Source organism: Pandoraea terrae (genome assembly GCF_902459695.1).
Classification (GTDB): Bacteria; Pseudomonadota; Gammaproteobacteria; order Burkholderiales; family Burkholderiaceae; genus Pandoraea; species Pandoraea terrae.
In genome coordinates, this window is the sequence record NZ_CABPRZ010000018.1 from 57,672 (window position 1) to 113,199 (window position 55,528).

A 55,528-nucleotide genomic window follows, 5' to 3' on the forward strand; every position below is an offset into this window, starting at 1 on the left:
CGGAGCAGCCGTCCGACGCGCGCAGCGGACGCATCCTGCAAGACAACATGGCCGCGATGTTCCCCGAACTGGCGAGCGCGCGCATCGATTATTGCTGGGGCGGGCTCGTCGACATCACGGCGGATCGCCTGCCGCGTGCGGGACAGCACGACGGCATCTACTTTTCGATGGGCTACAGCGGTCATGGCACGCAGATGTCAACGCACATGGGGCAGGTCATGGCCGAGGTGATGAACGGCAATGAAGCCGCCAACCCGTGGCGCGCGTTCGACTGGCCCGCGATTCCGGGCCATACGGGCAAGCCGTGGTTCCTGCCGCTCGTCGGCGCGTATTACCGCATCAAAGACGTGTTTTATTGATTTGAACCGGGCCCATCGGGCCGGCAATGATTCTTCATCGAACCATCGGCAACTTTCGCGGAGATGTGCAATGAAACAAGAGAAGCCAGTTAGCAGTACCGTTCTGGACGTGACGCGCGAAGCTACCCTCAGCCCGCGCGGCACGGCGCGCCGGGACATGCTTCGCGCCATCGCGGCGGGCAGCGTATTGTCGATGACCGGGGCGGGCCTTTTGACCGCCAGTGGCGGCGTTTTTGCGCAGACTCCGAAGCAGGGCGGCAAGATTCGCGTTGCCACGCAATCGAGTTCGGCCGCCGATACGCTCGATCCGGCCAAGGGTGCGCTCGGGACCGATTACGTTCGCGCCAACATGTTCTACAACGGCCTGACGGAACTCGATTCGAAGCTGGGGGCAAAGCTCGCGCTGGCCGAAGCGCTCGACACGAAAGACGCCAGGGTCTGGGTCGTCAAGCTCAGGAAGGGCGTGCAGTTCCACGACGGCAAGACGCTGTCGCCGGCGGACGTCGTCTACTCGATCACGCGCCACAAGGATCCGGCCACGGCGTCGAAGGCCAAGACGCTGGCCGACCAGATCAAGGACGTGAAGGCCACCGGCCCGAATGAAGTGACAATCACGCTGGAGGGCCCGAACGCCGACCTGCCGGTCATCCTCGCAACGTCGCATTTCCTCATCATCAAGGATGGCACCAAGGACTTCAAGACGGCTGTCGGCACCGGTCCGTTCAAGGTCAAGGAGTTTTCGCCGGGCGTACGCACCGTTGGCGTGCGCAACGAGAAGTACTGGAAGCCGGGACTGCCGCATCTCGACGAAATCGAACTGATCGGCATCGGCGACGAATCGGCGCGCGTCAACGCGCTGCTTTCCGGCGACGTGCAACTGATCAACGCCGTGAGCGCGCGCTCGACGGACCGTATCAAGGGAACAGCCGGCTACACGGTGCTGGAAACGAAAACCGGTCAGTACACCGATCTCATCATGCGCGATGAAGGCGGCATTACCGGCAACGCCGATTTCCGCTTGGGCATGATGCATCTGCTCGACCGCGAACAGATTCGCCGCACGGTGTTCCGGGGATTTGGCGCGATCGGCAACGACCAGCCGATCGATCCGTCGAACAAGTATTTCGTCCCGGGATTGCCGCAACGTCCGTTCGATCCGGAGAAGGCGGCGTTCCATTTCAAGAAGGCGAATCTCGGCAGCGCGCCGCTGCAGATCTTTGCGTCGCCCGCCGCCGAGGGTTCCGTCGAAATGGCCATGCTGCTGCAACAGGCCGCGCCGCGTGCCGGGCTGAATCTGCAAGTCAGCCGCGTGCCGGCCGATGGCTATTGGGCGAATCACTGGATGAAGCATCCGCTCAGCTTCGGTTCGGTCAACGCGCGCCCGAGCGCGGACGTGCTGCTCACGCAGTTCTTCCGCTCCGACGCGCCGTGGAACGAAGCGAACTGGAAGAGCCCGAAGTTCGACCAGATGCTGGTCGCCGCCCGCGGCGAGCCGGACGATGTCAAGCGCAAGGCCATCTACGGCGACATCCAGACGCTGATTCACGAGACCGGCGGCATCGGCATCCCGATGTTCCTGTCGTCGCTCGATGCGCACACCACGAAACTCAAAGGGCTCGGTTCGATTCCGCTGGCCGGCCTGATGGGCTTTGCGTTCTCGGAGCATGTCTGGCTCGAGGCTTGATCCTGTCTGCGGGACCGTACGGCGAGCGGCGTTGGTCTGCTCGCCTGCAGCGAGATGTGAGGGGATGCGCCGTTTGACGGCGCGTCATCCGGGCAACGCGTGCGACCCCCGCCGCCGCGCTGCCGTTTCAACCCGGAGGCGACTCTGATGAAAGCCCACGTGCAACGACTCATCGCCGCACGCCTCGGCCTGGCCGTCCTGACCCTGCTGCTGGTCTCGGCCGTCGTGTTTACGATCACCGCCCTGTTGCCTGGCGACGCGGCGCAAATGGCGCTCGGCCAGGCCGCCACACCCGAGGCCGTCACCGCCTTGCGCCACCAGCTCGGTCTCGACCAGCCGGCCATCACGCGCTACTTTCAGTGGCTCGCGCACATGTTCTCGGGCAACTTCGGCGAATCGATGTCGAACAATTTGCCTGTCAGCCAGCTGATCGCCACGCGCCTGCCGAATTCGCTCGTGCTCGCCGGCCTGACGACGCTCGTCTCGGTGCCGCTTGCACTGGCCATCGGTATCGCCGCCGCCATGTGGCGCGGCTCGCTGCTCGACCGCGCACTCAATGTGCTGACCTTGTCGGCGGTCGCCGTGCCCGAGTTTCTCGTTGCCACGGTCGCCGTGCTGATTTTCGCGGTGAAGCTGCGCTGGTTGCCGGCGCTGTCGTATCTGTCGTCCGTCAATTCCTTCCAGGATCTCGTGCGCATCTATGCGATGCCGGTGATGACCCTGTGCTGCGTGATCGTCGCGCAAATGGCGCGCATGACGCGCGCGGCCGTGATCGACCAGTTGAGCGCTTCGTATGTCGAGATGGCAGTGCTCAAGGGTGCGTCGCCGATGCGCATCGTCTGGCGCCACGTGTTGCCGAATGCCGTCGGCCCGATAGCCAATGCGGTCGCGTTGAGTCTGTCATATCTGTTTGGCGGCGTCGTGATCGTCGAATCGATCTTCAATTACCCGGGGCTCGCCAGCCTGCTCGTCGACGCAGTGACGAACCGCGATTTGCCGCTCGTGCAGGGCTGCGTCATGGTGTTCTGCGCTGCGTATCTCGCGCTGGTCCTGATTGCGGACCTGTGCGCCGTCGTCTCCAATCCGAGGTTGCGTCAACGATGAACCGGCCCGCCCCCACTACCGTCACTCCGGTGACCCCAGCTGCTCCCGTCACGATGAAGCCGACCGAACCGGAAACGTCCACGAAACCCGGCGCATTGCGCCGGTTGGTCAGCCGCGTGTCCGTGCTCGGCCTGCTCGGCGGGTTGATCGTCGTCGGCTGGCTGCTCGTCGCGTTCATCGGTCCGCTCATTGCGCCGTATCAAGGTGGCGCTGTCACGTCGACGGAGATCTTCGCGCACTACAGCGCCGCGTATCCGCTCGGCACCGATTATCTGGGCCGCGACATGTTGAGCCGGATTCTGTTCGGCGCACGCTACACGGTCGGCATCGCGCTTGCGGCCGCCGTGCTGGCCAGCACGATCGGCACGTTCTTCGGTCTGTGCGCCGCCGTGGCGCCGCGCTGGGCCGACGAAGTCCTCAGCCGCCTGTTTGATACGTTGATCTCGATCCCGAGCAAGGTGCTCGCGCTTGTGGTCATCGCGGCATTCGGCTCGTCCAATACGTTGCTGATCGTCGTGGCCGCGTTCGCCTATATCCCGGGCGCATTCCGGATCTCGCGCGCGTTGGCCGTCAATCTGATGACGCTCGAATACGTGCAGGTCGCCCGCGCGCGCGGCGAGGGGCTGCTCTACATTGCCCGCGTCGAAGTGCTGCCGAACATGATCCATCCGATGCTGGCGGACTTCGGTCTGCGGTTCGTCTTCATCGTGCTGTTGCTGAGCGGCTTGAGTTTTCTGGGGCTGGGCGTGCAGCCGCCGAATGCGGACTGGGGCTCGCTGGTGCGCGAAAACATCGGCGGCCTTGCCGAAGGCGCGCCGGCAGTGTTGATGCCTGCCGTGGCCATCGCCACGCTCACGATCGGCGTGAACCTGCTCATCGACAATCTGCGCCGCCGCGGCGCCTTCGGAGCGGGAGGTGCCAAATGACGACGAACAGCATGAAGACGAACATGATTGAGGTGCGCGGCCTGCGTGTGGTTGCCGGCTCACCAGGGGCGCAGGTCGAGATCGTCAAAGGCGTCGATTTTTCCGTCGGCCGTGGTGAAGTCCTCGCATTGATCGGCGAGTCGGGCTCGGGCAAGACGACCATCGCGCTGGCGTTGCTCGGCTATGCGCGCAGCGGCTGCATGATCGCGGGCGGGTCGGTGCGTATCGGCGACATCGACGTGCTGGGGCTCGACGACCGGGGCCGCCGCGCGTTGCGCGCGCGCAAGGTCGCGTACGTGGCGCAGAGCGCCTCAGCCGGTTTCAATCCGGCCCGCACGATCATCGATCAGGTGATCGAGCCGGCGCTGCTGCACAAGACATCGGCAGCGGCCGACGCGCGCAGGAAGGCCGTCGATCTGTTTCGCGCGCTGGCGCTGCCGTCGCCCGAGACGATCGGCGACCGTTACCCGCATCAGGTCTCGGGCGGCCAGTTGCAGCGGCTGATGGCCGCGATGGCGCTCATTACCGATCCGGCAGTGGTCGTGTTCGACGAACCCACCACGGCGCTGGATGTTACGACGCAGATCGAGGTGCTCGCGGCGTTCAAGAAGGTCGTGCGCGAATTGGGGACGACGGCGGTGTACGTTTCGCACGATCTGGCCGTGGTGGCCCAGATGGCCGATCACATCGTAGTGCTCAACGGCGGGACCGTGCGCGAGAATGGCGCCACGGCACAAGTGCTCGACGCGCCTGTCGACGCCTACACCCGGCAACTGCTTGGCGCGCGCCGCAGACCGGATGCGCCGGTGCCCCACGCGCCCGCGGCGGCCGCGCCGCTGCTTGAAATCCGCGGCTTGCACGCGGGATACGGGCGGCACGATCGGCACGGCCTGCCTGCGATTCGCGTGCTCGACGACGTCAGCCTGACGATTGCACGCGGCAGCGCCGTGGGGATCATCGGCGAGTCGGGTTCGGGCAAGACTACGCTCGCGCGTGTCGTTGCCGGTCTGGTGCCGCGTGCGCGCGGCGAAATCCTGTTCGACGGAAAGCCGTTGCCCGATACCCTGGGCGAACGCACGGCCGATCATTACCGCCGCATCCAGATCGTTTTCCAGAATGCCGATACGGCGCTCAACCCGAGTCATTCCATCGCCGATATCCTGGCGCGCCCGCTCAAGCTGTATCACGGCCTGCGCGGCGATGCGGCCCGCAAGCGCACGCTCGCGCTGCTCGATCGCGTGCGCTTGCCGTCGTCGCTGCTCACGCGCACGCCGGGCGGCCTGTCCGGCGGTCAGAAGCAACGCGTGAACCTCGCGCGGGCGCTTGCCGCGGACCCGGAACTGATTCTTTGCGACGAAGTGACCTCGGCGCTCGATACGGTCGTGGGCGCGGCGATCGTCGATTTGCTGGCCGAGCTGCGCCGTGAACTGGGGCTGTCGTACATGTTCATCAGCCACGATATCTCGACCGTACGCGCGATCTGCGACGAAGTCGTCGTGCTCTACGCAGGGCAGCGCGTCGAGTCGGGCGCGCGTCATGTCCTGACGTCGCCGCCATACCATCCATACACCCGCCTGCTGGTCGATTCCGTGCCGGAATTGCGCCAAGGGTGGCTCGACGAACGCAGGGCGATGACGGGCACAGTCCTGCCGGCCTTGGGCGCAGCCAGCGACGTACCGGAGCTGTGCAGCTTCCGCGGCCGTTGCCCGGTGCGCATCGACGGCCTGTGCAATGCCACGCCGCCGCCGCTCAGGCGGTTGTCCAACGGCGCAGCGATTCTGTGTCATCACTCGGTGGATGCGCTGGGCGCACTGCAGACAGGCCAGACGATGGAGCCGGCGGATGCGGGAGCGCACGCATGAGCGATTCGTCACGCGAAATCCTGCCGGAGGACGCCCGCATGCCGTCACGTGCACGTTTCGTGCGCGTGGCCGAGGCCGGACGGAACACCTTCCGCATGTCCGTCGACGGGCGCATGATCGACGCCTGCGAGGGCGACACGCTGATGGTCGCCTTGCTTACAACGCAGAATGCCTTGCGTGATTCGGAATTCGGCGGCGAGCGTCGCGCGGGATTCTGTCTGATGGGTGCATGCCAGGACTGCTGGGTCTGGACACGTGACGGCGCGCGGCTGCGTGCCTGTACGACGCCGGCTGCGCCGGGCATGGCGATCGTGACGCGTCTTGTGCGCGGCGGCGATGCGACGATGACAACCGCCGCCGGGGAGGACGTATGGCCCCGCGTGTAATTGTCATCGGCGCAGGACCGGCCGGCGTGCGCGCGGCGGCGGCGTTGGTCGAGGCCGGCCTGCATCCGCTCGTCATCGACGAGGGGCGGCGCGACGGCGGACAGATCTATCGTCGCCAGCCGGAGAATTTCGGGCGTCGCTACGATGCACTCTACGGCACGGAAGCGGCACGGGCCCAGGCGCTTCATGCGGCCTTCGACGCGCTGCGCGGCAAGATCGACTATCTGCCCGAGACACTGGTCTGGAATATTCGCGACGGCGTCGTTCACACGGCGAGCGGCACGGCGTATCGCGCATTGCCGTTCGACGCGCTCGTCATTTGCGCGGGCGCGACGGATCGTCTCATGCCGGTGCCCGGTTGGCAGTACGCGGGGACGTTCAGTCTGGGCGGCGCGCAGGTGGCGCTGAAGTCGCAAGGGTGCGCGATCGGCGCGCGTACCGTCATGATGGGCACGGGGCCGCTCCTGTATCTGGTTGCGGCGCAGTACGTGAAGGCCGGCGCCAAGGTCGCTGCCGTGCTCGATACGTCGACCGTCACGCAACGCTTGCAGGCGTTGCCGTTGCTGCTTTCGCAGCCGGCGGCGCTGATGAAGGGCATGGCGCTGATCCGGACATTGCGGCGCGCGGGCGTGCCGATCCGTCACGGCATCACGCCGAAGCAAATTGTGGGGACGGATGCCGCAGGCGTGACGGCCGTGCGTGTCACGACGGCCGACGGACGCGATCTCGCCATCGATACCGATGCCGTTGCGCTGGGTTACCACCTGCGTCCCGAAACACAACTGGCGGATCTCGCGGGGTGCACGTTCCATTTCGATGCGCACGTCCAGCAATGGCTGGCGCAGGCGGATGATGACGGCCGCAGCAGCGTCAAGGGCATCTATCTCGCGGGCGACGGCATGCGTGTGCGCGGCGCCGATGCGGCCGAGCGTTCCGGGCGCCTTGCGGCGTTGACGGTATTGCGCGATCTCGGCGTCACGATGCCGCACGACGATGCGCCCCGGCTGCGCGCCGAACTGGCGCGCTTCACACGTTTTGCTGCGGGGTTGCGCGCCGCGTTCCCGTGGCCGGCGCGTTTCGCGGCGGCGTTGCCGGACGAGACGATTGTTTGCCGATGCGAAGGCATCACTGCCGGTGAGTTGCGGCGCGTGGTGCGCGATGCGGGGGCGATCGAAGCGAACCGCGCCAAGGCTTTCTCGCGTGTCGGCATGGGGCGGTGCCAGGGGCGTTTCTGCGGCCATGCCGGCGCTGAAGTGATCGCGGCGGCGGCCGCTGTGCCGCTCGCGGCTGTCGGCCGTTTGCGCGGACAGGCGCCCGTCAAGCCGTTGCCGTTGGCGCTCGACGAGGAAGCATCACAACACGCGCCGACGTCGTCGCGCGAAGCGGAGCGCGCATGAACACCCTCATGCAAATGTTCAGGCAAACCCCACTGACACCGGAGACCGCCGATGTGATCGTGATCGGCGGCGGCATCATGGGCACGAGTACGGCGTTCTTTCTGCGCCGCCGCGGCGTGTCCGTGATCCTGCTCGAACGCGGCCTGACCGGCCAGCAGGCAAGCGGCACGAACTTCGGCGGCATCCGCCGGCAGGGCCGCGCGTTGCCGGAGTTGGCGATGTCGAACCGCGCGTTGCGCACCTGGCGCGATTCGCGCGACTTGCTCGGCGACGATATCGAGTTCATCGCTTCGGGCCACACGCGTGTTTGCTATCACGAACACGATGCGGTCTATTTCGAGGAATACGCCAACGCCGCGCGTGACTACGGCCTGGATCTGGAGGTGCTGCACGGCGACGCGATGCGCCGGCGTTTTCCGTTTCTTGGCCGCGATGTGTTGGCGGCGTCCATCTCGCCGCTCGACGGTCACGCCAATCCGCGCCTTGCGTCACCGGCGTTTGCACGGGTGGCGGCGCGCCTTGGCGCGTCCATTCACGAGAACACGGACATCCGGCATGTCGAGAAGACGAATGACGGATTCCGCGTTGAAGCCGCGGACGGCCGGGTCTTCTGCGCGGGCCAGCTCGCGATTTGCGCGGGCGCCTGGGCGAGCGCGTTGTCGGCGCAGTTCGGCGAGCCGGCGCCATTGGTCGTGCGAGGCCCGCAAATGGCCGTGACGGAGCCGGTACCGTACGTTTTCCGTTCGTCGATGGGTGTCTACACCTCGATCAAGGAAGAGAGCGTCTATTTCCGGCAGATTCCGCGCGGCAATCTGATTCTCGGCGGCGGCCCGCCCGGGCCGGCCGACGCGGCGACCTCGCGCGCGTCGGTATTGCCCGAGAACACGGTCGGGCAGCTCAAGCAATTCCGCCGCCTCGTGCCGTCGATGGCGCCGCTGCACATCATTCGAGTGTGGAGCGGCGTGGAGAGCTATCTGCCAGACGGCGAGCCGGTGATCGGCGCAAGCGGCAAGATCGACGGACTGTTCTACGCGTTCGGCTTTTGCGGCTCGGGCTTTCAGATTGGCCCGGGTGTCGGCGAGACATTGGCCGAACGGATGGCCACAGGTCGCACCGAAATCGACCTGGCGCCGTTTTCCATCACGCGCTGGGCCGTCGCGGGGGCGTGCGCGTCTGCGCCGGCCCAGCCCGTCACTCCGACGGTGATATCGCCATGAACCCATCGGCTGTGGCGCTACCGGGGCGCGCGCGCACGTCCGCAAGACCGGCGAACCCGGTGTCGTCGCGCGCGCCGCGCCTTCATGCATGCGGCCCGCTCGACGACGCGCGCGCATTCATTCACGCGCATTTCGACGAACCGCTGCGGCTGGCGCAACTGGCGGAGTTGTCGGCGTTGAGCGTGTCGCGTTTCGCGACGGCGTTCCGGGAGCGCTTCGGGCTCTCGCCGTACCGATATCTGTGCGGCGTGCGAATCGAAGCGGCGCAACGCCTGCTGTTGGCCGGCGTGCCCGGTTCGGTGGTTGCCACGGAAGTCGGTTTCTTCGACCAGAGCCATCTGGCACGCCACTTCAAGCGGACGTGCGGCATGACGCCGAGCGCGTTCTTGCAGCGCGCCGAAGCGGCGGCGCTGCAGTCCTAGGCTCGTTTCAGGACGGGCGGCTCTGTTTGGTCGTCATTGCGCCGCCGCCGCCCATGATGTAGTTCTCGAGCTGGTCGATCGTGAACTGCTGTTCCGAGATGATGTCCTTCACCAGATCGCCGATGGAAATGATGCCGATGAGCTGGCCGTCGTCCACGACCGGCAGGTGGCGCAGGCGATTTTGCGTCATGATCGCCATGCACTCCTCGTTGGTCTGATCCGGGCGCACATACATGACGGATGTCGTCATGACGTCGCGCACGGTGGTGTTTTCCGACGTGCGGCCGTGCAGCGCGACCTTGCGCGCATAGTCGCGCTCGGTAAAGATCCCGACGATCTTGTCGCCTTCCGTCACGAGCACGGCGCCCACGCGGCCTTCGGCCATCATCACGAGCGCGTCGCGCACAAATGCCGATGGGGGCACCTGGTACACCGTGGCCGATGTTTTGGTTTTCAGGAGTTGGGCGACAGTCTTCATGGTGACTCTCCTCGGAGGGGCGGGCGTGTTTACAGGATAGCCGAAGCGGCGAGTGCGAACAGGCCCCATGATCTGGCGGGTCCGATCGGCGCCACCGCTGCCCTGATGCCGAAAAACCGCAAAAAATGGCCCGAAAGTGCAATCCTGACGGTCAAAATGCTACAAAATTTACATGACAACTTCGAATGGGGGCCGGTTTCAGGCAACTTTTCCCCACGGACGAGCAATAAGAGCGTATCCTTGCGGAACCGGGTCAAAGAGGATCCGGTGATCGCCTGGCGTCTTCGACGTCATGTCTCTGCGGTTCGCTCCCTGGTGTCGTTTGCGGCGTCATGCCGTGGCCGGCCACCGCGCACGCACTGCGATGCATCGCGGCTACGCCGTGATGTGCCTTGCCTCTTCGAACCATTCGCCGTGAAATCGGTACGTCGCCTCCTGGCGAACGCCGCATTTCCTCCTGTCAGTTCGAGTGCGCGTAGCCGTCCGGCAACGCGCCGCCTGCGGCATGGCCCGGCGATTTTCACAACCGGCGCGCGAGCGCCCTATGAGGACACGAATTTGGCCAAGGAAGAACTGATTGAATTTAGCGGTCACGTCTCGGACGTGCTGCCCGACAACCGTTTTCGCGTTACGCTGGAAAACGGCGTGGAAGTATGGGCCTACGCCAGCGGCCGCATGCAGAAGAATCGCATCCGTATTCTGGCTGGCGATCGGGTGACGCTCGAAATGTCGCCTTACGACCTGACCAAGGGTCGCATCAACTATCGTCACAAAACGTGACGCACACCGGTTGCGGCGCAGCTTGACGCGGCTTGATGCCGCTTACAGCTGCTCGAACCGGTCAAACCGGCGATAAGTGTACGCCACCTCGCTCGTGACTTCGCTCACGCGCGCATCTGGCGGGCCGCGCCGCATCCATTCGAGCATCAGATCGACCTGATCGGGCGTGCCCTGCACCATCCCGATGATGGTGCCATCGGGCAGCGCCTGTATCCAGCCGCGTACGCCGAGCATATGCCCGTGGCGCACGGCCGCCTGCCGGTAGCCGACCCCGTGGATCTTGCCGGTAATGCGGACGGAGACGGTCTCGAGCAGCGTGCTCGGCGGCAGTTTTTTCATGACGAATCGGCGGGGCAGCGGCGTCGCGCGAGGCGAAGCCTGTCGGAACAGGGGGCGATTGTAACGCGCGACGATAACGCGGGTTTAGTTGCCCGCGTGCCGGCAGTCGAATTCAGCCCTTGGCCGGCACGAGCCGCAGCCGGGTGATTTCGGACGGCGCACCGAAGCGTTTGGGCGGCCCCCAGTAGCCAGTGCCGCGGCTCACGTAGACCCACAGCCGGTTCAGACGGTGCAGGCCGGCCACGAACGGCTGCTGCAGCGGCACGAAATACATCCACGGCCAGAATTGCCCGCCGTGTGTATGACCGGACAATTGCAGATCGAAACCCGCGGCTTCGGCCGCTTGCGCGCTGCGCGGCTGATGCGCGAGCAGAATGCGCGGCATGCCTTGCGGCGCGCCAGCGATAGCGGCCTGGGCGTCGCTGCGCTTGGCGGGGTCGAAGTGGTGGGCGCTGAAGTCCGTGACGCCGGCCACGACCAAGGCCGCGCCGTCGTGCTCGAGCACCACGTGCGCGTTCTCGAGCACATTCAGCCCGAGGCGGCGCAACTCGGTTGTCCACGCGGGCGCGCCCGAGTAGTACTCATGATTGCCGGTGACGAAGAACGCGCCGTGGCGTGCGCACAGGCGCGCGAGCGGCGCCGTGTGTTCGGACAATGCCGATACACCGCCGTCGACCAGATCGCCGGTGACCGCCACCATGTCGGGCTTGAGCGCGTTGACGGCATCGACAATCGCATCGACGTAACCGCGCTTGATCGTGGACCCCACGTGGATATCGCTGATTTGTGCGATCGTGAAGCCATGCAGTGCGGCGGGCAGGCCCGCCAGGGGCACGTCCACCTCGACCACTTGCGCCAGACGCCGCGCATTGAAGAAGCCGACCACGGTCGCGAACGCCGCGAGAATCAGCACCAGCACGGCCGAGCGCGCTACGAGCTGTGTATCCACGGGTGTGAACAGCGGCACGACGAACAGCATCGCATCGCGCAGCAGTGTGAGCACGAAGAGCGATGAAAAGATGCCCACGCACAACATGCCGGCCCACGACAGATAGTCGGACAGCGGCTGCTTTTGAATCGAGCGCCCCATCATGCCGACCGGGATGAGCACGCACGACGCCGCCAGGCCGAGGGCGCCAAGCACTTTCCAGGGCATGGCGACGGGCAGGACCGGCAACAGGCGCCAACCGATGTAGGCGTGCAGCAACGCGAAGACCGCGAGGAACAGCATGCGCGGCCGTGCGGACATCGCACGCCGGCGGGGTTGCGGGGAAGGTATGTCGGACATGGGGAATTCCGTGGAAAAAGGGGGCCGGGGCGTGCGGCGAATGGATCAGGGGTTGCCCGGCGCGGGATATTTTCGCGCGTTGAGCACGAGTTTTTCCTCGATCGCGCGGTTCAGGTCCACGCCGAGCACCGACGACAGCCGCACCAGATAGAGCGCGATGTCGGCCAGTTCCTGCTCGACGTGGCGCGCCTCGGGACTTTGCATGACAGCCTGCGATTCGGCTTCGCTTTGCCACTGGAAGATTTCCACGAGCTCCGCGACTTCCACGGACAATGCCATGGCAAGATTCTTGGGCGTGTGATGCCGATGCCAGTCGCGTTCGTCGGCGAACTGATGCAAGGCGGCTTCGAGGCGGGTGGTGTCGATGAGCGGCATGATGGACCGGATGCGGCGCGTCGCGAGCGGCGGGTGGGTCGCCCGACGCGCCAGGAGATGCGTATCTGGCGCCGCATTCGGGATATTTCAAGGCAGTTGCCGAGAATTTGCCGAAATTTGGCGGAGGAAGCCGTATGGTAGCGCGTCATCAAAAAGCGCGCCGAAGCGGACCGCGAAGCCCGCCACGTGATACCTTAGCGCCCATGACCGAACGCTTTTCCGTGACCCTTCTGCCCGCCGGCTGGACCTTCGAGGCTTCCAGCGATCAGCCGTTGCTGCTCGCCGCGCAGGCGGCCGGCATCAAGTTGCCGAGTTCGTGCCGAAATGGCACCTGCCGTGCATGCCTGTGCTTCAAGCCCGAGGGTGAGATTACCTACCGTATCGAATGGCCGGGCGTGAGCTTCGATGAAAAGCGCGAGGGCTGGATCCTGCCGTGCTGCGCCTACCCCAGAAGCGCGGTGACGTTGGACGTTCCTCACGCGTCGCGAAGCGCGACCCGTCCGTAGCCGATGAGGCGCCGGTAAGTCACCGGTAAATCGCCGATACCTGCGTTGCGTGTCGCGGCTCGCGCTTTCCTTCCCCCGCCTTTGCTACACTTCGGGTAATTCACCGTTTCAGTCAGGAAGCCGCATGGCACAGTACGTATTCAGCATGAACCGCGTGGGCAAGATCGTTCCGCCCAAGCGTCACATCCTCAAGGACATCTCACTGTCGTTCTTCCCGGGCGCAAAGATCGGCGTGCTGGGCCTGAACGGCTCGGGCAAGTCCACCGTCCTCAAGATCATGGCCGGCGTGGACAAGGAGATCGAGGGCGAAGCCATACCGATGGCGAACCTCAATATCGGCTACCTGCCGCAGGAACCGCAGCTCGATCCGGAGCAGACGGTGCGCGAAGCTGTCGAAGGCGGCCTGGGCGAAGTCTTCGAAGCCCGCCAGAAGCTCGACGAAATCTACGCGGCCTATGCCGAACCGGACGCTGACTTCGACGCGCTCGCCGCCGAACAGGCGAAGTACGAAGCAATTCTGTCCGCGGCCGACGGCAACAATGCCGAACAACAGCTTGAAGTCGCGGCCGACGCTCTGCGCTTGCCGCCGTGGGAAGCCAGGATCGGCCATCTGTCGGGTGGCGAAAAGCGCCGCGTGGCGCTGTGCCGTCTGCTGCTTTCGCGTCCCGACATGCTGCTGCTCGACGAACCGACCAACCATCTGGATGCGGAATCGGTCGATTGGCTCGAACAGTTCCTCACGCGTTTCCCGGGCACCGTCGTGGCCGTCACCCACGATCGCTACTTCCTCGACAACGCCGCCGAGTGGATTCTCGAACTGGATCGTGGCCAGGGCATTCCCTGGAAGGGCAACTACAGCTCGTGGCTCGACCAGAAGGAAAACCGCCTGAAGCAGGAAGAGTCGAGCGAGTCCGCGCGTCAGAAGGCACTCAAGAAAGAACTGGAATGGGTGCGCCAGAATCCAAAGGGGCGTCAGGCGAAATCGAAGGCCCGTCTGGCCCGTTTCGATGAACTGAACAGCCAGGAATACCAGAAGCGCAACGAGACGCAGGAGATCTTCATTCCGGTCGGCGAGCGTCTGGGTAACGAAGTCATCGAATTCAAGAACGTGTCGAAGGGTTTCGGCGACCGCCTGTTGATCGACGACCTGAGCTTTCAGGTGCCGCCGGGCGCGATTGTCGGCATCATCGGCCCCAACGGCGCCGGCAAGTCGACCTTCTTCCGCATGCTGACCGGTCAGGAAACGCCGGATAGCGGCGAGATCAAGGTCGGTCCGACCGTGAAGCTCGCGTATGTCGACCAAAGCCGCGACGCCCTCGACGGCACGAAGACCGTGTTCGAGGAAATCTCGGGCGGCGCCGACGTGCTGACTGTCGGCCGTTACGAAACGCCGTCGCGCGCCTATATCGGCCGCTTCAACTTCAAGGGATCGGACCAGCAGAAGCAGGTCGGCGCGCTGTCGGGCGGTGAACGCGGCCGCTTGCATCTGGCCAAGACGCTGATCGCCGGTGGCAACGTGCTGCTGCTCGACGAACCTTCGAATGACCTCGATGTCGAAACGCTGCGCGCGCTCGAAGACGCACTGCTCGAATTCGCGGGCTGCGTCATGGTGATTTCGCATGATCGCTGGTTCCTCGACCGGATCGCCACGCACATCCTGGCCTTCGAAGGCGACTCGCATATCGAGTTCTTCCCCGGCAACTACCAGGAGTACGAGGCGGACAAGAAGAAGCGTCTGGGCGAAGAAGCCGCCAAGCCGAAGCGTATCCGCTACAAGCCGATCACGCGGTAAAGCGAACGACCGAAGGCGCCAGCGATGGCGCCTTTTTTGTCTGATGATTGTCCGATGAAACATTACGTCGCTACATTTTTTCGATACAGGAGTGTTGTATGAGCCAGTTGAGCGGAAAAGTCGCAGTCGTCACCGGCGCCGCGAGCGGCATTGGCAAGGAAATTGCGCTGACGCTGGCCAAGGCCGGCGCGGCCGTGGCGATTGCCGACCTGAATCTTGACGGCGCCAACGCCGTCGCGAAGGAAATCGAAGCCGCCGGCGGGCGCGCGCTCGGCATTGCCATGGACGTCACTAATGAAGACGCCGTCAATCAGGGGATCGACAACGTCGCCGCCACGCTCGGCTCGGTCGACATTCTCGTGTCGAACGCCGGCATCCAGATCGTCAATCCGATTGAGAACTATGCGTATTCGGACTGGAAGAAGATGCAGGCCATCCACGTCGACGGCGCATTCCTGACGACGAAGGCCGCGCTCAAGCACATGTACAAGGACGATCGCGGCGGCGTCGTCATCTATATGGGCTCGGTGCATTCGCACGAAGCGTCGCCGCTGAAGTCGGCGTACGTCGCGGCCAAGCACGCATTGCTCGGCCTCGCGCGCGTGTTGGCGAAGGAGGGGGCGAAGCACAATGTGCGCTCGCACGTGGTGTGCCCGGGCTTCGTGCGCACGCCGCTCGTTGACAAGCAGATTCCGGAACAGGCGAAGGAACTTGGCATTTCGGAAGACGAGGTCGTCAAGAAGGTCATGCTCGGCGGCACCGTCGACGGCGTGTTCACGACCGTGGAAGACGTTGCGCAGACCGTCCTGTTTCTCTCGGCCTTCCCGAGCGCCGCGTTCACGGGCCAGTCGTTCGTCGTAAGCCACGGCTGGTTCATGCAGTAATTGGAGGACAAACCCATGACCGCGAACCCGCCCAAGGTCCCGCGACGGACGATTGATTTGCCGCCCTATGAGACCGTGGCGCTGGTGCTGCAAGGCGGGGGCGCACTGGGTGCGTACCAGGCGGGCGTGTTCGCGGGGCTGCATGAAGCGGGTATCACGCCCAACTGGCTTGCCGGGATTTCGATCGGCGCGCTCAATACTGCCATCATCGCGGGCAACGCGCCCGAGCGCCGGGTCGAACAGCTGGACGCGTTCTGGCGCACGATCTGCCAGCCGGCCGTGTTCCCGCCGATGCCCGCCGCGTGGGAAGCGGCGATGCTGGGCGGTCCGGAGTCGGGGCGTGTCGCCTATAGCGCATGGCAGGCATGGCGCGCCATGACCGAAGGGCAGAAGGGCTTCTTCACGCCGCGCTTTCCGCCGCCGCTGCCGACGGCCATGGGAGACCCCGCGCACGCCAGTTTCTACGATACGTCGGCAATGCGCGCGACGCTCGAGAAGTTCGTTGACTTCGATCGCATCAATGCGCGCGAGATGCGTGTGTCGATCGGCGCGGTCAACGTGCATACCGGGAATTTCGTCTACTTCGACAACACGCGCGACACCTTGCGCGCCGAGCATTTCATGGCGTCGGGTGCGCTGCCGCCGGGATTCCCGGCCGTGGAGATCGACGGACACTATTATTGGGACGGCGGCCTCGTCTCCAATACGCCGCTATCCGAAGTATTGGGCACGTCACCGCGCCGCGACACGCTCGCGTTTCAAGTCGACCTGTGGAGCGCGCGCGGGCCGTTGCCCGACAATCTCAACGACGTGGCCGGACGCCAGAAGGACATTCAGTTCTCGAGCCGGACCCGGTTGGTGACGGACCACCTGCAGCGCGCCCAGCATTATCGCCGCGTGCTGCGCGAAGTATTGGAGCGGGTGCCGGCGGACTTGCGCAAGCACGATCCGTGGTGTCACGCCGCCGAGCAGATCGCGTGCAGCAAGCGCTATAACGTGATTCAGATGATCTACCGCAACAAGGAGTACGAAGGGCACTACAAGGACTTTCAGTTCAGCCTGCCGACGATGCTCGATCACTGGGCGAGTGGCTACGACGATGTGTGCCGCACACTGGCGCATCCGGATTGGCTGGAATTGCCGACCGATGAATCGGGTTTCGTGACCCACGATATTCATCGGCACGCAGCCGTCTGAGTCGTACCGGAAATCGGGCTGGGGCCGTCATGCCAGCGCATGGCCGATCCGCTCCGTGAGCGGGGCGAGGTCGAGCAGCATCAACGTCTTCGGCGCGCCGTCCTGGGACGGTATCTCCACTGCCTCGCGCATATCGAGCCGCAAATCGTTGCCGGCCTGTCCGATCAACACGGCCGGCACCGGCAGCTTGTCGGCTTCGTCGATCGTGACGATGTTCTCCACCGCGTCGACCACCAGCCCGAACTTCTCTTGCCCGCGTTCGATGATGAGGATGCGCGCGTGGGCTTCGTCCGCATACGGCTTCATTCCGTAGATCGCGCGCAGATCGACGATCGTCACCAGTTGTTTGCGCAGGTTCAGCATGCCGCGCACGAACGATGGCGCGCCCGGCGCGCGGATGATGTCCGGCGAGAAATGGATGATCTCGCGCAACTGGTCGATGCGTACGCCCAGCAGGTAGTCGAGACGAAACGCAATGTACGCCTGACGTGCGCCGCTGCGCGCGCCCTTGCCCCGGCGGCCTGGCGTGGCAACGCCCGCAGCATTGCGGTAGAGATCGCGATGGCCTTGCGTGAGCGACAGGACCTGGTCGTGCGTGAAGAGTTCGTTCGGGTTGAGCAGGATGATGTCCGCGCCCCCTTCACGCGCGATGCATCCCGCGAACAGCCCCGCATGTCGCCGGCTGAACGAGGGAATCGCCAGCAGTTCCTCGGCATGATAGGTCACGATGCTGTCCACGGCATCGACGAGCAAGCCGAAGTGCACGTCTTCCTGTTTGACGATCAGCACGCGCCGTTCGTCGGCCGCTGTCCCGGCGACAGCGGCATCTGGCGGCGTGGCGGTCATGTCGAGGAAACGGGCGAAGTCGATGACCGGCACAATGATCCCGCGCAGATTGAGCATGCCGATGCAGAACTCGCTGCCGAACGCCGAGTTCTGCAGTTCAGGTTTGCGGATGATCTCCTGGATCGCACTCATCGACAGTGCCAGACGCGCGTGCGCGACGCGAAACGATACGCATTGGAGCCGTTGGCCTTGCACTGAGCGCCGATGTTGCGGCGCGGTTTCGGCTTGCCGCGCGAGCAGGTGCGGCATGTTTTCGATACGGACGAGCGCCGACGGCGACAGAATTTGCAGGATGCGATCGCCGTTCGCGAGCTTGATCGCCCCGGCGATCACCGGGGCGGGGCGCGCGGCATCGGGCGAGCCCTCGCCGTAGACGAAGTCGGTTTTCTGGGACGGACGAATCCGCAGGATCTCGCCGGTCGTATCGAACAACAGGCCGACGCGCACGCCGCCGTGATCGACGATGGCAATTTTCTCCGTGGCGCGCACACCGGCATCGGCGATGCCGAGCAACGGCTTCAGGTTGACGATCGGGATGAGCGTGCCGCGCAGATTGAAGAGGCCGAGCAGAAATGACGGCGCGAGCGGCACCGGCGTCACGCGCGCGGGGTAGTTGACCACCTCCTGCAACGACGATACCGGCAGCGCGAGCTCCGTCTGGCCAAGATGGAACGAGCCATAGAGCTCGATCGCGTCGGGCACCGCGACCGCGGATTGGGCGGGCGGCGAGTCCGGCACGGGACGCATGCCGGGCGGCAACGCCGACGGCAAGCCGGGCGGGGTATTCAATCCCGCATAGGCGGGCATGCTGCCGTAAGCGCCTTGATCGGAACGCGCGTTCATGGGGATTCCTTTTCATGCGCGATCGGTGGCATGGTGACCGGCGACAGCGGCGATGCCGGGGGCGTGCCTGGATGCGGTGCCACGCCGATGGTGCGCACCGTGAAGCGGTGGTGTGCGCAGTCGATCGTCATCTGCCGGCCGGCCTCGCCGCCGATCTCCAGATGCACGATGCGGATCCCCGCCGCTTTCATCAGGTCCTGCGCCATCTTTGCGTTCTGCGCGCCGATAAGCCCGTGACGGGCCGGGGGCTGGTGCGGCATCATGTTGCCGCCGCCCGCGATCACCGCTTCAACTTCGCCGCGCCGGGCATCGCCGATCCGCATCAGCGCGAGCAGCGACGGCACCGCTTGCGTCACATACTTGGCCCCGATCGCCAATGTCGGCTGCGGCGCTTCCGGCAGCAGGCAGTGCGCAAGTCCGTACAGGCCGCGCGCGCGCCACATCAACCCGATCCCGACGCACGACCCGAGCGTGGCGCGCAGGACATCACCCCCGCGTCCGAGTTTCACGTCGCCCATCAATACCTGGATCTCGTGTACCTCATGCGGTTCTGTCATGCGGCGCCCCGTGGTTGCGGTAGATGAGCGGCTGCTCGAACGCGAAACCGGTCTTCAGCCGCGAGAGCGACTCCGATTCGCCGACGATCAGCATGCCGTCCGGCGCCAGCGATTGCCGTACGTTCTCGATCACGCATTCCTGATCGGCCGTTTCGAAATAGATGAGGACGTTACGCAGCAGTGCCAGGTCGAAGGCCTCGCGTGCCGCGAGCGGGCGGTACAGATTGTGCTCGGAGAACATGATGTGCGTGCGCAGCGCCGGTATCACCGCATAGCCGCCGGCGCTTGCGCGGAAATACTTTGCCAGCATGGCCGGCCGTGCCGCCTTGAGTCCGTCGATGCTGCGCCCGTGGAACTGGCCCGTCATCGCCGAGGCCAGCACCTGGCTCGAAATGTCCGTCGCATGGATCTGGTACTGGAATGACGGATGACGGGCCCGGAACTCCTCGCACAGCATCGCCGCCGAATACGCCTCCTCGCCCGATGACGCGGCCGCCGACCACAGATGGAAGACGGCCCCGCGATGCGCGTCGAACCACCGCGGCAGGTAGTGCTGCGCGAAATAGTCCCACACGCGCGGCGTGCGGAAGAACGATGTCTCGTTCGTCGTCACCAGATTGATGAAGTTGCGGACCTCATCCGGCGTATTCTCGAGCAGCGCGAGGTAGTCGCGATAATTGCGCAGCGCGAGCGCACGCAAGCGGGGCCGCAGGCGGCCCTGCAGCAACGTCCACTTCTTCGCTGTCATGGAAATGCCGGTGTGGCGGTGCACGAGACCCAGCAGGGCGTTCTGGGTGCCTTGGTCGACTTCGCTGTCGATATCCATGGTGACGCTCCATCACGCCGGGTCAGACGACAAACCGGGAGACGGTGCGATTCAGCTCGTCCGCGCCATGCGTCAAGCCGGTGGTGGCTTGCGCGATGGTCTCGCATGCCCCGGCAGACTTCTCGGTTTCCTCGGCCACGTGCTGGATCGCGACACTGACTTCACGCGCCGCCACGAGTTGCTCTTCCGCCGCGCAGGAGATTTCCGAAATGGCCTGCGTAGTGCGCCCCACGCCGCCCACGATCTTCTCGAACGCCTCGCCCGCCTGCTTCGAAATCTCGCTGCCTTGCGCCACGCGCTTGGTCGACTCGTTGATCAGCTTCGAGATCTCCTTGGTGGCCTGCGACGAACGTTCGGCGAGCTTGCGGACTTCATCGGCCACGACCGAAAAGCCGAGGCCGTGTTCGCCGGCGCGCGCGGCTTCGATCGCCGCATTGAACGCGAGCAGATTGGTCTGCCCGGCGATCTCGCCGATCACCTTCACGATCTCGCTGATGTCTTCCGACGATTTGTTGATGAGCTCCATCGCCTCGACTGACTTAGCGATGGCGCGCGCGCCGGTCTCGGCTTCCTGCTGCGTCGACTTGGCGAGCTGATCGGCGCCCTTGGTGTTGTCGGCGATCGAGTTGATCGACGCGGTCAATTCCTCGATGGAGGCATTCATCTCCTCGACCGTCGCGCCGAGCGCCTGCGCGCCACTCGCGACTGTGTTGGCGCGGTCAGCGATGTCCTTCGATGCCCCGGAGAATCCGCCCGCCGAATCGACGACCTTGCCGATCACGCCGCGCAGGTCGTCCATCATGTGCTTGATCCCTTCCGCGAGCTGGTCGATCGGGTCGGTGCCGCCCACGGCCACATCGCCGGTCAAGTCGCCGGCGGCGGCGCGGTTCACCGTCTGCAGGAGCCGCGCGACCTTTTGCTGGTCGTCCTCGGCCCGGCGCTTGACCGACGCTTCGAGTTCGACTTGCGCCGTGATGTCGGTGGCGAACTTGACGACCTTCCACGGGCGGCCGTTCATGTCGAGAATCGGGTTGTACGTCGCCTGAATCCAGATCGCGCGGCCGCCGCGGCCCAGGCGCTTGTAACGGCCGGCGTCGAATTCGCCGCGATTGAGCTTTGCCCAGAAGTCGCGGTAGGTTTCCGATGCGGCGTAGTCCGGTTCGCAGAACATGCGGTGATGCTTGCCGCGGACATCGTCGAGCGAGTAACCGAGCGTGCGCAGGAAGTTGTCGTTGGCCTGGATGACGGTGCCGTCCAGGTTGAATTCGATGACGGCCTGCGCAAGATCGATCGCGCGCACACGGCCTTCGTACTCCGCGTTCTGGCGGCGCTGCTGCGTGATGTCCGTGGCGAATTTGATCACCTTGTACGGACGGCCGCTCGCATCGAGGACCGGATTGTACGAAGCCTGAATCCAGATTTCGCGGCCGCCGCGGCCGAGCCGGCGGTACTCTCCGCTGTCGAATTCGCCGCGGTTGAGCTTGGCCCAGAAGGCGCGATACGCTTCGGATGCCGCATATTCGGGTTCACAGAACAGGCGGTGATGCTGGCCGCGAATTTCATCGAGCGAATAGCCGAGCGTGCGCAGGAAGTTGTCGTTCGCGTGCAGCACGATGCCGTTCAGATCGAACTCGATGACCGCCTGCACACGGTTGAGCGCGGCGCTGACAGCCTCCAGCTCTTGTTGTTCCATCTGCAGGTCGGGGGTGGCGATCTCCATAACACTCTCCCAGTCGAAAAGGCATGCCTCGGTATGCAGCATTACGACCGTCTGAATACCGACTTGAGATCGGGGCCAACCCGGAGTTGTGCTTGTGGAAGGCGGGGGAATACGCGACGGCCTTGCGCTGCAAGGGCGCGGCGCCGGCCGGGGAGGGAACGGGTGCCTTTCGGCAAACCGTTTCAAACGCATGGATGAAGTCTTCCCACTAGCGCCTCGGCCCGCGAAGGGCGGCGCCAGCGGAAAAATTCCCTCCCCCCAAGGGGGAGGGTGAAGATAGTCGCGCTATTCGGGGCAGTGAAAGGGCGACGGCGTCATGGGATGCAAGTGCCGTGCCAATCCGGGGACCGTCCGCCAACCCGCGCCGCAGCGTGAGGGCGGTATGTGCGTGGGAGCGATGTTACGGGTTCGGGCGTACGATGTTACGTAACAAAGTACGACAACGGCGCTCCGGCGTTAAATCTGCTTACACGGATTACAGACGCGTGATGTCAATCGGGAGGCGGGATGGATATAAAGGAAGCGTGCACCACCCGTCCCTAAAAACAAGGAGTCATCATGAAATATGTCGTTGCTGCGATCCTGCTCGCCAGTCTGGCCGGATGTATCGTCGTTCCCGCACGTCCGTACGGCGGTTATTACTACGGTCATCCGTGCTGTTATCGTTATTGATCGGCTTCACGCCGTCCGGCGAAGTCCGGGCGGCGTGCGCGCCTCACGCGCCGCGCGCGATTGCGGTGCGGCCGCTGTGCTGGGCGCAGCAACGACAAACACCCCGGTGGCAGTCTTCTGCCCCGGGGTGTTGTCTTGTCGGTGGAAATGGCGCGCCGTGACGCAGGTGTCACGGCAGAACGGACTTAGTCGCGATCGTGATGGCCGTGGCGGCCGCGGTCGTCGTCACGGTCCCAGCCGCGACGCTCCCAGCCGCGGTGCTCCCAGCCGCGATGCTCCCCGCGATCCCAGTGTTCGCGCTCACGCCAGTGCGGCTCGACGTAGACCGGTTGCGGTGCGACCACCAATGGCGCCGGCGCATAAACGGGCGGCGGGGCGTAGACGGGGGCCGGGGCCACGAGGACCGGACCGGGAATGCCGATGTTGACGGACACGTCGGTACGAGCGAAGGCGCTGGCCGATACGAGCATGGCCGCGGCCAATCCGGCGGCGGCAATCCATGGGGTGCGTTGCATCTGATCTCCTTGTCGCTTGGCGCGCCGTGTGCGCCAACGAGGCGGCGGCGCGCGAGCTATTCATGGCGACCGATTTTACGGACAGCTGCCTATTTCGGGTGCTACGGCCGCACTACATTTGTAACAAGTCGTTAGCGCGAACCCGCGCTAGTGCGGCGGATGACGGCGCATATGCACGCCGCCGGCGTGGTGTCCGTCGTGCGGACCATGGGCACGCCAGTACGCGCTGCGCGGCGCATGGTGGCGGCGTTCGCCGGGACGTGCCGGCGACAGCGTCGGCCAAAGGAAGCCGCGCCAGAGTGCGCCGGCGGGCACCGAGAGGATGGTCGTGATGACCAAAAGGATCACGACCGCGTAGACGATGACGGGCTCCATGACGAACTCCGTGGAAAATCGAGCGCCGGGCGTCGGCGTGCCCGCATGCGCTGTGACTGTAGTTTTTTAACTATAGTCGATGTGCACTGTGGGTGAGCGCGGTTGTCGTTACGCTTCGCTGTCCTTGCCCAGGCCCGCCCAACTGTGGGACAAGGCGGGGCCGACACCGAACATGTCCAGGACACGTCCAACGGTGTCGTCGACCATGGCTTCGAGCGATTCGGGCCGGTTGTAGAACGCCGGCAGCGGCGGGAAAATTACGCCGCCCATTTCCGTCACTGCCGTCATATTGCGCAGATGCGCGAGGTTGAACGGCGTTTCACGCACCATGAGCACCAGACGGCGGCGTTCCTTCAGCGTGACATCCGCAGCCCGCGCGATCAGGTTGTCCGACAGCCCGTGTGCGATGCTCGCGAGGGTTTTCATGGAACAGGGGGCGACCACCATGCCGGCCGTTGCGAATGAACCGCTCGCAATCGTCGCGCCGACCTCCCGCACGCTGTGCGTGACGTCGGCCAAGGCCTGAACTTCGGATTTTTCCATCCCGAGCTCGTGGCGCAGCGTGAGCCAGCCGGCACTGGAGACCAGCAGATGGGTTTCGACGCTGCCGAGACGGCGCAGCAGCGTGAGCAGGCGAACGCCGTAGATGGCGCCCGTTGCGCCCGTGATCGCCACGACAAGGCGAGGCTTTTGCGGCAGCTGGTCGGGCGGAGGGGGGGTCATCGAGGCATTTTTCTGTGCCGCCTGGGCGGCAGCGCCCGCGAACGTTACTGCGGCAATTCGGCCAGGACTTGCTTCAGTTCGCCGCTCTGGTACATCTCCATCATGATGTCCGAGCCGCCGATGAATTCGCCGCCGATATACAACTGCGGGATCGTCGGCCAATTGGCGAATTCCTTCACGCCCTGACGGATTTCTTCGTCTTGCAGGACGTCCACGGTGAACAGGTCGCTCACGCCACACGCCTTGAGGATCTGCACGGCGCGGCCGGAAAAGCCGCACATCGGGAACTGGGCGTTGCCTTTCATGAAAAGCACGACGGCGTGGCTGTTGACGATTTGCTGGATACGTTCCTGGGTGGACATGATTCTTGAACCTGTGGGGAGCCGCGAATTCGGCGTATCGCTCATTCTAGCGTTTTTCTGCCTTGCCCGCCCAAGCCGGTTGGGGCTGTTCAGACCCGTCGCCCGCCGGTGGTCCGCTCGATCCCGGCCAGATCGTGCGCCGAAAATACATCGGCGAAGTTCGCCGCGAGGCACAAATCACGTACCGCAGCGGCTTGATCGTAGCCATGCTCGCACAACAGCCAGCCGCCGGCGCGCAGACGGGACGGGGCCCCGGCGACGATACGGCGCAGCGCCGACAGTCCGTCGGCGTGATCGGTCAGCGCGTCGACCGGTTCGTGACGCAAGTCGCCTTGCGACAGATGCGGATCGCCTGCGACGATATACGGCGGATTCGAGACGATGACGTCGAATGGGGCGGTGATGCCGGATTGCGCGTCCAGCGCGGCGTACCAGTCGCTGGCGACGAAGTGCACGCGCGGATTGTCCGCCGGGCCGAGCAGATCGAGTTGTGCCGCATTGGCGCGCGCCACGTCCAGCGCTTCGGCGGATCGGTCGAGCGCGGTCACGTGCGCGGACGGGCACGCATGGGCGATCGCCAGTGCAATTGCGCCGCTGCCGGTGCCCAGGTCGAGCACGCGTGGGGCGGTGATTCCGGCCAGGCGCGCCAACGCCAACTCGACAAGCAGCTCGGTTTCCGGCCGTGGAATCAGTACCGCAGGGGAAACGGAAAGCGTCAAACCGAAGAATTCGCGTGTCCCGGTGAGATAGGCAATCGGTTCGCCGGCGAGGCGGCGCGCGCGCAGCGCGGAAAACGCGGCGACCGTGGCGGGGCCGAGCGGGTCGCGGTCGCGGGTGATCAACTGGGTGCGCGTCCAGCCAAGCACATGGGCAAGCAGGATGCGGGTTTCCAGCGGGGGCAGGCCTGGATCACGCAACAGCGCGGCGACGGTCGCCGCCTGCGGCGCGTCGTCGTTCGCCTGGTCAGCCTCACCCGTCAAGCTCACGCGGCCTCGCCGAGGGATGCCAATAGTTCGGCCTGGTGCTCGGTCGCGAGCGCATGGATCATTTCGTCGAGATCGCCGTCCATGATCGCTTCCAGCTTGTATAGCGTGAGATTGATCCGGTGATCCGTCATGCGCCCTTGCGGGAAATTGTACGTGCGAATGCGCTCGGAGCGGTCGCCCGAGCCGATCAGGCTCTTGCGGGTGGCGGCTTCCTTCGCTTGTTGCGCGCGCAGCTGCGCGTCCTTGATGCGTGCCGCGAGGACATTGAGCGCCTTGTCCTTGTTGCGATGCTGCGAGCGGTCGTCCTGGCACTCCACGACGATGCCCGTCGGCAAGTGCGTGATCCGCACGGCGGAGTCGGTCTTGTTGACGTGCTGGCCGCCGGCGCCGGACGCGCGGAAGGTATCGATCCGGATGTCCGCCGGATTGATCTCGACGTCCGCAACGTCGTCGGCTTCGGGCATCACCGCCACGGTACACGCGGAGGTGTGGATGCGGCCTTGCGTCTCGGTCGCCGGCACGCGTTGCACGCGATGGCCGCCCGACTCGAATTTCAGCCGCGAATAGGCGCCCTGGCCGATCAGCCGAACGATGACTTCCTTGTAGCCACCCAGATCCGATTCGCTGGCGGACATCACCTCGACCTGCCAGCGCTGACGCTCGGCGTAACGCGTGTACATGCGCAGCAGGTCGCCCGCGAACAGCGCGGATTCGTCACCGCCGGTGCCGGCCCGGATTTCGAGGAAGATGTTGCGCTCGTCGTTGGGGTCGCGCGGCAGCAGCATGCGCTGGAGTTCATCCTGAAGCGCGCCCATCCGTTCGCGCGCGACAGCGCTTTCCTCTTCCGCGAACTCCTTCATCTCGGGATCGAGCGCCATTTCCTGCGCGGCGCTCACGTCGCTCAGCGCCTGGCGGTAATGCTGGTATTGCTCGACGACCGGCGCAAGCTCGGCGTGTTCGCGCGTGAGCTTGCGGTAGTTGTCCAGGTCGGCCGTGACGTCGGCCTGGCTCAATAGCCCGTTTAGCTCGACCAGACGTTGCGTCAACTGGTCGAGCTTGGCTTGCATGCTCGCTTTCATCTATTTTTCGGCAGTTCCCGAATGACGAAACAACTCGGGAATGAGGTGGAGGATGCGGTCGCGGTCTTCGCCGCGCGCATGATTGAGCGCGTGCGTGGGACCGTGCAGGAATTTCTTGGTCAGCGCCTGGGACAGCGCCTCAAGGACGGCGGCCGGGTCGTCGCCGCGCATCAGCATGCGCCGCGCACGTTCGAGTTCGGCCAGACGGACGGCTTCCGCCTGCCCGTGAATGTCGCGGATGACCGGCACGACGCTGCGCGCATCGAGCCATTGCATGAAGTGCTGCACGCGTGTCTCGATGATCGCTTCGGCTTGCGCGACGGCGGCCTGACGCAGGGCATTGCCCTCGCGCACCACGCTGCCGAGATCATCGACGGTGTACAGGAAGACGTCCGCCAGGCGGCCGACTTCGGGCTCGATGTCGCGCGGCACGGCCAGATCGACCATGAACATCGGCTTGTGCTTGCGCGCCTTGATGGCACGTTCGATCGCGCCCAGGCCGATGATCGGCAGCGTGCTCGCAGTGCACGAGACGACGATGTCGAATTCATGCAGCCGGTTCGGCAACTCGGACAGCCGAATGGCGCTGCCGCCGAAGCGTTCGGCAAGCTTCTCGCCGCGTTCGGCGGTGCGGTTCGCCACATACAGCGATTTCGGGTTCTGCGCCGCGAAATGGGTGGCGCACAGGTCGATCATTTCGCCCGCGCCGATGAACAGGATGTTCTGAGTGCTGATGCTCTCGAAGATCCGCTGCGCGAGGCGGACGGCGGCGGCGGCCATCGACACCGAATGCGCGCCGATTTCGGTCTGTCCACGCACCTCCTTGGCAACGGCGAACGTGCGCTGGAACAGCTGGTTCAGATAAGTGCCGAGCGCCCCGGCTTCCGAAGCGGTGCGCACTGCGTCCTTGAGCTGGCCGAGGATCTGCGTCTCGCCGAGCACCATCGAGTCGAGGCCGCTGGCCACGCGAAAGGCATGACGGACGGCATCGGACTGGGGCAGGGCGTAGATATGCGGGGCGAGTTCGGCAGCCGGGATATTGTGGAACTGCGCCAACCAATGGATCGCGCGTTCGCGCGCGGCGGCATCGGCCGTTGCGCAGTAGATTTCGGTACGGTTGCAGGTCGACAGGATCGCCGCTTCGGGCGCGCTGCCTTGAGCGTGCCAGAGACCCTTCAACGCGGCCAGCGCCGGCTCGATCTGCTCGAACGGAAACGCCACCCGTTCGCGCAGCGATACGGGCGCCGTGTGGTGATTCAGGCCGAGTGCGAGCAGTTGCATGGTGTGGGGTTCTGGACAGCCCCTTGATTATAGCGTGGGATGGCCGGGTACGTTCAGCACCCGCGCACGCCCGCCGGGTGACGGGCACATAACTCCCATCATGGCTCACCGCGCGGCTTTTGACAAATAGGACGGACTTATACCGGGAATAGCGTCCCGGCGTGACCGGCGCCGTCATGCTGCCGTGCGTCAATCGGCCGCAGGTGCCGCCGCCGCGGCGCAGGGGCTTGCCGGCGGGCGGGGAAGTCGGGCTATACTGCCCCCGGGCCGCCGCCCGCGGCTGCCAACCATTTTTCAGGGAGAACCGTCATGGGCATTATCGGCACTATCGTTGTCGGCTTCATTGTCGGCCTGATTGCACGGGCCTTGCACCCCGGACGAGACCAGATGGGCATCATCATGACCATCGTCCTCGGCATCGGCGGCGCACTGCTCGCAAAATACGTCGGCCAGTTCCTCCATTTCTACAGCGAAGGGCAGTCGGCGGGCTGGATCGCTTCGATCATCGGCGCCATCGTGTTGCTCGTCATCTACGGCATGGTCAAGCGCAACACCGCATCGTCGTAGACCTCACCTGCAGGGTGGCGGTGTCCAGCTGACAAGGGGCGGATGCCGTACGGGGGGAGAGCTTGCGGCGCGTCCAACACGCTTTTGTAAGCAGGCGCATAATACCGGCTCCCCCTGCAACGTCTTACCCGAAAAAACGTCCCCATGTCTTCTTCCCGCCAGGCGGCCAGGCCGTTTATTGTCGCATCGGTGATGGCTTCGTCGGCAATGGTTGCCCTCGAAGCCACCATCGTCTCGACAGCGATGCCGCAAATCGTCGCCCAACTGGGCGGCTTGAATCTCTACAGTTGGGTTTTCTCCGCTTTCCTGTTGACGCAAACCGCGATGACGGTGGTCGTCGGCAAGCTCGCGGACCTTTACGGCCGCAAGCCGGTCATGTTGGCGGGCGTCGTCATTTTCCTTGCCGGCTCGATCTTCGCCGGTTTCGCGTGGTCGATGCCTGCCATGATCGTGTTCCGCCTGATTCAGGGCGTCGGCGCGGCGGCGATCCAGCCGATCGGGCTCACGATCGTCGCGGACCACTATCCGGTGCACGAACGCGGCAAGGTGCAAGGCTATCTCGCGAGCGTCTGGGCCATTTCGGCCGTGCTCGGCCCGATGGTCGGCGGCATCATTCTGCGCGACATGTCGTGGGCGTGGATCTTCTGGATCAACATTCCGATCGGTGTGCTGGCGTTGGCCGGGTTCATGGTTTATCTGCATGAAGACGAAACGCACGGCCACCCGTCGATCGACATCCTCGGCGCGGCGCTGTTCACGGCAGCCGTGGCGGCGTTGATGATCGCGCTGACGGACGCCAACGCCATCACGGACACGCACGTCTGGTCGGGACTGTTGGTGTGCGGGGTTGCGACCCTGCTGTTCATCTGGCAGGAGCGCCGTGCGGCGGACCCGATGATTTCGTTCGCGCTGTGGGGCCACCGGCCGATCGCTACGGCCAATGCGGCAACGGTCCTTTCCGGCATGGTGCTGATGGGCCTGACGACATTCCTGCCGATGTACGCGCAGGGCGTGCTGCGCCAGTCGCCCGTGGTGGCCGGACTGGCGTTGACCATGGTGATGGTCGGCTGGCCCATGGGCGCGACGATTGCGGCCAAGACGTTTACGCGCCTGGGCCTGCGCCGCGTGCTGGTGGTCGGCAGCCTGTTCCTGCCCGCCGGGGCGTTGATCTTCGCGTTGCTCGGTCCGGCGAGTTCGCCGGTCGTGGCCGGCGTCGGTTCACTGTTGATGGGGTTCGGCATGGGCACGACCAGCGTCAGTTCGCTGGTGCTGATTCAGGAGATCGTCGACGTTTCCCAGCGCGGCAGCGCCACGGCATCGAATCTGTTTTCGCGCAACCTCGGCAGTACGCTGGGTGCCATGTTGTTCGGCGCGGTGCTGAATTTCGGGCTCACGCACGCGACCGGTATCGGTGCGGTGTCATCGGACCAGTTGCGCCATGTGCTTGAAGGGCAGACGGCCAATGACATGGCCGACACGGTCATTCGCGGCGTGCTGCAACACTCCTTGCATCTGACATTCCTGTCGATGTTCGGCATTACCGCGTTGATCGTGGTGCTGGTGCTGCTGGTGCCCACCGCCGCCGTCGACAAGCTCCGCCGCGCGCCCGCCGGGGCGGCCTCGGGCGCTATGGGGCATTGACGTGATGAGGGCATGAAAAAACCCGCGGCCAGCGCGGGTTTTCTCGGCAACGGCGCGGCGGTGTGGCCCGCGCGAGGGATCGTCGGGCGATCAGACGTTGAACAGGAAGTTCATGACGTCGCCGTCGTGCACGACATACTCCTTGCCTTCGGCGCGCATCTTGCCGGCTTCCTTGGCGCCTTGCTCGCCCTTGAGGGCGATGTAGTCGTCATACGCGATCGTCTGCGCACGAATGAAACCGCGCTCGAAGTCCGTATGGATCACGCCGGCCGCCTGCGGTGCGGTGTCGCCCACATGGATCGTCCAGGCGCGCACTTCCTTGACGCCCGCCGTGAAATACGTCTGGAGGCCAAGCAGCTTGAAGCCGGCGCGAATCACGCGATCCAGGCCCGGCTCCTCCATGCCCATGTCGGCGAGGAAGTCGGCCTTGTCGGCGTCGTCCAGATCGGCGATTTCCGCTTCGATCGCGGCACACACGGCCACCACCGGCGCGCCTTCGATTTCGGCGTACTTGCGGATCGCGTCCAGGTGGGGATTGTTCTCGAAACCGTCTTCCAGCACGTTTGCAACGTACATCGTCGGCTTGGCCGTGATCAGGCAGAACGGCTTGATCAGCGCCAGTTCGTCACCCGAGAGCTTGAGCGAACGCACCGGACGCGCTTCATTGAGCACCGGCACGACTTTCTCGAGCACGGCCACGAGCTTTGCCGCTTCCTTGTCGTTGCCCGACTTCGCGGCCTTCGTGTAGCGCTGCAGCGCCTTCTCGACGGTGGCGAGGTCGGCCAGCGCGAGTTCGGTGTTGATGACTTCGATGTCAGAAATCGGATCGACCTTGCCCTGCACGTGGATGACGTTCTCGTCTTCGAAGCAGCGCACGACGTGCGTGGTGGCGTCCGTCTCACGAATATTCGCGAGGAACTGGTTGCCGAGGCCTTCGCCCTTCGATGCGCCGGCCACCAGGCCTGCGATGTCGACGAACTCGACCGTGGCCGGCAGCACACGCTCCGGCTTGACGATCTCGGCCAGCTTGCCCAGACGCGGATCGGGCACTTCGACCACGCCCACGTTCGGCTCGATCGTGCAGAACGGGTAGTTTTCGGCCGCGATGCCGGCTTTGGTCAGGGCATTGAAGAGGGTCGACTTGCCAACGTTGGGCAGGCCGACGATGCCGCATTTGAGGCTCATAAAATTCCTGTGAATCAGTCAGTTAGCTTCCAGCCGCGCGGCGGCGGGCCGTCAGCCGGACCGCGGGCGAGCTTGGTTGCGGACGTCGCCGGCCGGGCAGGGCGGTATCGCGCCCCGGCGACGCCGGATTCGTCGCATGAAGACCGCTATTGTAACCGTTCCGGCGGCCTGCCTCCAAAGGCGGCGCGCCTGCGGGCCCCGGGACCTGCAGGCCCTAACGTGCCGCGAACGTGTCGCACTTGCGGATATCCCCCGATTCGATGCCGAAACGCGCGGCAACGGAATGGCCCCAGTGGATCCCGGATACGCCTTGTTACAGCGCAGGCGCGGCGAACCGCGGATAATGACGGTGAGCCCCTTAACGACAAACAAGGAACGTGGCCCGATGAATCGCTCCCGTTTTGCCACTTTGATTTCGGCCATGTTGCTGGCCGCCAGTTGTCTCGGCGCATCCGCTGCGCACGCCCAGGTGTCGGTCAACGTCGGCATCGGCATTGCCCCGCCGGCGCCGATCTATGAACCCGTGCCGCCGCCGCGTGCCGGCTATGTATGGGCGCCCGGCTATTGGGCGTGGGATGACTACGGCCACAAGCACAAATGGAAGCGGGGCCGTTGGGAGCTTGAGCGCCCGGGCTATGCCTATGAATCTCCGCACTGGGAGCGGGGCGGCGGCGGCTGGGTGTTCGTGCCCGAGCGCTGGGACGACCGCCGGGGCCGATACGACAGGCGCGACGAGTACGATAAGCACTACGACAAGCGCGGCGGCTATCACTGTCCGCCCGGACACGCGAAGAAGGGCGAGTGCTGACGCGCCGGCGCGGCGTGATGCAGCGCAATGCGCGGGTCCGCCCGGGCGTGCGACAATACGGTTTCTTGATATGAAACCGGTTCGTCCGTGCCCGGCGCGGACGATTTCGCTGCATGACTCAAACGCAAACCCATGACGTGATCGTCGTCGGCGGCGGCCTGATCGGCAAGGCCGCGGCGCTTCTGCTCGCGCAAGCCCGGCTGTCCGTCGCGTTGCTGGCCCAGCCTGCGGCCCCTGTTGCCGACGCGTGGGATGCCCGCATCTATTCGCTGTCCTCCAGTTCGCAGATGCTGTTCGAGCGTATGCGTGTGTGGCAGGCCGTCGATGCGGCGCGCCTCAATCCCGTCTTCGACATGCAGGTTTTCGGCGACGATCGCGGGGCCTTGCACTTCTCGGCTTACCAGGCGGCGGTGCCACAACTCGCCTGGATCGCCGAATCGTCGAACCTCGAACGCGCCCTCGACGCCGCGCTGCGCTTTTCGCCGCAAGTGCATTGGATCGACGCTCATGCCGAGGCGCTTATCGCCACGGACGACAGCGCCGCGCTGCGCCTGGCCAACGGCACGCAGTTGTGCGCGTCGCTGGTCGTGGGCGCCGACGGCGCGCAGTCGTGGGTGCGCCAGACGGCTGGCCTCGACGGTAGCCGCCGCCCGTACCGCCAGGTCGGCATCGTCTGCAATTTTCATGCGGAACGCCCGCACCGCGATACCGCCTTCCAGTGGTTTCACGACGGTGAGATTATCGCGCTGCTCCCGTTGCCCGGCCAGCATGTGTCGCTCGTATGGTCCGCATTCGACGATCACGCCCAGCATCTGCTCGGGATGGATCCCAAACGGCTTGCCGAGCAGGTCGGCGAATTCGCCCATGCTGAACTCGGCGCGCTGACGCCGGTCTCAACGCGCGCGCAAGGATTTCCGCTCGCGCTCTCGCAAGCCAAGCGTCTGATCGGGCAGCGCGTGGCGCTCCTCGGCGACGCCGCGCACACGGTGCATCCGCTGGCGGGGCAGGGCATGAACCTCGGCCTGCGCGACGTGGCCGCCCTGGGCGACGTCATCGCCGGACGCGAGAGCTTCCGCGATTGCGGCGCCCCGACTGTGCTGCGACGCTATGAGCGCGCCCGCCGCGAAGATATCGACAGCATGGCCCTCACGACAGACGGCCTGCAGAAGCTTTTCGCGCTGGGCGGTCCGTTCGCGAAATTCGTGCGCAATACGGGGCTGGACGGCGTCAATACGCTGCCGTTCATCAAAAAATTCCTGATCGGCCGAGCGCTGGGTTGAGCCCGCGCGCGATGGCGATCCATCCAATTCCAAGGGAGTCTTCGATGTTCAAACGATATCGTGCAGTAGTGCTCGGCGTCGCCGCCCTGTGCGCGGCCGGCATGACCGCCTTCGCCGTGGCGCAAAACAATGGCGATGCCGTGCTCGACCGCGTCAAGGCCAACGTGCAGAAGACCCTCGGCGCAGACGCACCCGTGAAGTCCGTCGCCAAAACGCCGCTGCCGGGCCTCTATGAAGTGGCCGTCGGCGGCGACGTGATCTATGCCGACGAAAAGGGCGCGTATCTCATCATTGGCGGCAATCTGATCGATACCAAAACGCGACAGAACCTGACCGAAGCGCGCCAATCGGAACTGAACAAGGTTGATTTTGCCAAGTTGCCGCTCGATCGCGCGATCAAATACGTGAAGGGCAACGGCAGCCGCAAGATCGCTGTGTTCTCCGACCCGAATTGCCCCTATTGCAAGCGCTTTGAAGAAACTTTGAAGTCGAACATCAACAACGTGACCGTGTACACGTTCCTGTTCCCGGTGCTCGGTCCCGATTCGACGGCCAAGTCGAAGGCGATCTGGTGCGCTTCGGACCGCCTGAAGTCGTGGCATGACTGGATGCTCGACAAGAAGGTGCCTGCCACCGCGGACTGCAGCACGCCGATCGACCAGAATCTGGCGCTCGGCCATCAATACAACGTGACCGGCACGCCGACGATCATTCTGGCCGACGGCCGTCGTCTGCCCGGCGCCGTGCCTGCCGCAGAACTCGAAAAAGCGCTCTCCAGCGTCAAGTAATACCGAAGTAGGGCGGCGCGCGTGATCGATCTGCGCGCGCCGCCGGCACCGCCCGGTTTCTCCGGAAGGCGCGTGCCGATCCGTTCCAGTGGCCTGCCTGCCCGTCCCAATAAGAAAATCGCCGCCAAGCCAACGCCATGAAAGCTATCCGTTACGCCATCGTTCCAAAGTCGCCCGCCGCTCACCTCTTCGACGTGACGGTGACGATTTCCTCGCCGGCGCCCGAGGGCCAGCGCCTGTCATTGCCGGCGTGGATTCCCGGCAGCTACATGGTGCGCGAGTTCGCTCGCAATATCGTGACGATCGGCGCCACGTGCCGCGGCCGCAAGGTGGCCTTGACGAAGCTCGACAAGCATTCCTGGCAGGCCGCACCTTGCAGGGGCACATTGATCGTGACGTATGAAGTCTACGCGTGGGACTTGTCGGTGCGCGCAGCGCATCTCGATGACACGCATGGTTTCTTCAACGGCACGAGCGTGTTCCTGAAGGTGCACGGACAGGAAGCTGCGCCAGTCGAAGTCGACATCCTGCGCCCGCGTGGCGCGGCGTACCGCGAGTGGCGCGTGGCCACCGCGCTGGCGCCGGCCGAGGGAACGGCGGCGCTCGATTTCGGCCGCTACCGCGCGGCGGACTACGACGAACTGATCGACTCGCCCGTCGAGCTCGGCACGTTCGTGCACGGTGCGTTCAAGGCCTGCGGCGTGGTACACGAGGTCGTGGTGACCGGCCCGGTGCCGAATCTCGACCTCGACCGCCTGATGCGCGACATGAAGAAGATCTGTGAGTCGCAGATTCGTCTGTTCGAGCCGGGGGCGAGCGCACGTTCGCGCGTGCCGATGGAGCGCTATGTGTTCCTCGTGATGACGACCGGCGAAGGCTATGGCGGACTTGAGCATCGCGCTTCGACCGCACTGCTGTGCGGCCGTAACGATCTGCCGGTACAAGGCCAGTCCGGCATGACGGACGCCTATCGCGGCTTTCTCGGCCTCGTCAGCCACGAATACTTCCATACGTGGAACGTCAAGCGTATCAAGCCGGCGGTGTTCGCGCCGTACGCGCTTGACCGGGAAAACTACACGACGCTGCTGTGGTTGTTCGAGGGCTTCACCTCCTACTACGACGACCTGATGCTCGTGCGCAGCGGCGTAATCCAGCCGGACGCGTATTACGAATTGCTGTGCAAGACGATTGCGAACGTCCTGCGCGGCAGCGGCCGTCTGAAGCAGAGCGTGGCAGAAAGCTCGTTCGATGCCTGGGTGAAGTACTACCGTCAGGACGAAAACGCGCCGAACGCGATCGTCAGCTATTACACGAAGGGGTCGCTGGTCGCGCTGGCCTTCGACTTGATCATCCGTTCGGAAACGCGCGGCCAGAAGTCGCTCGACGACATCATGCGGGCGCTGTGGCAACGCTACGGCCGCGACTTCTACAAAAGCAAGCCGGTCGGCATGGCAGAAGACGAGGTCCTGCCGCTGTTCGAGGAAGTCACGAGGGTGTCGCTGGGCGACTTCTTCCATGCATCGGTCAACGGTACCCGGGACCTGCCGCTGGAGCGTCTGTTCGAGCGCTTCGGCCTCGCGCTCGCGCCGGTGGTGAACGGCGACGCGCGCCCCGGCTTGGGCGTCAAGACGGCCAAGCGCGGCGAGGAGTGCACTCTCGCGCAGGTCCTCGACGGCGGGGCTGCGCAAACGGCCGGGCTGTCGGCCGGCGATACGCTCGTTGCGATCGACGGTCTGCGCGTGACTGCGGGCAACCTCGACAAGCTGCTCGAACGCTATCGCCCGGGCGATGAAGTCACGGTCCACGCCTTCCGTCGCGACGAACTGCGTGAAAGCACCCTCACGCTGGACGCGCCCGAAGTCACAAAATACAGCCTCACGGTCACGCGAGATCGCGCCGCGTCGCAGCGCCGTGAGCGCTGGCTGCACGGCTGATTGGCGCCTGGCGTCAGGGTGCCGGCACGTCCGGGTTACGGAATTCGTCGGGGCAGGTACGCGCGACGGCGAGCAGATGCTCGATGAACACCTGCGTCTTGCGCGGCAGAAAGCGCCGCGACGGCGTGACCAGATGCACGGGACTGCTCGGCAACGACCACTCCGGCAATACCCGGACCAGCCGTCCCGCAGCCACACCCGGCTGCGCGAGAATATCCGTCAACGCCGCGATGCCGCTGCCTGCGAGCGCCATCTCCTTGACCATCCCCATGCTGTTGGCCTGGATCGCGCCGTGCATCGTGATGTCCGCACGTTGACGGCCACGCGAGAGCGTATCCGTGTTGAATACGCGCCGCGCACCCTGCAGGATGACGAAACGATGGCCCTCGAGTTCGTCGGGGGTAGACGGCATGCCCGTCGACGCCAGATACAACGGGCTGGCGTACAGACTCCGTGAGAGTTCGAGCAGGGGGCGGGCGACCAGCGTGGAGTCGGACAGGTGGCCGGCGCGGATCGCAACGTCCACCCGCTCGGCAATCAGGTCGACTTGCCGTGAGCTGAGATCGATCTCGACGGTGATTTCGGGATACGCCGCACAGAATGTCGCCAGCGGCACGGCCAGCCATTCCATCGCGAAGTCGCCAGGCGCGGTGACGCGCAAGCGTCCGCGCGGTTTGTTCGACAACTGCGACGCGAAGTCGCGAGTCTCCTCGACTTCCTCCAGAATCGGCAGGCAGCGTTCGTAATACGCCTCGCCAACCTCGGTGAGTTCGAGCCGCCGTGTCGTCTTGTGCAGCAGCCGTGTGCCGAGCCGCGCCTCGAGCTTCGACAAGCGGCGGCTGACGGTCGCCTTGGGCAGGCTCAACCGTTCGCCCGCACGCGTGATCGATCCCGAGCGCACGACTTCGGCAAAGATCAGCATGTCGTTCAGGTCATCGATCATGGTTTCCGTCTCCCGATACCGCATTGTTCCAAAAAGGGAACAAACAGTTCGATTTTAGCGGCTTGTTTCATTTTTGTGAGTCATTAGAATTCATTCCAAGCCAACCGATCGACGGAAGGCATCTCGAACCCCCCAGGAGTGAGCCATGACCACGATTCTGCAAATCAACGCCGCCGCCCGTTCGCAAGGCGCCAACTCGACCACGCTGGCCAATGAAACCGTGGCCCGCCTGAGCGCGACGCGTCCCGGCGCGAAGGTTGTTGTCCGTAACCTGCTGTCGGACAACCTGCCCCACCTCGACGAAAGCGTGATCGGCGCGTTTTTTACGCCGGAAGAGCAACGTACGCCTGAGCAAAACGCCATCATCGCACGCAGCGACGCGCTGATCGCCGAAATCCAGGCCGCGGACCAGATCGTGATTGGCGTGCCCCTGTACAACTTCCAGGTGCCGTCGCAGCTCAAGGCGTACTTCGACTGGATCGCCCGTGCCCGCGTGACCTTCCGTTACCGTGAAGACGGCACGCCGGAAGGCCTGATCAAGGGCAAGAAGGTGTTCATCACGCTCGCCCGCGGCGGCCTGTACAAGGACACGCCGTCTGACACCCAAGTGCCGTACCTGAAGAGTATCCTGGGCTTCCTCGGTATGACCGACGTGACCTTCATCTACGCGGAAGGTCTGGCCCGTGGCGCCGATGCTGCCGCCACGTCGCTGGCGCAAGCCCGCGAAGCCATCGCCGCGCTGTAATCGGCACACGGTCCCCTGTTGTCATAGCACGCGCAGGCACCCCCATGGCGGATACCCAACGACTTCGTCGACGGCCGGCCCCGGCCGCCAAGGGGCCCGCCAAGCCGCGCGTGTTGCCCGTTACCCGGCCGGGCCGCTGTGCGGCCGTGGCCGGGGCGGGCGTTTTCGATCAACTGACAGAGACGGACCCGTTCCTCTCAATTGACGCCTTCCGCCGTCACGGCGCATCGATTCCGCCGCATCCGCATGCCGGTTGCGCCGTGGCGATCTACCCGTTGCCCGATACCGGCACCGCATTGCGCAGTCGCAATGCGCATGGCGGCGACGACATCGTGCGCCCCGGCGATCTGCTCTGGCTCGATGCCAATTGCGGCACGGTTCATGAAGACGTGCCAGTCACTCGCGATGCCGAGTGCCGGGGATTGCGATTGATCGTGAACCGTCCCGGCCGCCATCGCGCGGGGCCGCCGTCGCAATGTGTCGTGCCGCGCGAGCACATGCCGGTGTGGCGCGAAGGCGCCGTGGACCTCACGCTCGTTTGCGGACGCTGGCAGGCACGACAATCGCTGCTCGAACCCAGTGCGGCGACGTCGCTGCTGTTGCTGACGTGGCAGGGAGACGGCGCGTTGACCTTGCCGCTGGCCGCCGACGGCCGCCGCTGGTTTGCGCTGATACTCGATGCAAGCGCTGCCATCGGGGGGGTGGCGTTGACTGCGGGCGGCGAAGCCGAAGCGCTGATGCTTCCGTCAGGCCAATGGCAGGCGACGGGCCGCACAGGCACACGCATCGCTTTGGTTGGCGGTGAGCCGGTGAACGAGCCGGTCGTGTTTCGCGGCAATTTTGCGGCGCGCAATGAAGGGGAACTGGTGGATGTCTTGCGCCATTATCAACAGGGCGCAATGGGTGTGATGTGCATGCAGGGGCATGACGGGACGCATTGAAGCGTCGCGTGCCTTGGCGTGAACCTAGGCCGGCAGCCGCCAATCAATCGGCGCTGCGCCGTGCTGCTCGAGGAACCCGTTGGCGGCGCTGAAATGCCCGCAGCCGAGGAACCCGCGATGCGCCGACAACGGTGACGGATGCGGCGCTTCGAGCAGCAGATGGCCGTGTCCTTCAAGCAATGGCTTCTTTGCCTGTGCGTGGCTGCCCCACAGCATGAAGACGATCGGCGAATGATGGGCGGCGAGCGCTTGGAGCAGCCGATCCGTACACGCCTCCCATCCGCCTTGCCTGAAACGCTTCGCGTGGCTGGCGGCTTGCCCGGCCTCGACCGTCAGCACGGTATTGAGCAACAGCACGCCTTGCCTGGCCCATGCGTCAAGATGACCGTGCGCCGGCGGCGAGAAGCCGAGGTCGCGTTCGATTTCCTTGTAGATGTTACGCAGCGACGGCGGCGTGCGCACGCCGCGCTGCACGGAAAACGCGAGGCCGTGCGCCTGGGCGATGCCTTTGTCGTCCCCATGATACGGGTCCTGTCCGAGGATCACGACTTTCACGCCGCCAGGCGATGTCAGGTGCAGCGCGTGAAAAACATCCGCGGGGTAGACGGTCTTGCCGGCGGCCAACTCGCCGTCGACGAAATCGCACAGCGGCGCAAACGCAGGACTGTCGATGAATGGCGCAAGCAGCGTGCGCCATTCAGGCGGCAGTGTGTCGAACTGGGCCGACAGGGAGATCGGCACATTTGCCGGGGACGTGCCGGTGGACGACGGCGTGTCCGTCACATCGAAGAGGGAAGGTTGCTGATCGGAAGACGGACGGCGCGGCATGGGCAGGAGTGACGACGGTCGGCAAAAAGGTGCATTCTACGCGCCGCGCTGATCCGACACACGCTCGCGCAAACGGTAGCCGCGTTGCGCCTTGCTGATGTCGTTCGCTTCCAGCGCGGGAAACACCTGCCGCAGTTCATTGCCGAGCGCATGCAGCACCCGTTCGCCTTGCCCGCCCTGATCGCCGTCGGGCGCTTCAAGCAATTCAAGTTCGAGTTCAATGAGCGGCTCGGTATGTCGCTGCGCATCTTTTTCGACGGCAACGACGCCACGGTCGAAGGCGATTTCGACGGCCGTGCCGTCACCGGCGATGTATCGCCACAGCCGGCGATGAAAGTTTGTCTCGAACAGCGGTGACAACTGCGCCCCTTGCGTGCGCAGCATGTCCGCCACGCCGGGCACGTCGCAGGCGTTTGCCAACTTGCCCAGTTCCAGCGCTTCTCCGGCGACCGCCTGTTCCCATTCATGCCGCACGTGCAGGCCGCCGCCGGCGTCGCCCGCGGTCTTGAGCGTTTGCAGCCACTGCCCGGGGTGGCCCTCGCGCGACACGTGGCGCAACCGCAGCGCGGCGCGCGCCTGCGACAGCGCCAGCGACGGCGTGTCGAAATAGCGATTGATCAGGTGGCGTTCACCGCGTGCCTCGGCGCCGGGCAGGGCGTCGAGATGCGCAATGATCGCGTCGGCGTCCCGGGCCGGCAGATCGCCGGGCAACGTCAGTTTCAGTTCGCGTTCGATGGCCATGGCATGTCGAACAGTTGCGCGAGGGCTGCGCCCGGTTCCGGCGCGCGCATGAACGCTTCGCCGACGAGGAAGGCCTGAACGTTCGCCGCGCGCATTCGCGTCACGTCATCGCGCGACAGGATGCCCGATTCGGTAACGACCAACCGGTCGTCCGGAATATGCTTGAGCAGGCCGAGCGTGGTGTCGAGCGAGACTTCGAACGTATGCAGGTTGCGGTTGTTGACGCCGAGCAGCGGCGTGCGAAGTTCCAGTCCGGCGTCAAGTTCGCGGCCGTTATGCACTTCGACGAGCACGGCCATGCCGAGTTCGTGCGCTTGCGCTTCCAGGTCGCGCATCTGCGACAGTTCCAGCGCGGCGGCGATCAGCAGAATGCAGTCCGCGCCCATGGCACGCGCTTCATAGACCTGATACGCGTCGATCATGAAATCCTTGCGCAGCACAGGCAGATCGCACGCGGCGCGGGCCGCTTCAAGATACGCCGGCGCGCCTTGAAAAAAATGCACGTCGGTCAATACCGACAGGCACGCCGCGCCGCCTTTCTGATACGACTCGGCGATTTGCTGCGGCACGAAATGCTCGCGGATCACGCCTTTCGACGGGCTGGCCTTCTTGACTTCGGCGATCACCGCGGCTTGTCCGGCGGCGATCCTGGCACGCATGGCGCCGACGAAATCGCGTGTGCGCAATGCGCTGTCGCCCACGGTGCCCTCGGCATCGCGGCGCAGGCTCGCGAGATCGCGCGCACGGCGCGCGGCGGCGACTTCTTCGGCCTTCACGGCCAGGATTTTGTCGAGAACGGTAGACATGACAATCGTTTCCAGTACAGGGCGGCGGTGTGCCGCTTACGCCGATTTCGGTGCGAGTTGCTGCGTGAAGCGAACGAACTCATCGAGCTTCGCGCGTGCCGCGCCGCTGGCGATGGATTCGCGCGCGGCCGCGATGCCGTCGCCGATGCTGGCCACGCGATTCGCGGCGTACAGCGCGGTACCGGCGTTGAGCACAACGATTTCACGCGCAGTGCCGGGCGTATTGTCGAGTGCGGACAGCAGCATGGTTTTCGACTCCGTGGCGTCGGCCACCTTCAGGCTGCGGTTGCTGACCATCTGCAAGCCGAAGTCTTCCGGATGGATCTCGTACTCCGTCACCTTGCCGTCCTTCAGTTCGCCGATGAGCGTGGCCGCGCCGAGCGACACTTCGTCCATGCCGTCCTTGCCGTAGACAACGAGCACGTGCTCCGCGCCCAAGCGCTGCATCACGCGCACCTGAATGCCCACGAGGTCGGGATGGAACACGCCCATCAGTTGATTCGGTGCGCCGGCGGGATTCGTCAGCGGGCCGAGAATATTGAAGATCGTACGTACGCCCATTTCCTTGCGGATGGCCGCGACATTCTTCATGGCGGGATGATGGTTCGGGGCGAACATGAAGCCGATACCGACCGCCTTCAGGCACTCGGCCACTTGCTCGGCGTTGAGCATGATGTTGACGCCGAGCGCTTCGAGGACATCGGCGCTCCCCGATTTCGAGCTGACGCCGCGGTTGCCGTGCTTGGCCACCTTGGCGCCCGCACCGGCCGCGACGAACATCGACGCCGTGGAAATGTTGAACGTATGCGAGACATCGCCACCGGTGCCGACGATGTCTACGAAATGCTGGTCCGCCGGCGCGTCGACATGATTGGCGAATTCGCGCATCACTTGCGCGGCAGCAGCGATCTCGCCGATGGTTTCCTTCTTCACGCGCAGGCCGGTGATGATCGCGGCCGACATCACGGGCGAGATCTCGCCTTTCATGATGAGACGCATCAGGTGCAGCATCTCGTCGTGGAAGATTTCGCGGTGCTCGATGGTGCGCTGGAGGGCTTCTTGCGGGGTAATCATTTGACGCGTTCTCCTCAGCGCGCGGGCGCCGTCAAGAAATTGCGCAGCAGCGCGTGGCCGTGCTCGGACAGGATCGACTCGGGATGGAACTGCACGCCTTCGACGTCAAGCGTCTTGTGTCGCACGCCCATGATTTCGCCGTCGTCGGTCCAGGCGGTGATTTCGAGGCAATCGGGAAGCGTTTCGCGCTCGATCGCCAGGGAATGATAGCGCGTGACGGTGAAACGTTTGGGTAGCGAGGCGAACACCCCTTGCTGGGTGGTTTCGATCTCGCTGACCTTGCCGTGCATGATTTTCTGTGCGCGCACGACCTTGCCGCCGAAGGCCTCGCCGATGGCCTGATGGCCGAGACAGACGCCGAGAATCGGCACCTTGCCGGCGAAATGCCGCAGGACGTCGAGCGTGATGCCCGCGTTGGCCGGGCAGCTCGGGCCGGGCGACAGGCAGATGCGTTCGGGGGCGAGCGCGGCGATCTCGTCGATGCCGATTTCGTCGTTGCGGAAGACGCGCACGTCTTCGCCGAGTTCACCGAAGTATTGGACGATGTTGTAGGTGAACGAGTCGTAGTTGTCGATCATTAGCAGCATGATGGTCCCTGATCCGAAGGATGACGTTGGGCGGGCAGCCGTGCGGACGGCTTACAGTTCGGCGTCGAGGCCGTCCTGCACCTGTTCGGCGGCGCGCAATACGGCGCGCGCCTTGTTTTCCGTCTCTTGCCATTCGGATTCGGGGACCGAGTCCGCGACGATGCCTGCCGCTGCCTGCACGTACAGATTGCCGTCCTTGACGACGCCCGTGCGAATCGCGATGGCAACGTCCATTTCGCCCCCGAACGACAGGTAGCCGACGGCACCGCCATACAGGCCGCGCTTGACGGGTTCGAGCTCGTCGATCAGTTCCATCGCGCGCACCTTCGGCGCGCCGGTCAGCGTGCCGGCGGGGAACGTGGCGCGCAGCACGTCGATATTCGACAGGCCCGGCTTGAGACGTCCTTCGACCGAGCTGACGATATGCTGCACGTGGGAGTATTTTTCGATGACCATCTTGTCGGTAACCACGACCGACCCGGTCTGTGCAATGCGGCCGACGTCGTTGCGGGCGAGGTCGATCAGCATCACGTGCTCGGCAATTTCCTTGGGATCGTTGAGCAGTTCCGTGGCGAGTTCGGCGTCGCGCTCGGGGGTCGCACCGCGCGGGCGCGTGCCGGCGAGCGGCCGGATCGTCACGATTTCCTGCATGCCTTCCGGCGTCTGGCGCTGTTCGTTGCGCACCAGAATCTCCGGCGAAGCGCCGACGACCTGAAAATCACCGAAGTTGTAGAAGTACATGTACGGTGACGGATTCAGCGAGCGCAGCGCGCGATACAGCGACAGCGGCGCATCGCGGTACGGCTTGATCAGACGCTGGCCGACCTGGACCTGCATCAGTTCGCCCTCGGCGATCGCTTCCTTCGCTTTCGCCACGGCCGCCAGATAGTCGGCCTTGGCGAACTCGCGATAGGTTTCGCTGCGTACGCTGCCGGATGTCACCGGCGCATCGACCGGCGCGCGCAGGCGGGTGCGCAGCTCGCGCAGCCGCAAACGCGCATGCGAATACGCTTCCGGCTGCCCCGGGTCGGCGTAAATGATCAGATAGAGCTTGCCCGTCAGATTGTCGATGACGGCCAACTCCTCTGTCAGCAGCAACTGGATGTCGGGCAGGCCGAGATCGTCGCGCGGGGTCGTGTGCGCGAGTTTCTTCTCGATGTAGCGCACGGCGTCGTAGCCGAAGTAGCCGGCCAGTCCACCGCAGAAGCGCGGCATGCCGGGGCGCAGCGCCACTTTGAAGCGTGCCTGGAATTCGGTGATGAACGCGAGCGGATCGCCTTCATGCGTTTCGACGACGGCACCGTCGCGCAGCACTTCCGTCTTGGGGCCGTAGCTGCGCAGCAAGGTGCGCGCGGACAGCCCGATGAACGAATAGCGGCCGAAGCGTTCGCCGCCGACCACCGATTCGAGCAGGAATGTGTTGGCGCCGCGGCGGTCGCCCTGGGCCAGCTTGAGATAAAGCGACAACGGCGTGTCGAGATCGGCGAGGGCTTCGGCGATCAGCGGAATACGGTTGTAGCCTTGGTTGGCCAGCGACTTGAATTCGAGTTCGGTCATGTTTTTCTCTGCCGTAAGGCTTGATGCGGCCGCTTCGTGGGTGTGCAGAAGATCTGCGCGAACGCCCGGGGCCATTTGGGAGATTGTCGGCTCAACCGGGAGAACGCCCGTCGCGAAAATGGACGGCGAAGCGATACAAAAAACGGAAGCTGAAGACGAACTTCAGCGGCCCTGGAAACCCGCGAGGGGGCTCAGCAAGACCAGCGTCGCCAGGGCCAAGCCCCCCGGTCGATCACGCTCAGACTCCGTTTTCTGTTGAGAAACATGCGTTTGATCAGCTTAATGTGATGGTATCAATCAGCTTGTCAACAAGGGTGCGGCAGCGGTTGAAGTCCCGTCGAGTGACGGCAGGATCGCCCGGGCAGCCCCAAGTATTGAGGGGACTATACCATCCGTATCGATCGTTTGTATAGCTTCGCCGTGGTTGTATCCGTAAGGCACGGTCAATACGCGGCAGCCCGCCGCGCGCGCGGCTTGGGCGTCGTTGCCCGAGTCGCCGATCAGCACGGCCTGGCCCGGACGCACGCCGAATGCCTCGCATGCCTTGACGAGCGGCATCGGATCGGGCTTGCGCTTCGGCCAGGAGTCGCCCCCGTAGACCAGATCGAACGACGACAGCAGATCATAGTGTTCGAGCAACGCCACGGCCCAATCGTGCGACTTGTTGGTCACGCACGCGAGCGGCAGGCCCGCGGCGCGCAAGACGGCGATGCCTTCGCGCACTTCGGGATAAAGCGTGGTGTGCTCACCGTTGATTTCCGTGTAGACCGCCTGGTACCGGGCGCGGCCGCGTTCGAACAGCGCATCGGCCTGGTCGGCCGGGAAGCGCTCGGCGAGCGTGGTCCGGATCAGGTGATCGCCCCCCTTGCCGACGAACGTCATGAGGCGTTCCGTGTCGACGGGCGCCGCGCCGAGATCGGCCAGCATCGCATTGAGGGCGACGCTGAAATCGCCGGCGGTGTCGACGAGCGTGCCGTCGAGATCGATCATGACGGCACGGATGCCGTCGAGACGGATAGCGCTGCTCATGCCTGATCGCCCTTGACCTGGGACAGTTCGGCGCGCATCTGGTCGATGACGGCCTTGTAGTCGGGCTTGCCGAAAATCGCCGAGCCGGCCACGAACGTGTCGGCGCCGGCGGCGGCGATTTCGGCGATGTTGTCGACCTTCACGCCGCCGTCGATTTCCAGGCGAATGTGACGGCCGGTGCGCGCCTTGTATTCATCGATGCGGGCACGCACGGCGCGCAGCTTGTTAAGCGCTTCCGGAATGAACGACTGGCCGCCGAAGCCCGGGTTGACGGACATGATCAGCACCATGTCGACGCGGTCCATCACGTGATCGAGGTAATGCAGCGGCGTGGCCGGATTGAACACGAGGCCGGCCTGGCAGCCCGAATCGCGGATCAGGCCGAGCGTGCGGTCGATGTGTTCCGAGGCGTCCGGGTGGAACGTGATCAGGTTGGCGCCGGCTTTGGCGAAGTCGGGCACGATGCGGTCGACCGGGCGCACCATCAGGTGCACGTCGATCGGCACCGTCGTGTGCGGCCGGATCGCTTCGCAGACCAGCGGCCCGATCGTCAGGTTGGGAACGTAATGGTTGTCCATCACGTCGAAATGAATCCAGTCGGCGCCGGCCGCCACGACGTTGCGGACTTCTTCGCCAAGCCGGGCGAAGTCGGCGGAGAGAATGCTGGGGGCGATACAGAATTGCGTCATGGCTGGGTGGCGATCGGACGGGGAAAACCGCCATTTTAAAGCTTTGCGCCCGGACTTGCCTGATGAGTCGCTCCGTCGCTGGCCGCGGCACGCACAATGCGCGGGCAAATGCCGGTTGCCGGGGCGGGCGACTTGCCGCAGAATGCTTGGCGGACCGTCGGGCCTGGGTCCCCCGCCTCATGCCGATGTACGTTTGACCGCTTTACGTTTTATTTCCTCGCGCTACAGGATCCCGAGATGAGCCAGTACGAATTCACTGTCACGGTGCGCCCGCAGTATTTGCCGGAGCAGTCCGAGCCGGACCGGCGGCAATACGCGTTCGCCTACACCATCACGATCCGCAATACCGGTGAAGTTCCGGCGCAGTTGATCTCGCGCCATTGGGTGATCACCGATAGCGAAAACCGCGTGCAGGAAGTCAGCGGTCTGGGCGTCGTCGGCCATCAGCCGTTCCTGCAGCCTGGCGAACAATTCGAATACACGAGCTGGGCCATGGTGGCGACGCCCGTCGGCACCATGCGGGGCGAATACTTCTGCGTGGCCGAAGACGGGGCGCGCTTCGAGGTGCCGGTTCCCGAATTCGCGCTGACCATGCCGCGCACCCTGCATTGAGCGCAAGCCATTGGCGCGCATGTGGCCGAACCTGTCTCAGTCGGAGCGGTCCGGGCGGCGGTTGCGGACTTTCGTGCCGCCTTTCCTGCGAAACACCAGCACTGCGGCCAGTATCACCACGGCCAGCAAAAGCTCCGGCAGGACCAGCAAGGCCGGATATTCATCGAACAGATTGCTCATGACGCATTTTCCGAAGATTTTTCAAAGGCGATGCGCCAGTCGAGGACTGGCCGTCGCCGCGTTTGCGGTATTGCTTTACGGTTGCGCCAGCTACACGCCGCCGCCGGGCGCCGGCACACCCGGTACGCCGCCGCCTTCCACGCCGCCGGCGGGCCAGGGCCGCATGCAGGCGGTCAACTGGTCGCAAGTCGACGGCTGGCAGGATGACACCCTGATCGGCACCCGTCTGGCGCTGCAGCAGACCTGTGTCAAGCTTGGCCGGCAGGCGAACTGGCAGCGGGCGTGCAGCGCGGCCGACCAGCTCGACGACCTTGATCCGGCCGCCATGCGGCAATTCTTCGAGCAGTATTTCACACCGTTCCAGATTGCGAATTCAGACGGCACCCAAAGCGGTCTGATCACGGGCTATTACGAGCCGCTGCTGCACGGCTCGCGCGTGCGCAGCGGCAAATATCAAACGCCGCTGTACCGCTGGCCGACGGGCCGCAAGGCCGGCTCCCTGCCGGCGCGTGCCGAACTGAATCGCAGCGGCATGCTGCGCGGCAACGAACTGGCGTATGTCGATGATCCGATTGAAGCGTTCTTTCTGCAAGTGCAGGGCTCGGGCCAGATCGAAATGGAAGACGGCACGGTCATGCGCGTGGGCTACGCGGGCAATAACGACCAGCCCTACAAATCGATTGGCCGCTGGTTGATCGATCGCGGCGAGCTGACGCCGTCGCAGGCGACGATGCAGGGCATCCGCGCATGGGCGCGCGCAAATCCGTCGCGCGTGGACGCATTGCTCGAGGTGAATCCGCGCTTCGTGTTCTTCCGCGAGATGCCGAATCACGGTGCGCGCGGGGTCGAAGGGCCGGTCGGTGCCCTGGGTGTGCCGCTGACGGCGGAGCGTTCGATCGCCGTTGATCCGACCTCTGTCCCGCTTGGCAGTCCGGTGTTCCTGAGCACCACGCGTCCGCCGTACGGCGCACAAGCCAACGGCGCGTTGAACCGCCTCGTGTTCGCGCAGGATACGGGCAGCGCGATCAAAGGCGGCGTGCGCGCCGACTACTTTTGGGGCTTGGGCGACGATGCCGGCGATCTGGCGGGCCGCATGCGCCAGAGCGGCAAGATGTGGGTGTTGCTGCCGAATCTCTGAGCCCGGCATCGCATCCGTCAAACAAGGAAAAGCCCCGCGAAACTCAACCTCGCGGGGCTTTTTTCACGCGCTTTGGGCCTGGCTTACCGCGGACGCTTGTCGATGACGCGGCGGGCCTTGCCCACGGAGCGCTCGATACCGCCCACGGGCTTGACCTTGATCGCCGCCGAGATGCCGATCAGCGTCTTGATATCGCGCTTGAGCGCACCGCTTGCCGCTTGCAGGCTGGCTTCGTCGTGGCAATCCGCAGAGGCTTCAATCTCGATGACCACCGTGTCCATCGGACCTTCCTTGTCAAGGATGATCAGATAGTGCGGCGACAGCAGTGGCTGACGCAGCAGCAGTTCCTCGATCTGCGTCGGGAACACGTTCACGCCGCGGATGATCATCATGTCGTCGGAGCGGCCGGTGATCTTTTCCATGCGGCGCATCGTGCGCGCGGTACCCGGCAGCAGACGCGTCAGGTCGCGCGTGCGGTAACGGATGATCGGCAGGGCTTCTTTCGTCAGCGACGTGAAGACGAGTTCGCCGAATTCGCCGTCCGGCAACACTTCGCCGGTGTCGGGGTTGATGATTTCCGGATAGAAGTGATCTTCCCAGATGGTCGGGCCATCCTTCGTTTCGGCGCATTCCGACGCCACGCCCGGGCCCATCACTTCCGACAGGCCGTAGATGTCGACCGCGTCGATGCCCATGCGCTTTTCGATGGCGGTGCGCATGTCGTTCGTCCACGGCTCTGCGCCGAAAATGCCGATGCGCAGCGACGACTCGGCCGGGGCGAGGCCCTGGCGCTCGAACTCGTCGGCGATCGCCAGCATATAGCTTGGCGTGACCATGATGATGTCGGGCCTGAAGTCCTGGATCAGCTGGACCTGCTTCTCGGTCTGGCCGCCGCCGAACGGGATCACCGTCAGGCCGCAGCGTTCCGCACCGTAGTGCGCGCCGAGGCCGCCCGTAAACAAACCGTAGCCGTAGCTGACGTGCACTTTGTCGCCGCGGCGGGCGCCGGCGGCGCGGATCGAGCGCGCAACGAGATCGGCCCAGTTGCTGATGTCGTTCGCGGTGTAGCCGACGACCGTGGGCTTGCCCGTCGTGCCTGACGAAGCATGTACGCGCGACACGTTTTCCATCGGCACGGCAAACATGCCGAACGGATAGTTGTCACGCAGATCGTTCTTCGTGGTGAACGGGAACTTGGCGAGATCGGCCAGCGATTTCACATCGTCGGGGTGCACGCCGGCGTCGTCGAATTTCTTGCGATAGACCGGCGAATTGTCGTAGGCATGCCGCAGGGACCACTTCAGGCGTTCGAGCTGAAGGGTCTGCAGTTCGTCGAGGCTCGCTTTCTCGATGGACTCGAGCGGCAAGGCGGTGGTCATGACTGTCTCCTTGGGACACTACTCAATGAATCTCGCGAACGCCTGCGGCGGATTCGCGCGCTGCCGGGGCGTCAGACGACGTTGCCCTTGATCTGTGCGGATTTGCCGCGGAACATTGCGACGACTTCGCCGGCGGCGTTCGTCACCCGAATGTCGTAGATGCCGTAACGGCCCGACAGCACTTGTTCCGAGGCCTCGGCCGTGAGCGTATCGCCGCCGTACACGGGCTTCAGGAATTCAATGCTGCAACCGGCGGCGACGGTGTTGATGTTGTGGCTGTTGCAGGCGAACGCGAAGGTCGAGTCGGCCAGCGTAAACATCAGGCCGCCGTGACAAATGGCGTGGCCGTTGAGGAATTCGTCGCGCACACGCATGGTCATGCGGGCGTAGCCGGGACGGATTTCCTGCAATTCGATGCCGAGCCATTGGCTGCAGCGATCGGCACTGTACATTGCGTCACCGGCGGCACGCGCCAGCTGATCAGGCGTCATGTCCGCCGAGGTAGCGGCGCTCGGCGTGCTCGGGGCGTGTTGGGCGTTCTGCATACTCATGGGGGGCGGGTTCGTCATTAACGTCTGGGCGCTGGGCGTGCTGGCGGGCGAATCAACGGCCTTCGAAGCGCGCGCCGCGCTTTTGCAGGAACGCGTTGACGCCTTCGGCATAGTCGTACGACGCCCCGAGCGCACGCTGATGGTCGCGTTCGAGATCGAGCTGCGCATCGAGCGTGTTCGTGGCCGAGGCGTACAGGCTGTCCTTGATGGCGGAGAGGGCGCGCGTCGGTTGCGAAGCGAGATGCGCGGCCAACTTCTGCGCTTCAGCTGCGAGTACGTCGTCGTCGACACAGCGCCAGATCAGGCCCCACTGTTCGGCCTGTTCTGCGGAGAGCTTGTCGCCGAGCATGGCGAGGCCCATGGCGCGGGCCATGCCGACGCGTTGCGGCAGGAACCACGTGCCGCCCGTATCGGGCAGCAGGCCGATCTTCACAAACGCCTGAATGAAATTGACGGAGCGCGCGGCGAGCACGATGTCGCATGCCAGCGCGAGGTTCGCGCCGGCGCCGGCGGCGGTGCCGTTGACGGCGGCGATTACCGGCATTGGAAGCGCCCGCAGGCGTTTGACGAGCGGATTGAAGTTCGCGTCAATCAATTCGCCGAGATCGGTCATGCTGCCCGGCGTGAAATCGAGGTCGGCGAGATCCTGCCCCGCGCAGAACCCGCGGCCGGCACCGGTCAGGACCAGCGCGCGGGCGCCTTGCTGTTCGGCGGCGTCGATGGCGTCGCGCAGTTCGGCGTGCATTTGCCGGGTAAAGCTGTTGAGCTTGTCCGGGCGATTGAGCGTCAGCGTGGCAACGTTGGCCTCGACGGCCAGGCGAACCGTGGGTTCTGTCATGGGGCTCCTCCAGTACTGTCTATTCGTTATATCGGGTTGACGGATCTGCGCGCATTGAACCATTTCAGACGCGCTCGATGGCGATCGCGATGCCTTGGCCCACGCCGATGCACATCGTGCACAGCGCGAAACGCCCGCCGGTGCGATGCAACTGATACATGGCGGTCGTCACCAGACGTGCGCCCGAGGCGCCGAGCGGGTGACCGAGGGCGATGGCGCCGCCGTTCGGGTTCACGCGCGCGTCGTCGTCGGCCACGCCCAACTGGCGCAGCACGGCGAGGCCCTGGCTGGCGAACGCTTCGTTGAGTTCGATCACGTCGAACTGATCGATGGTCATGCCGAGCTGCGCCAGCAGCTTTTGCGTGGCAGGTGCCGGGCCGATGCCCATGATGCGCGGCGACACGCCGGCGGTGGCCATGCCGAGGATGCGGGCGCGCGGCGTCAGGCCATGCTGCTTGACGGCGGCTTCGCTCGCGATCAACAGCGCGCAAGCGCCGTCGTTGACGCCCGACGCATTACCGGCAGTCACGGAACCGTCGGGGCGCACCACGCCTTTGAGCTTTGCCAGCGATTCGAGACTGGTAGCGCGCGGATGCTCGTCGCGATCGACGATCAGCGGGTCGCCCTTCTTCTGGGCGATGGTCACCGCGGCGATTTCCTGTGCAAGCGTGCCGTCGGCTTGCGCTCGGGCGGCCTTTTCCTGGCTGCGCAACGCGAACAGGTCCTGATCGGCGCGGCTGATCTTGAAATCATCCGCGACGTTCTCGGCGGTCTCGGGCATCGAGTCGACGCCGTACTGCGCTTTCATGAGACGGTTGACGAAACGCCAGCCGATGGTCGTGTCGAAGATCGACGATTGGCGCGAGAAGGCGCTGTCGGCCTTGCCCATGACGAACGGGGCGCGCGTCATCGATTCGACGCCGCCGGCGATCAGCAGCGAGGCCTCGCCGGCCTTGATGGCGCGCGCGGCGGTGCCGACCGCGTCCATGCCCGAGCCGCACAGGCGGTTGAGCGTCACGCCGGGCACGTCGAGCGGCAGCTCCGCGAGCAGGGCGGACATCCGGGCGACGTTGCGGTTGTCTTCGCCGGCCTGATTGGCGCAGCCGTAGAACACGTCCTCGACGGCGGACCAGTCCACCGACGGATTGCGCGCGATCAGGGCCCTGATCGGCACGGCGCCGAGATCGTCGGCCCGGACGTCCTTGAGCGCGCCGCCATAGCGGCCGAAGGGGGTGCGAATCGCATCGCAAATGAAAGCGTCAGTCATGTCTCTCTATCCTCTTGGGGGGGGTGAACACTCGTGTGGATGACGACGAGTGCGCCCTAATAGTAGTGGCTTTCACGAGCGCTCGCGTAGTCCGCATGACGGAGCCGGCAGCGGGGACGCCACGGCCCCCGATCCTGCCGGCAACGCTGCTGCGGCCTACGCGCTCTCCATCGGCCGGATACCGTCCTCAGGCGGCGCTCGGCGCGTCTTGCGCGCTCTTGGCCGGCACATGGCGACGGCTTTGCACGACGCGGAAGCGATTGGAAACGAACGCCGCGTCGGCCAGGCTGGCGTTGGCCGCCGGATTGGCGCCGGTGCCGTGAAAGTCCGAGAAGGCGGCCGACTGGTTGACGAACACGCCGCCGGTGAGATTGAGCGACAGCGCCACGCCGCCGGTGAGCGCGGCGTCGACGGCAGCGGCTTCGCCTTCCGCGGTCGTCGTGTAGGCGGCCAGCGTCAGCGCACCGTGATCGCGGGCGATGCGGCCGGCCAGGTCAAACGCCTGGGCGCTGCTATCGACGGCAATGAAGAATGCGATCGGGCCGAACCATTCGCGCGTGAAGACGTTTTCGTCCTTGACGTCGAGTTGCAGCAGGAGCGGCGTGCGCACGCGCGCATCGGCAAACGCCGGGTGCACGAGCGGCTGGCTGTCGAGCACGACCTTGCCGGCCTTGCGGGCTTCATCGATCCGCGCGACGACGCCTTCGTTCTGAATCGCGCCGATCAGTTCGACGGCCTTGGCCGGGTCGCTCGTCAACTTCTGTACGCCGCCGGCAATGGCGGCGACGACGTCATCGAACGATACTTTGCCTTCCGGCGTTTCGATGCCGTCACGCGGGATATAGATGTTCTGCGGTGCGGTACACATCTGGCCGGAGTACAGGGCCAGCGAGAACGCGACGTTGCGGGCGAGACCCTTCAGGTCGTCGGTCGAATCGATGACGATCTGGTTGACGCCCGCCTTCTCCGTGTACACCTGCGCCTGGCGAGCGTTGGTTTCGAGCCAGTCGCCGTTTGCGGTGCTGCCGGTGAAATCGATGACACGCACTTCGCCGCGCTTCGCGAGTTGCTGGACGATGGCGCCGTCGTTCGGATTGGTGGCGGCCAGCGTGACGACGTCCGGATCGAAGCCGGCCTCGGCCAGCACTTCACGGGCGATCTTGACGGTGATCGCGAGCGGCAGGATCGCGCCCGGATGCGGTTTGACGATCACCGCGTTGCCGGTGGCAAGGCTCGCGAACAGGCCGGGATAGCCGTTCCACGTCGGGAAGGTGCAGCAGCCCAGCACCAGCGCAACGCCGCGCGGCACGATCGTGAAACGCTTTTCCATCGCGAGCGGCGGGTTCTTGCCCTGCGGCTTTTCCCAGTAGGCGGTGCCGGGGATGCGGCGCAGTTCGTCCCATGCATAGGCGACAGCCTCGAGGCCGCGATCCTGCGCGTGCGGGCCGCCTGCCTGGAAAGCCATCATGAAGGCCTGGCCGGTCGTGTGCATGACGGCATTGGCCATCTCGAAGCTGCGCGCGTTCAGGCGCTTGAGGATTTCAAGCGAGACACCGACCCAGGCGTCGGGCGTGGCGGCGCGCCAGCTGGCGTGCGCCTTCGTCACGCGGGCGAGCAGGGTATCGATGTCGAATCCGGGATAGGTCGTACCGAGGGCGAAACCGAATGGGGATGTTTCCTGGCCGGCGGTGCCGGTGCTGCCTTGTTGTTCCAAAGGAAAAGCGGCATTCAGATATTGCTTGAACGCGGCTTCGCCGTCGGCCTGTGCCGTTTCGCCATACACCCGGGGGCTCGGCATTTCGGAAAACGGGCTCCAGTAACCGCGCGATTCGATCGTGTGCAGCGCGCGTTCGAGGGTCTCTTGATGCTTTGCGAAAAAGGGATGGGTCATGGCGGTGGCAATTTCCGTGGCTAGGAGGACGTATCTATTAATAGGCGATGCGGACGACAGATGCACGGCGACCCCCGGGAAACGCCTGAAAAACGTGGGAGATCGCGGTGTTATTAATAAACCGACCGGTTGGTTTGTTAATATAGCACCAATTCCCGTGCCCGGGTAGCGGCGCATCCAAGGGCTTTCCCTTGGACCCGGACGCGAATGGCGTTATCTTGATGCATCAGCGTGGTATTGAGACCTCGGCACACAGGCCGGTCCCGTTGTCGGGGCCCGAGTTGGTCGGGGAAGAGGCCGCGCGGGTGCATCTTCAGATAACAATGCAGGTATTGGAGGAGTTACGATGACATTTGAGAATATTCTTGTAGAGACGCGCGGTCGGGTGGGGCTTGTGACGTTGAACCGCCCGAAGGCACTCAACGCGCTGAACGATGCGTTGATGGATGAACTCGGCGCGGCCCTGACCGCGTTCGACGCCGACGACGCCGTGAGCGTGATGATCATCACGGGCAGCGAGAAGGCCTTCGCGGCAGGTGCGGACATCGGCATGATGTCGCAGTACACCTATATGGACGTCTTCAAGGGTGACTACATCACCCGCAACTGGGAGACGATCCGCCGCATCCGCAAGCCGGTGATCGCGGCGGTGTCCGGCTTCGCGCTGGGTGGCGGTTGTGAATTGGCGATGATGTGCGACTTCATCATCGCGTCCGACACGGCAAAGTTCGGCCAGCCCGAAATCAAGCTGGGGATCATCCCGGGCGCCGGCGGCACGCAGCGTTTGCCGCGCGCGATTTCCAAATCGAAGGCGATGGACATGTGCCTGACTGCGCGTTTCATGGATTCGGCCGAGGCCGAGCGCGCCGGGCTGGTATCGCGTGTGGTGCCGGCCGACAAGTTGCTTGATGAGGCGTTCTCGGCCGCAAACACGATCGCCGAATTCTCGCTGCCGGTCGTGATGGCGGCCAAGGAGTCGGTCAATCGCGCGTACGAGACAACGCTCGCCGAGGGCGTGCAATACGAACGCCGCCTGTTCCATTCACTGTTTGCGACGGAAGATCAGAAAGAAGGCATGGCGGCGTTTGTCGAAAAGCGCAAGCCTGTTTTCAAACATCGCTGAACCTCGCTCGAGGGATATCTCTGGGATTCGGCATCCGTCAGGGTGCCGCCCTATGATAGTCTGCCGGTTTTTTAATCGAGGACGATACGATGTCGATGAATCGACGTGCATTTGCGCTTGCCTTGGTGGTGTCCTCGGGGCTGCTGTTGGCTGCGTGCGGCAAGAAGGAAGAGAGCGTCTCCGGGCGTTCGGTGGGACCGGCCGGTAGTCAGCCGGTTTATGTGGTGGGATCGGATGCGGCTTATGCGCCGTTCGAGTATGAGACCGATACCCGTCAAGTTGCCGGGTTCGATATCGATGTCATGAAGGCGGTGGCCGACAAGGCCGGTATTTCGATCCGCTTTATCAATACCCCGTTCGAGGGGATCTTCAATTCCCTGGTGCAAGGCGATCGCGACATCCTGATCTCCGCCATCACGATCACGGACGAACGCCGCAAGCAGATGGATTTTTCGGCACCCTATTTCGAGGCGTCACAACTGATCGCGGTACCGTCGGGGTCGAAGGTGTCGAAGTTCGAGGACCTGAAGGCGCTGAAGGTGGGCGTGCAGACGGCAACCACGGGCGACGAAGTCGTGCAGAAACTGATGGGCAAGAACAATCCGTCGGTGAAGCGCTTCGAAGG

Annotated in this window: 57 protein-coding genes (2 of these 57 only partly in view); 26 read left to right on the forward strand and 31 right to left on the reverse strand. The window is 64.6% G+C overall.

The features are described from left to right. The 9 genes from PTE30175_RS19220 to PTE30175_RS19260 form a co-directional block, all read left to right on the forward strand. A protein-coding gene (locus PTE30175_RS19220) for an NAD(P)/FAD-dependent oxidoreductase (protein ID WP_150698675.1) crosses the window boundary here: on the forward strand, positions 1-359 show its final stretch. 919 nt of this gene lie to the left of the window's left edge; only the last 359 of its 1,278 coding nucleotides appear in the window; its start codon lies off the left edge, out of view; it ends in the stop codon at positions 357-359. A 70-nt stretch (positions 360-429) separates the two neighbouring features. After that, entirely contained in the window at positions 430-2,043 is a 1,614-nt protein-coding gene (locus PTE30175_RS19225; protein ID WP_150698676.1) for an ABC transporter substrate-binding protein, read from the forward strand. A 147-nt stretch (positions 2,044-2,190) separates the two neighbouring features. After that, complete coding sequence (locus PTE30175_RS19230; protein WP_150698677.1) at positions 2,191-3,147, forward strand: ABC transporter permease; 957 nt, start codon at positions 2,191-2,193, stop codon at positions 3,145-3,147. 53 nt (positions 3,148-3,200) lie between these two features. Beyond that, the gene (locus PTE30175_RS19235) at positions 3,201-4,073 is read left to right on the forward strand and encodes an ABC transporter permease (protein ID WP_224788868.1); all 873 of its coding nucleotides are present in this window, start codon (positions 3,201-3,203) and stop codon (positions 4,071-4,073) included. Next, positions 4,070-5,935 carry an ABC transporter ATP-binding protein gene (locus PTE30175_RS19240; RefSeq protein ID WP_150698679.1) on the forward strand — a complete coding sequence of 622 codons (1,866 nt, stop codon included), beginning with the start codon at positions 4,070-4,072 and terminating at the stop codon, positions 5,933-5,935. Before PTE30175_RS19235 ends, PTE30175_RS19240 begins: the two co-directional genes overlap by 4 nt. After that, positions 5,932-6,321 carry a (2Fe-2S)-binding protein gene (locus PTE30175_RS19245; RefSeq protein WP_224788869.1) on the forward strand — a complete coding sequence of 130 codons (390 nt, stop codon included), beginning with the start codon at positions 5,932-5,934 and terminating at the stop codon, positions 6,319-6,321. Before PTE30175_RS19240 ends, PTE30175_RS19245 begins: the two co-directional genes overlap by 4 nt. Next, entirely contained in the window at positions 6,306-7,718 is a 1,413-nt protein-coding gene (locus PTE30175_RS19250) for an FAD/NAD(P)-dependent oxidoreductase (protein WP_150698680.1), read from the forward strand. Before PTE30175_RS19245 ends, PTE30175_RS19250 begins: the two co-directional genes overlap by 16 nt. After that, entirely contained in the window at positions 7,715-8,935 is a 1,221-nt protein-coding gene (locus PTE30175_RS19255; RefSeq protein ID WP_224788870.1) for an NAD(P)/FAD-dependent oxidoreductase, read from the forward strand. The genes PTE30175_RS19250 and PTE30175_RS19255 overlap by 4 nt, the downstream gene beginning before the upstream one ends. Before the next feature lie 59 nt (positions 8,936-8,994). Continuing rightward, positions 8,995-9,357 (forward strand): helix-turn-helix domain-containing protein, encoded by a 363-nt coding sequence (locus PTE30175_RS19260; protein ID WP_224788873.1) that lies wholly within the window; start codon positions 8,995-8,997, stop codon positions 9,355-9,357. Between the two features lie 7 nt (positions 9,358-9,364). Here the strand turns inward: PTE30175_RS19260 and PTE30175_RS19265 are convergent, their stop codons facing one another. Further along, positions 9,365-9,835 carry a CBS domain-containing protein gene (locus tag PTE30175_RS19265; protein WP_150698682.1) on the reverse strand — a complete coding sequence of 157 codons (471 nt, stop codon included), beginning with the start codon at positions 9,833-9,835 and terminating at the stop codon, positions 9,365-9,367. Between the two features lie 558 nt (positions 9,836-10,393). Between PTE30175_RS19265 and infA the strand changes: the two genes are divergently transcribed. Further along, positions 10,394-10,615 (forward strand): translation initiation factor IF-1, encoded by a 222-nt coding sequence (infA, locus tag PTE30175_RS19270; protein WP_150698736.1) that lies wholly within the window; start codon positions 10,394-10,396, stop codon positions 10,613-10,615. Positions 10,616-10,657: 42 nt separating this feature from the next. Here infA and PTE30175_RS19275 read toward each other — a convergent pair whose 3' ends face one another. The 3 genes from PTE30175_RS19275 to PTE30175_RS19285 all read right to left on the reverse strand — a co-directional run bounded on the left by PTE30175_RS19275 (position 10,658) and on the right by PTE30175_RS19285 (position 12,617). Beyond that, positions 10,658-10,954, reverse strand: coding sequence for an acylphosphatase (locus PTE30175_RS19275; RefSeq protein WP_150698683.1), 297 nt, complete (start codon positions 10,952-10,954; stop codon positions 10,658-10,660). 112 nt (positions 10,955-11,066) lie between these two features. Continuing rightward, positions 11,067-12,203, reverse strand: a complete 1,137-nt coding sequence (locus PTE30175_RS19280; protein WP_150698737.1) for a metallophosphoesterase — start codon at positions 12,201-12,203, stop codon at positions 11,067-11,069. Positions 12,204-12,287: 84 nt separating this feature from the next. Continuing rightward, positions 12,288-12,617 (reverse strand): nucleotide pyrophosphohydrolase, encoded by a 330-nt coding sequence (locus PTE30175_RS19285; RefSeq protein WP_150698684.1) that lies wholly within the window; start codon positions 12,615-12,617, stop codon positions 12,288-12,290. A 203-nt stretch (positions 12,618-12,820) separates the two neighbouring features. On the opposite strand from PTE30175_RS19285, the gene PTE30175_RS19290 reads away from it, so the two are divergent. From PTE30175_RS19290 to PTE30175_RS19305, 4 genes are all read left to right on the forward strand, one after another. Continuing rightward, complete coding sequence (locus PTE30175_RS19290; RefSeq protein WP_150698685.1) at positions 12,821-13,123, forward strand: 2Fe-2S iron-sulfur cluster-binding protein; 303 nt, start codon at positions 12,821-12,823, stop codon at positions 13,121-13,123. Positions 13,124-13,247: 124 nt separating this feature from the next. Continuing rightward, positions 13,248-14,915 carry an energy-dependent translational throttle protein EttA gene (ettA, locus tag PTE30175_RS19295; RefSeq protein WP_150698686.1) on the forward strand — a complete coding sequence of 556 codons (1,668 nt, stop codon included), beginning with the start codon at positions 13,248-13,250 and terminating at the stop codon, positions 14,913-14,915. A 98-nt stretch (positions 14,916-15,013) separates the two neighbouring features. Further along, on the forward strand, positions 15,014-15,799 hold the full coding sequence (locus PTE30175_RS19300; RefSeq protein WP_150698687.1) for a 3-hydroxybutyrate dehydrogenase: 786 nt from the start codon (positions 15,014-15,016) through the stop codon (positions 15,797-15,799). A 15-nt stretch (positions 15,800-15,814) separates the two neighbouring features. Then, positions 15,815-16,996 (forward strand): DUF3734 domain-containing protein, encoded by a 1,182-nt coding sequence (locus PTE30175_RS19305; RefSeq protein ID WP_150698688.1) that lies wholly within the window; start codon positions 15,815-15,817, stop codon positions 16,994-16,996. 27 nt (positions 16,997-17,023) lie between these two features. On the opposite strand, the gene PTE30175_RS19310 is transcribed toward PTE30175_RS19305, so the two are convergent. The 11 genes from PTE30175_RS19310 to hemA all read right to left on the reverse strand — a co-directional run bounded on the left by PTE30175_RS19310 (position 17,024) and on the right by hemA (position 27,781). Continuing rightward, positions 17,024-18,685, reverse strand: a complete 1,662-nt coding sequence (locus PTE30175_RS19310; RefSeq protein ID WP_150698689.1) for a chemotaxis protein CheW — start codon at positions 18,683-18,685, stop codon at positions 17,024-17,026. Beyond that, positions 18,682-19,242: a chemotaxis protein CheD gene (locus PTE30175_RS19315; protein WP_150698690.1), complete on the reverse strand. Its 561-nt coding sequence runs from the start codon at positions 19,240-19,242 to the stop codon at positions 18,682-18,684. The genes PTE30175_RS19310 and PTE30175_RS19315 overlap by 4 nt, the downstream gene beginning before the upstream one ends. Then, entirely contained in the window at positions 19,226-20,068 is an 843-nt protein-coding gene (locus PTE30175_RS19320) for a CheR family methyltransferase (RefSeq protein ID WP_150698691.1), read from the reverse strand. Before PTE30175_RS19320 ends, PTE30175_RS19315 begins: the two co-directional genes overlap by 17 nt. A 22-nt stretch (positions 20,069-20,090) precedes the next feature. Further along, positions 20,091-21,788 carry a methyl-accepting chemotaxis protein gene (locus PTE30175_RS19325; RefSeq protein ID WP_150698692.1) on the reverse strand — a complete coding sequence of 566 codons (1,698 nt, stop codon included), beginning with the start codon at positions 21,786-21,788 and terminating at the stop codon, positions 20,091-20,093. An 857-nt stretch (positions 21,789-22,645) separates the two neighbouring features. Beyond that, a complete protein-coding gene (locus tag PTE30175_RS19330) occupies positions 22,646-22,975 on the reverse strand; it encodes a hypothetical protein (protein ID WP_150698693.1) in 330 nt (109 codons plus the stop codon). Between the two features lie 147 nt (positions 22,976-23,122). Continuing rightward, positions 23,123-23,350, reverse strand: a complete 228-nt coding sequence (locus PTE30175_RS19335) for a hypothetical protein (RefSeq protein ID WP_150698694.1) — start codon at positions 23,348-23,350, stop codon at positions 23,123-23,125. Between the two features lie 108 nt (positions 23,351-23,458). After that, complete coding sequence (locus PTE30175_RS19340) at positions 23,459-24,073, reverse strand: UbiX family flavin prenyltransferase (RefSeq protein ID WP_150698695.1); 615 nt, start codon at positions 24,071-24,073, stop codon at positions 23,459-23,461. A gap of 44 nt (positions 24,074-24,117) precedes the next feature. Then, on the reverse strand, positions 24,118-24,435 hold the full coding sequence (gene grxD / locus PTE30175_RS19345; RefSeq protein ID WP_150698696.1) for a Grx4 family monothiol glutaredoxin: 318 nt from the start codon (positions 24,433-24,435) through the stop codon (positions 24,118-24,120). An 89-nt stretch (positions 24,436-24,524) separates the two neighbouring features. Further along, positions 24,525-25,415 carry a peptide chain release factor N(5)-glutamine methyltransferase gene (gene prmC / locus PTE30175_RS19350; RefSeq protein ID WP_150698738.1) on the reverse strand — a complete coding sequence of 297 codons (891 nt, stop codon included), beginning with the start codon at positions 25,413-25,415 and terminating at the stop codon, positions 24,525-24,527. 2 nt (positions 25,416-25,417) lie between these two features. Then, positions 25,418-26,500 carry a peptide chain release factor 1 gene (gene prfA, locus PTE30175_RS19355; RefSeq protein ID WP_150698697.1) on the reverse strand — a complete coding sequence of 361 codons (1,083 nt, stop codon included), beginning with the start codon at positions 26,498-26,500 and terminating at the stop codon, positions 25,418-25,420. Beyond that, a complete protein-coding gene (gene hemA / locus PTE30175_RS19360; RefSeq protein WP_150698698.1) occupies positions 26,501-27,781 on the reverse strand; it encodes a glutamyl-tRNA reductase in 1,281 nt (426 codons plus the stop codon). 309 nt (positions 27,782-28,090) lie between these two features. Here hemA and PTE30175_RS19365 point away from each other — a divergent pair, with 309 nt between their 5' ends. Together PTE30175_RS19365 and PTE30175_RS19370 are read left to right on the forward strand one after the other, a co-directional pair. Beyond that, entirely contained in the window at positions 28,091-28,348 is a 258-nt protein-coding gene (locus PTE30175_RS19365) for a GlsB/YeaQ/YmgE family stress response membrane protein (protein ID WP_150698699.1), read from the forward strand. 144 nt (positions 28,349-28,492) lie between these two features. Further along, positions 28,493-29,989: an MDR family MFS transporter gene (locus PTE30175_RS19370; protein WP_150698700.1), complete on the forward strand. Its 1,497-nt coding sequence runs from the start codon at positions 28,493-28,495 to the stop codon at positions 29,987-29,989. 90 nt (positions 29,990-30,079) lie between these two features. Here PTE30175_RS19370 and ychF read toward each other — a convergent pair whose 3' ends face one another. Next, positions 30,080-31,174, reverse strand: coding sequence for a redox-regulated ATPase YchF (gene ychF / locus PTE30175_RS19375; protein ID WP_150698701.1), 1,095 nt, complete (start codon positions 31,172-31,174; stop codon positions 30,080-30,082). A 385-nt stretch (positions 31,175-31,559) separates the two neighbouring features. Here ychF and PTE30175_RS19380 point away from each other — a divergent pair, with 385 nt between their 5' ends. The 4 genes from PTE30175_RS19380 to PTE30175_RS19395 all read left to right on the forward strand — a co-directional run bounded on the left by PTE30175_RS19380 (position 31,560) and on the right by PTE30175_RS19395 (position 35,984). After that, positions 31,560-31,982 (forward strand): YXWGXW repeat-containing protein, encoded by a 423-nt coding sequence (locus tag PTE30175_RS19380; protein ID WP_150698702.1) that lies wholly within the window; start codon positions 31,560-31,562, stop codon positions 31,980-31,982. A gap of 113 nt (positions 31,983-32,095) precedes the next feature. After that, positions 32,096-33,262 carry a UbiH/UbiF family hydroxylase gene (locus PTE30175_RS19385; RefSeq protein WP_150698703.1) on the forward strand — a complete coding sequence of 389 codons (1,167 nt, stop codon included), beginning with the start codon at positions 32,096-32,098 and terminating at the stop codon, positions 33,260-33,262. A gap of 44 nt (positions 33,263-33,306) precedes the next feature. Beyond that, positions 33,307-34,050, forward strand: a complete 744-nt coding sequence (locus PTE30175_RS19390) for a DsbC family protein (RefSeq protein WP_150698704.1) — start codon at positions 33,307-33,309, stop codon at positions 34,048-34,050. A 137-nt stretch (positions 34,051-34,187) separates the two neighbouring features. Then, positions 34,188-35,984, forward strand: coding sequence for a M61 family metallopeptidase (locus PTE30175_RS19395; protein ID WP_150698705.1), 1,797 nt, complete (start codon positions 34,188-34,190; stop codon positions 35,982-35,984). Between the two features lie 13 nt (positions 35,985-35,997). Here the strand turns inward: PTE30175_RS19395 and PTE30175_RS19400 are convergent, their stop codons facing one another. Beyond that, entirely contained in the window at positions 35,998-36,927 is a 930-nt protein-coding gene (locus PTE30175_RS19400) for a LysR family transcriptional regulator (RefSeq protein WP_191629144.1), read from the reverse strand. Between the two features lie 145 nt (positions 36,928-37,072). Here PTE30175_RS19400 and PTE30175_RS19405 point away from each other — a divergent pair, with 145 nt between their 5' ends. After that, positions 37,073-37,672 (forward strand): FMN-dependent NADH-azoreductase, encoded by a 600-nt coding sequence (locus PTE30175_RS19405; protein ID WP_150698707.1) that lies wholly within the window; start codon positions 37,073-37,075, stop codon positions 37,670-37,672. Positions 37,673-37,716: 44 nt separating this feature from the next. Beyond that, positions 37,717-38,613 carry a pirin-like C-terminal cupin domain-containing protein gene (locus tag PTE30175_RS19410; protein ID WP_150698708.1) on the forward strand — a complete coding sequence of 299 codons (897 nt, stop codon included), beginning with the start codon at positions 37,717-37,719 and terminating at the stop codon, positions 38,611-38,613. Between the two features lie 24 nt (positions 38,614-38,637). Here the strand turns inward: PTE30175_RS19410 and PTE30175_RS19415 are convergent, their stop codons facing one another. From PTE30175_RS19415 to rpe, 8 genes are all read right to left on the reverse strand, one after another. Further along, on the reverse strand, positions 38,638-39,441 hold the full coding sequence (locus PTE30175_RS19415) for a uracil-DNA glycosylase (protein ID WP_150698709.1): 804 nt from the start codon (positions 39,439-39,441) through the stop codon (positions 38,638-38,640). Between the two features lie 36 nt (positions 39,442-39,477). Then, the gene (locus PTE30175_RS19420) at positions 39,478-40,182 is read right to left on the reverse strand and encodes a CYTH domain-containing protein (RefSeq protein WP_150698710.1); all 705 of its coding nucleotides are present in this window, start codon (positions 40,180-40,182) and stop codon (positions 39,478-39,480) included. Next, positions 40,161-40,988 carry an indole-3-glycerol phosphate synthase TrpC gene (trpC, locus tag PTE30175_RS19425; protein WP_150698711.1) on the reverse strand — a complete coding sequence of 276 codons (828 nt, stop codon included), beginning with the start codon at positions 40,986-40,988 and terminating at the stop codon, positions 40,161-40,163. Before trpC ends, PTE30175_RS19420 begins: the two co-directional genes overlap by 22 nt. Positions 40,989-41,024: 36 nt before the next feature. Further along, positions 41,025-42,062 carry an anthranilate phosphoribosyltransferase gene (trpD, locus tag PTE30175_RS19430; RefSeq protein ID WP_150698712.1) on the reverse strand — a complete coding sequence of 346 codons (1,038 nt, stop codon included), beginning with the start codon at positions 42,060-42,062 and terminating at the stop codon, positions 41,025-41,027. Positions 42,063-42,076: 14 nt separating this feature from the next. Then, positions 42,077-42,649, reverse strand: a complete 573-nt coding sequence (locus PTE30175_RS19435) for an anthranilate synthase component II (protein WP_150698713.1) — start codon at positions 42,647-42,649, stop codon at positions 42,077-42,079. Between the two features lie 51 nt (positions 42,650-42,700). Further along, on the reverse strand, positions 42,701-44,206 hold the full coding sequence (gene trpE, locus PTE30175_RS19440) for an anthranilate synthase component I (RefSeq protein WP_150698714.1): 1,506 nt from the start codon (positions 44,204-44,206) through the stop codon (positions 42,701-42,703). Between the two features lie 297 nt (positions 44,207-44,503). Continuing rightward, positions 44,504-45,235, reverse strand: a complete 732-nt coding sequence (locus PTE30175_RS19445; protein ID WP_150698715.1) for a phosphoglycolate phosphatase — start codon at positions 45,233-45,235, stop codon at positions 44,504-44,506. Next, positions 45,232-45,924, reverse strand: a complete 693-nt coding sequence (gene rpe / locus PTE30175_RS19450) for a ribulose-phosphate 3-epimerase (RefSeq protein WP_150698716.1) — start codon at positions 45,922-45,924, stop codon at positions 45,232-45,234. Before rpe ends, PTE30175_RS19445 begins: the two co-directional genes overlap by 4 nt. A gap of 237 nt (positions 45,925-46,161) precedes the next feature. Here rpe and apaG point away from each other — a divergent pair, with 237 nt between their 5' ends. Beyond that, positions 46,162-46,536, forward strand: coding sequence for a Co2+/Mg2+ efflux protein ApaG (gene apaG / locus PTE30175_RS19455; RefSeq protein ID WP_150698717.1), 375 nt, complete (start codon positions 46,162-46,164; stop codon positions 46,534-46,536). 36 nt (positions 46,537-46,572) lie between these two features. On the opposite strand, the gene PTE30175_RS28305 is transcribed toward apaG, so the two are convergent. Beyond that, positions 46,573-46,716 carry a hypothetical protein gene (locus PTE30175_RS28305; protein ID WP_191629145.1) on the reverse strand — a complete coding sequence of 48 codons (144 nt, stop codon included), beginning with the start codon at positions 46,714-46,716 and terminating at the stop codon, positions 46,573-46,575. On the opposite strand from PTE30175_RS28305, the gene mltA reads away from it, so the two are divergent. Then, entirely contained in the window at positions 46,715-47,854 is a 1,140-nt protein-coding gene (mltA, locus tag PTE30175_RS19460) for a murein transglycosylase A (RefSeq protein WP_150698718.1), read from the forward strand. The two genes, PTE30175_RS28305 and mltA, sit on opposite strands and share 2 nt — an antisense overlap. Positions 47,855-47,937: 83 nt before the next feature. Here mltA and paaK read toward each other — a convergent pair whose 3' ends face one another. From paaK to paaN, 5 genes are all read right to left on the reverse strand, one after another. After that, positions 47,938-49,233: a phenylacetate--CoA ligase PaaK gene (gene paaK / locus PTE30175_RS19465; RefSeq protein ID WP_150698719.1), complete on the reverse strand. Its 1,296-nt coding sequence runs from the start codon at positions 49,231-49,233 to the stop codon at positions 47,938-47,940. Between the two features lie 71 nt (positions 49,234-49,304). Next, complete coding sequence (gene paaI / locus PTE30175_RS19470; RefSeq protein WP_420819660.1) at positions 49,305-49,778, reverse strand: hydroxyphenylacetyl-CoA thioesterase PaaI; 474 nt, start codon at positions 49,776-49,778, stop codon at positions 49,305-49,307. A 58-nt stretch (positions 49,779-49,836) separates the two neighbouring features. After that, positions 49,837-50,622: a 2-(1,2-epoxy-1,2-dihydrophenyl)acetyl-CoA isomerase PaaG gene (gene paaG, locus PTE30175_RS19475; protein WP_150698720.1), complete on the reverse strand. Its 786-nt coding sequence runs from the start codon at positions 50,620-50,622 to the stop codon at positions 49,837-49,839. A 64-nt stretch (positions 50,623-50,686) separates the two neighbouring features. Beyond that, entirely contained in the window at positions 50,687-51,889 is a 1,203-nt protein-coding gene (gene pcaF / locus PTE30175_RS19480; RefSeq protein ID WP_150698721.1) for a 3-oxoadipyl-CoA thiolase, read from the reverse strand. A gap of 187 nt (positions 51,890-52,076) precedes the next feature. Then, complete coding sequence (gene paaN, locus PTE30175_RS19485) at positions 52,077-53,780, reverse strand: phenylacetic acid degradation protein PaaN (protein ID WP_150698722.1); 1,704 nt, start codon at positions 53,778-53,780, stop codon at positions 52,077-52,079. 346 nt (positions 53,781-54,126) lie between these two features. On the opposite strand from paaN, the gene PTE30175_RS19490 reads away from it, so the two are divergent. Next, entirely contained in the window at positions 54,127-54,903 is a 777-nt protein-coding gene (locus PTE30175_RS19490) for an enoyl-CoA hydratase (protein ID WP_150698723.1), read from the forward strand. Positions 54,904-54,992: 89 nt separating this feature from the next. After that, positions 54,993-55,528: the 5' portion of a basic amino acid ABC transporter substrate-binding protein gene (locus PTE30175_RS19495; protein WP_150698724.1), read on the forward strand. Its footprint extends 268 nt past the window's final position; only the first 536 of its 804 coding nucleotides appear in the window; its start codon is at positions 54,993-54,995; its stop codon lies beyond the right edge, outside the window.

Coding starts and splice junctions, on each gene's coding strand:
- rpe (WP_150698716.1), bottom strand. CDS start 45,924: ATGACGCAATTCTGTATCGCCCCCAGCATTCTCTCCGCCGACTTCGCC.
- PTE30175_RS19310 (WP_150698689.1), bottom strand. CDS start 18,685: ATGAACGCGCGTTCCGATCAAGGCGCTTACGGCAGCATGCCCGCCTAT.
- PTE30175_RS19415 (WP_150698709.1), bottom strand. CDS start 39,441: ATGCCGCGCCGTCCGTCTTCCGATCAGCAACCTTCCCTCTTCGATGTG.
- PTE30175_RS19365 (WP_150698699.1), top strand. CDS start 28,091: ATGGGCATTATCGGCACTATCGTTGTCGGCTTCATTGTCGGCCTGATT.
- PTE30175_RS19395 (WP_150698705.1), top strand. CDS start 34,188: ATGAAAGCTATCCGTTACGCCATCGTTCCAAAGTCGCCCGCCGCTCAC.
- PTE30175_RS19335 (WP_150698694.1), bottom strand. CDS start 23,350: ATGGAGCCCGTCATCGTCTACGCGGTCGTGATCCTTTTGGTCATCACG.
- paaI (WP_420819660.1), bottom strand. CDS start 49,778: ATGCAGAACGCCCAACACGCCCCGAGCACGCCGAGCGCCGCTACCTCG.
- PTE30175_RS19405 (WP_150698707.1), top strand. CDS start 37,073: ATGACCACGATTCTGCAAATCAACGCCGCCGCCCGTTCGCAAGGCGCC.
- PTE30175_RS19230 (WP_150698677.1), top strand. CDS start 2,191: ATGAAAGCCCACGTGCAACGACTCATCGCCGCACGCCTCGGCCTGGCC.
- paaG (WP_150698720.1), bottom strand. CDS start 50,622: ATGACAGAACCCACGGTTCGCCTGGCCGTCGAGGCCAACGTTGCCACG.
- PTE30175_RS19330 (WP_150698693.1), bottom strand. CDS start 22,975: ATGCAACGCACCCCATGGATTGCCGCCGCCGGATTGGCCGCGGCCATG.
- PTE30175_RS19275 (WP_150698683.1), bottom strand. CDS start 10,954: ATGAAAAAACTGCCGCCGAGCACGCTGCTCGAGACCGTCTCCGTCCGC.
- prfA (WP_150698697.1), bottom strand. CDS start 26,500: ATGAAAGCGAGCATGCAAGCCAAGCTCGACCAGTTGACGCAACGTCTG.
- PTE30175_RS19385 (WP_150698703.1), top strand. CDS start 32,096: ATGACTCAAACGCAAACCCATGACGTGATCGTCGTCGGCGGCGGCCTG.
- paaK (WP_150698719.1), bottom strand. CDS start 49,233: ATGACCACCGCCTTGCCGCTCGAGTCCATCGAGAAAGCGAGCCTCGAC.
- trpC (WP_150698711.1), bottom strand. CDS start 40,988: ATGTCTACCGTTCTCGACAAAATCCTGGCCGTGAAGGCCGAAGAAGTC.
- PTE30175_RS19320 (WP_150698691.1), bottom strand. CDS start 20,068: ATGGATATCGACAGCGAAGTCGACCAAGGCACCCAGAACGCCCTGCTG.
- PTE30175_RS19240 (WP_150698679.1), top strand. CDS start 4,070: ATGACGACGAACAGCATGAAGACGAACATGATTGAGGTGCGCGGCCTG.
- PTE30175_RS19285 (WP_150698684.1), bottom strand. CDS start 12,617: ATGCCGCTCATCGACACCACCCGCCTCGAAGCCGCCTTGCATCAGTTC.
- PTE30175_RS19325 (WP_150698692.1), bottom strand. CDS start 21,788: ATGGAGATCGCCACCCCCGACCTGCAGATGGAACAACAAGAGCTGGAG.
- ychF (WP_150698701.1), bottom strand. CDS start 31,174: ATGAGCCTCAAATGCGGCATCGTCGGCCTGCCCAACGTTGGCAAGTCG.
- PTE30175_RS19225 (WP_150698676.1), top strand. CDS start 430: ATGAAACAAGAGAAGCCAGTTAGCAGTACCGTTCTGGACGTGACGCGC.
- PTE30175_RS19245 (WP_224788869.1), top strand. CDS start 5,932: ATGAGCGATTCGTCACGCGAAATCCTGCCGGAGGACGCCCGCATGCCG.
- pcaF (WP_150698721.1), bottom strand. CDS start 51,889: ATGACTGACGCTTTCATTTGCGATGCGATTCGCACCCCCTTCGGCCGC.
- PTE30175_RS28305 (WP_191629145.1), bottom strand. CDS start 46,716: ATGAGCAATCTGTTCGATGAATATCCGGCCTTGCTGGTCCTGCCGGAG.
- PTE30175_RS19305 (WP_150698688.1), top strand. CDS start 15,815: ATGACCGCGAACCCGCCCAAGGTCCCGCGACGGACGATTGATTTGCCG.
- ettA (WP_150698686.1), top strand. CDS start 13,248: ATGGCACAGTACGTATTCAGCATGAACCGCGTGGGCAAGATCGTTCCG.
- grxD (WP_150698696.1), bottom strand. CDS start 24,435: ATGTCCACCCAGGAACGTATCCAGCAAATCGTCAACAGCCACGCCGTC.
- trpD (WP_150698712.1), bottom strand. CDS start 42,062: ATGATTACCCCGCAAGAAGCCCTCCAGCGCACCATCGAGCACCGCGAA.
- PTE30175_RS19265 (WP_150698682.1), bottom strand. CDS start 9,835: ATGAAGACTGTCGCCCAACTCCTGAAAACCAAAACATCGGCCACGGTG.
- PTE30175_RS19410 (WP_150698708.1), top strand. CDS start 37,717: ATGGCGGATACCCAACGACTTCGTCGACGGCCGGCCCCGGCCGCCAAG.
- trpE (WP_150698714.1), bottom strand. CDS start 44,206: ATGACCGAACTCGAATTCAAGTCGCTGGCCAACCAAGGCTACAACCGT.
- paaN (WP_150698722.1), bottom strand. CDS start 53,780: ATGACCCATCCCTTTTTCGCAAAGCATCAAGAGACCCTCGAACGCGCG.
- PTE30175_RS19300 (WP_150698687.1), top strand. CDS start 15,014: ATGAGCCAGTTGAGCGGAAAAGTCGCAGTCGTCACCGGCGCCGCGAGC.
- PTE30175_RS19390 (WP_150698704.1), top strand. CDS start 33,307: ATGTTCAAACGATATCGTGCAGTAGTGCTCGGCGTCGCCGCCCTGTGC.
- PTE30175_RS19235 (WP_224788868.1), top strand. CDS start 3,201: ATGAAGCCGACCGAACCGGAAACGTCCACGAAACCCGGCGCATTGCGC.
- mltA (WP_150698718.1), top strand. CDS start 46,715: ATGACGCATTTTCCGAAGATTTTTCAAAGGCGATGCGCCAGTCGAGGA.
- PTE30175_RS19255 (WP_224788870.1), top strand. CDS start 7,715: ATGAACACCCTCATGCAAATGTTCAGGCAAACCCCACTGACACCGGAG.
- PTE30175_RS19435 (WP_150698713.1), bottom strand. CDS start 42,649: ATGCTGCTAATGATCGACAACTACGACTCGTTCACCTACAACATCGTC.
- PTE30175_RS19445 (WP_150698715.1), bottom strand. CDS start 45,235: ATGAGCAGCGCTATCCGTCTCGACGGCATCCGTGCCGTCATGATCGAT.
- PTE30175_RS19315 (WP_150698690.1), bottom strand. CDS start 19,242: ATGACAGAACCGCATGAGGTACACGAGATCCAGGTATTGATGGGCGAC.
- PTE30175_RS19380 (WP_150698702.1), top strand. CDS start 31,560: ATGAATCGCTCCCGTTTTGCCACTTTGATTTCGGCCATGTTGCTGGCC.
- apaG (WP_150698717.1), top strand. CDS start 46,162: ATGAGCCAGTACGAATTCACTGTCACGGTGCGCCCGCAGTATTTGCCG.
- PTE30175_RS19400 (WP_191629144.1), bottom strand. CDS start 36,927: ATGATCGATGACCTGAACGACATGCTGATCTTTGCCGAAGTCGTGCGC.
- PTE30175_RS19370 (WP_150698700.1), top strand. CDS start 28,493: ATGTCTTCTTCCCGCCAGGCGGCCAGGCCGTTTATTGTCGCATCGGTG.
- PTE30175_RS19420 (WP_150698710.1), bottom strand. CDS start 40,182: ATGGCCATCGAACGCGAACTGAAACTGACGTTGCCCGGCGATCTGCCG.
- PTE30175_RS19250 (WP_150698680.1), top strand. CDS start 6,306: ATGGCCCCGCGTGTAATTGTCATCGGCGCAGGACCGGCCGGCGTGCGC.
- PTE30175_RS19490 (WP_150698723.1), top strand. CDS start 54,127: ATGACATTTGAGAATATTCTTGTAGAGACGCGCGGTCGGGTGGGGCTT.
- PTE30175_RS19280 (WP_150698737.1), bottom strand. CDS start 12,203: ATGTCCGCACGGCCGCGCATGCTGTTCCTCGCGGTCTTCGCGTTGCTG.
- hemA (WP_150698698.1), bottom strand. CDS start 27,781: ATGCAACTGCTCGCACTCGGCCTGAATCACCACACGGCGCCCGTATCG.
- PTE30175_RS19290 (WP_150698685.1), top strand. CDS start 12,821: ATGACCGAACGCTTTTCCGTGACCCTTCTGCCCGCCGGCTGGACCTTC.
- PTE30175_RS19340 (WP_150698695.1), bottom strand. CDS start 24,073: ATGACCCCCCCTCCGCCCGACCAGCTGCCGCAAAAGCCTCGCCTTGTC.